Origin of the sequence: Pseudomonas sp. 58(2021), assembly GCF_017491585.1 — a bacterium.
Lineage (GTDB): Bacteria > Pseudomonadota > Gammaproteobacteria > Pseudomonadales > Pseudomonadaceae > Aquipseudomonas > Aquipseudomonas fluorescens_BT.
Genome location: NZ_JAFGYZ010000001.1, coordinates 342,716 through 399,002 on the forward strand (window position 1 = coordinate 342,716; position 56,287 = coordinate 399,002).

55 protein-coding genes, 1 other RNA gene and 1 pseudogene (2 of these 57 cut by a window edge) are annotated in these 56,287 nt (G+C 61.2%); 23 read left to right on the plus strand and 34 right to left on the minus strand.

Annotated features, from left to right (window positions below; translation table 11 throughout):
* Nucleotides 1-80, minus strand: partial view of a glutamine synthetase family protein gene (locus tag J5M72_RS01575; RefSeq protein ID WP_169432367.1) — the start only. It extends 1,279 nt beyond the left edge of the window; 80 of the gene's 1,359 nt are visible here — the first part of the coding sequence; it begins with the start codon at nt 78-80; the stop codon falls past the left edge of the window.
* Nucleotides 81-309: 229 nt separating this feature from the next.
* Nucleotides 310-534: pseudogene (locus J5M72_RS29225) on the minus strand (gamma-glutamyl-gamma-aminobutyrate hydrolase family protein); the annotation flags it as partial.
* Between the two features lie 278 nt (nt 535-812).
* Here J5M72_RS29225 and J5M72_RS01585 point away from each other — a divergent pair.
* Complete coding sequence (locus J5M72_RS01585) at nt 813-2,189, plus strand: glutamine synthetase family protein (protein WP_011336449.1); 1,377 nt, start codon at nt 813-815, stop codon at nt 2,187-2,189.
* Between the two features lie 118 nt (nt 2,190-2,307).
* The gene (locus tag J5M72_RS01590; RefSeq protein WP_169432369.1) at nt 2,308-2,940 is read left to right on the plus strand and encodes a TetR/AcrR family transcriptional regulator; all 633 of its coding nucleotides are present in this window, start codon (nt 2,308-2,310) and stop codon (nt 2,938-2,940) included.
* 161 nt (nt 2,941-3,101) lie between these two features.
* Here J5M72_RS01590 and J5M72_RS01595 read toward each other — a convergent pair whose 3' ends face one another.
* The 8 genes from J5M72_RS01595 to J5M72_RS01630 all read right to left on the minus strand — a co-directional run bounded on the left by J5M72_RS01595 (nt 3,102) and on the right by J5M72_RS01630 (nt 10,416).
* Complete coding sequence (locus J5M72_RS01595) at nt 3,102-3,317, minus strand: TOBE domain-containing protein (RefSeq protein ID WP_007953520.1); 216 nt, start codon at nt 3,315-3,317, stop codon at nt 3,102-3,104.
* A gap of 27 nt (nt 3,318-3,344) precedes the next feature.
* Nucleotides 3,345-4,151, minus strand: coding sequence for an aliphatic sulfonates ABC transporter ATP-binding protein (gene ssuB / locus J5M72_RS01600; protein WP_169432370.1), 807 nt, complete (start codon nt 4,149-4,151; stop codon nt 3,345-3,347).
* The gene (gene ssuC, locus J5M72_RS01605; protein WP_011336451.1) at nt 4,148-4,930 is read right to left on the minus strand and encodes an aliphatic sulfonate ABC transporter permease SsuC; all 783 of its coding nucleotides are present in this window, start codon (nt 4,928-4,930) and stop codon (nt 4,148-4,150) included. Before ssuC ends, ssuB begins: the two co-directional genes overlap by 4 nt.
* A gap of 9 nt (nt 4,931-4,939) precedes the next feature.
* Complete coding sequence (gene ssuD / locus J5M72_RS01610) at nt 4,940-6,088, minus strand: FMNH2-dependent alkanesulfonate monooxygenase (protein ID WP_207863837.1); 1,149 nt, start codon at nt 6,086-6,088, stop codon at nt 4,940-4,942.
* Nucleotides 6,089-6,113: 25 nt separating this feature from the next.
* Nucleotides 6,114-7,094 carry a sulfonate ABC transporter substrate-binding protein gene (locus tag J5M72_RS01615; RefSeq protein ID WP_085689864.1) on the minus strand — a complete coding sequence of 327 codons (981 nt, stop codon included), beginning with the start codon at nt 7,092-7,094 and terminating at the stop codon, nt 6,114-6,116.
* 89 nt (nt 7,095-7,183) lie between these two features.
* Nucleotides 7,184-7,777, minus strand: coding sequence for an NADPH-dependent FMN reductase (gene ssuE / locus J5M72_RS01620; RefSeq protein WP_169432371.1), 594 nt, complete (start codon nt 7,775-7,777; stop codon nt 7,184-7,186).
* Between the two features lie 339 nt (nt 7,778-8,116).
* Nucleotides 8,117-8,755, minus strand: coding sequence for a peroxiredoxin (locus J5M72_RS01625; RefSeq protein ID WP_169432372.1), 639 nt, complete (start codon nt 8,753-8,755; stop codon nt 8,117-8,119).
* A gap of 308 nt (nt 8,756-9,063) precedes the next feature.
* A complete protein-coding gene (locus J5M72_RS01630; RefSeq protein WP_169432373.1) occupies nt 9,064-10,416 on the minus strand; it encodes an OprD family porin in 1,353 nt (450 codons plus the stop codon).
* A 365-nt stretch (nt 10,417-10,781) separates the two neighbouring features.
* On the opposite strand from J5M72_RS01630, the gene tauA reads away from it, so the two are divergent.
* On the plus strand, nt 10,782-11,771 hold the full coding sequence (gene tauA, locus J5M72_RS01635; RefSeq protein WP_207863865.1) for a taurine ABC transporter substrate-binding protein: 990 nt from the start codon (nt 10,782-10,784) through the stop codon (nt 11,769-11,771).
* 39 nt (nt 11,772-11,810) lie between these two features.
* On the opposite strand, the gene argA is transcribed toward tauA, so the two are convergent.
* Nucleotides 11,811-13,109 (minus strand): amino-acid N-acetyltransferase, encoded by a 1,299-nt coding sequence (argA, locus tag J5M72_RS01640; RefSeq protein ID WP_007951778.1) that lies wholly within the window; start codon nt 13,107-13,109, stop codon nt 11,811-11,813.
* A 135-nt stretch (nt 13,110-13,244) separates the two neighbouring features.
* On the minus strand, nt 13,245-14,393 hold the full coding sequence (gene argE, locus J5M72_RS01645; protein ID WP_169432374.1) for an acetylornithine deacetylase: 1,149 nt from the start codon (nt 14,391-14,393) through the stop codon (nt 13,245-13,247).
* Between the two features lie 156 nt (nt 14,394-14,549).
* Here argE and J5M72_RS01650 point away from each other — a divergent pair, with 156 nt between their 5' ends.
* A complete protein-coding gene (locus J5M72_RS01650) occupies nt 14,550-15,920 on the plus strand; it encodes a CYTH domain-containing protein (protein ID WP_169432375.1) in 1,371 nt (456 codons plus the stop codon).
* Nucleotides 15,921-15,959: 39 nt separating this feature from the next.
* Here J5M72_RS01650 and J5M72_RS01655 read toward each other — a convergent pair whose 3' ends face one another.
* On the minus strand, nt 15,960-16,430 hold the full coding sequence (locus J5M72_RS01655; protein ID WP_007951785.1) for an Lrp/AsnC family transcriptional regulator: 471 nt from the start codon (nt 16,428-16,430) through the stop codon (nt 15,960-15,962).
* Nucleotides 16,431-16,556: 126 nt separating this feature from the next.
* Here J5M72_RS01655 and J5M72_RS01660 point away from each other — a divergent pair, with 126 nt between their 5' ends.
* The 3 genes from J5M72_RS01660 to J5M72_RS01670 all read left to right on the plus strand — a co-directional run bounded on the left by J5M72_RS01660 (nt 16,557) and on the right by J5M72_RS01670 (nt 19,157).
* Entirely contained in the window at nt 16,557-16,895 is a 339-nt protein-coding gene (locus tag J5M72_RS01660; protein WP_207863838.1) for a hypothetical protein, read from the plus strand.
* A 90-nt stretch (nt 16,896-16,985) separates the two neighbouring features.
* A complete protein-coding gene (locus J5M72_RS01665) occupies nt 16,986-18,770 on the plus strand; it encodes a GspE/PulE family protein (RefSeq protein ID WP_207863839.1) in 1,785 nt (594 codons plus the stop codon).
* Between the two features lie 69 nt (nt 18,771-18,839).
* The gene (locus J5M72_RS01670) at nt 18,840-19,157 is read left to right on the plus strand and encodes a DUF2388 domain-containing protein (protein ID WP_007951791.1); all 318 of its coding nucleotides are present in this window, start codon (nt 18,840-18,842) and stop codon (nt 19,155-19,157) included.
* Nucleotides 19,158-19,211: 54 nt separating this feature from the next.
* Here the strand turns inward: J5M72_RS01670 and gcvP are convergent, their stop codons facing one another.
* Nucleotides 19,212-22,085, minus strand: a complete 2,874-nt coding sequence (gene gcvP, locus J5M72_RS01675) for an aminomethyl-transferring glycine dehydrogenase (protein ID WP_207863840.1) — start codon at nt 22,083-22,085, stop codon at nt 19,212-19,214.
* A 157-nt stretch (nt 22,086-22,242) separates the two neighbouring features.
* Here gcvP and J5M72_RS01680 point away from each other — a divergent pair, with 157 nt between their 5' ends.
* The gene (locus tag J5M72_RS01680) at nt 22,243-23,385 is read left to right on the plus strand and encodes a DegT/DnrJ/EryC1/StrS aminotransferase family protein (protein WP_207863841.1); all 1,143 of its coding nucleotides are present in this window, start codon (nt 22,243-22,245) and stop codon (nt 23,383-23,385) included.
* A gap of 71 nt (nt 23,386-23,456) precedes the next feature.
* Here the strand turns inward: J5M72_RS01680 and gcvH are convergent, their stop codons facing one another.
* The 9 genes from gcvH to J5M72_RS01725 all read right to left on the minus strand — a co-directional run bounded on the left by gcvH (nt 23,457) and on the right by J5M72_RS01725 (nt 32,763).
* Nucleotides 23,457-23,840, minus strand: a complete 384-nt coding sequence (gene gcvH / locus J5M72_RS01685; protein ID WP_169432380.1) for a glycine cleavage system protein GcvH — start codon at nt 23,838-23,840, stop codon at nt 23,457-23,459.
* Between the two features lie 48 nt (nt 23,841-23,888).
* Entirely contained in the window at nt 23,889-24,971 is a 1,083-nt protein-coding gene (gene gcvT, locus J5M72_RS01690; protein WP_207863842.1) for a glycine cleavage system aminomethyltransferase GcvT, read from the minus strand.
* Nucleotides 24,972-25,127: 156 nt separating this feature from the next.
* Nucleotides 25,128-26,744 (minus strand): iron ABC transporter permease, encoded by a 1,617-nt coding sequence (locus J5M72_RS01695; RefSeq protein WP_169432382.1) that lies wholly within the window; start codon nt 26,742-26,744, stop codon nt 25,128-25,130.
* 95 nt (nt 26,745-26,839) lie between these two features.
* Nucleotides 26,840-27,844 (minus strand): extracellular solute-binding protein, encoded by a 1,005-nt coding sequence (locus J5M72_RS01700; protein ID WP_169432383.1) that lies wholly within the window; start codon nt 27,842-27,844, stop codon nt 26,840-26,842.
* A 107-nt stretch (nt 27,845-27,951) separates the two neighbouring features.
* Entirely contained in the window at nt 27,952-29,169 is a 1,218-nt protein-coding gene (locus J5M72_RS01705; RefSeq protein ID WP_207863866.1) for a 2-octaprenyl-3-methyl-6-methoxy-1,4-benzoquinol hydroxylase, read from the minus strand.
* 9 nt (nt 29,170-29,178) lie between these two features.
* Entirely contained in the window at nt 29,179-29,664 is a 486-nt protein-coding gene (locus tag J5M72_RS01710) for a DUF4442 domain-containing protein (RefSeq protein WP_169432384.1), read from the minus strand.
* Entirely contained in the window at nt 29,657-30,844 is a 1,188-nt protein-coding gene (ubiH, locus tag J5M72_RS01715) for a 2-octaprenyl-6-methoxyphenyl hydroxylase (RefSeq protein ID WP_169432385.1), read from the minus strand. The genes J5M72_RS01710 and ubiH overlap by 8 nt, the downstream gene beginning before the upstream one ends.
* Complete coding sequence (gene pepP / locus J5M72_RS01720; RefSeq protein ID WP_169432386.1) at nt 30,841-32,175, minus strand: Xaa-Pro aminopeptidase; 1,335 nt, start codon at nt 32,173-32,175, stop codon at nt 30,841-30,843. The genes ubiH and pepP overlap by 4 nt, the downstream gene beginning before the upstream one ends.
* A gap of 27 nt (nt 32,176-32,202) precedes the next feature.
* A complete protein-coding gene (locus tag J5M72_RS01725) occupies nt 32,203-32,763 on the minus strand; it encodes a YecA family protein (protein WP_169432387.1) in 561 nt (186 codons plus the stop codon).
* A 125-nt stretch (nt 32,764-32,888) separates the two neighbouring features.
* Between J5M72_RS01725 and J5M72_RS01730 the strand changes: the two genes are divergently transcribed.
* The 4 genes from J5M72_RS01730 (at nt 32,889) to J5M72_RS01745 (ending at nt 34,308) form a co-directional block, all read left to right on the plus strand.
* Entirely contained in the window at nt 32,889-33,098 is a 210-nt protein-coding gene (locus tag J5M72_RS01730; RefSeq protein WP_169432388.1) for a TIGR02449 family protein, read from the plus strand.
* Entirely contained in the window at nt 33,095-33,412 is a 318-nt protein-coding gene (locus J5M72_RS01735) for a cell division protein ZapA (protein WP_169432389.1), read from the plus strand. The genes J5M72_RS01730 and J5M72_RS01735 overlap by 4 nt, the downstream gene beginning before the upstream one ends.
* A gap of 30 nt (nt 33,413-33,442) precedes the next feature.
* A non-coding RNA gene (gene ssrS / locus J5M72_RS01740) (6S RNA) lies at nt 33,443-33,621 on the plus strand.
* Nucleotides 33,622-33,702: 81 nt separating this feature from the next.
* Nucleotides 33,703-34,308: a 5-formyltetrahydrofolate cyclo-ligase gene (locus tag J5M72_RS01745; RefSeq protein ID WP_169432390.1), complete on the plus strand. Its 606-nt coding sequence runs from the start codon at nt 33,703-33,705 to the stop codon at nt 34,306-34,308.
* A gap of 35 nt (nt 34,309-34,343) precedes the next feature.
* Here the strand turns inward: J5M72_RS01745 and J5M72_RS01750 are convergent, their stop codons facing one another.
* Entirely contained in the window at nt 34,344-34,499 is a 156-nt protein-coding gene (locus J5M72_RS01750; RefSeq protein ID WP_007911192.1) for a hypothetical protein, read from the minus strand.
* A gap of 197 nt (nt 34,500-34,696) precedes the next feature.
* Between J5M72_RS01750 and J5M72_RS01755 the strand changes: the two genes are divergently transcribed.
* The 4 genes from J5M72_RS01755 (at nt 34,697) to J5M72_RS01770 (ending at nt 40,037) form a co-directional block, all read left to right on the plus strand.
* On the plus strand, nt 34,697-35,146 hold the full coding sequence (locus J5M72_RS01755) for an EVE domain-containing protein (protein WP_207863843.1): 450 nt from the start codon (nt 34,697-34,699) through the stop codon (nt 35,144-35,146).
* A 90-nt stretch (nt 35,147-35,236) separates the two neighbouring features.
* Nucleotides 35,237-36,202, plus strand: coding sequence for a biotin/lipoyl-binding protein (locus J5M72_RS01760; RefSeq protein WP_169432392.1), 966 nt, complete (start codon nt 35,237-35,239; stop codon nt 36,200-36,202).
* Nucleotides 36,199-38,919 carry a ribosome-associated ATPase/putative transporter RbbA gene (gene rbbA, locus J5M72_RS01765; RefSeq protein WP_207863844.1) on the plus strand — a complete coding sequence of 907 codons (2,721 nt, stop codon included), beginning with the start codon at nt 36,199-36,201 and terminating at the stop codon, nt 38,917-38,919. The genes J5M72_RS01760 and rbbA overlap by 4 nt, the downstream gene beginning before the upstream one ends.
* Entirely contained in the window at nt 38,919-40,037 is a 1,119-nt protein-coding gene (locus J5M72_RS01770) for an ABC transporter permease (protein WP_207863845.1), read from the plus strand. The genes rbbA and J5M72_RS01770 overlap by 1 nt, the downstream gene beginning before the upstream one ends.
* A gap of 16 nt (nt 40,038-40,053) precedes the next feature.
* On the opposite strand, the gene J5M72_RS01775 is transcribed toward J5M72_RS01770, so the two are convergent.
* A complete protein-coding gene (locus tag J5M72_RS01775; RefSeq protein ID WP_007951814.1) occupies nt 40,054-40,461 on the minus strand; it encodes a flagellar basal body-associated protein FliL in 408 nt (135 codons plus the stop codon).
* Nucleotides 40,462-40,611: 150 nt separating this feature from the next.
* Here J5M72_RS01775 and J5M72_RS01780 point away from each other — a divergent pair, with 150 nt between their 5' ends.
* Nucleotides 40,612-41,589 (plus strand): NADPH:quinone oxidoreductase family protein, encoded by a 978-nt coding sequence (locus J5M72_RS01780; protein WP_169432395.1) that lies wholly within the window; start codon nt 40,612-40,614, stop codon nt 41,587-41,589.
* 51 nt (nt 41,590-41,640) lie between these two features.
* Here the strand turns inward: J5M72_RS01780 and J5M72_RS01785 are convergent, their stop codons facing one another.
* On the minus strand, nt 41,641-42,318 hold the full coding sequence (locus J5M72_RS01785) for an energy transducer TonB (protein WP_347709503.1): 678 nt from the start codon (nt 42,316-42,318) through the stop codon (nt 41,641-41,643).
* A gap of 104 nt (nt 42,319-42,422) precedes the next feature.
* Nucleotides 42,423-43,055: a flagellar basal body-associated protein FliL gene (locus tag J5M72_RS01790; protein WP_207863846.1), complete on the minus strand. Its 633-nt coding sequence runs from the start codon at nt 43,053-43,055 to the stop codon at nt 42,423-42,425.
* Nucleotides 43,056-43,280: 225 nt separating this feature from the next.
* On the opposite strand from J5M72_RS01790, the gene glpT reads away from it, so the two are divergent.
* Nucleotides 43,281-44,630 carry a glycerol-3-phosphate transporter gene (gene glpT, locus J5M72_RS01795; RefSeq protein WP_169432397.1) on the plus strand — a complete coding sequence of 450 codons (1,350 nt, stop codon included), beginning with the start codon at nt 43,281-43,283 and terminating at the stop codon, nt 44,628-44,630.
* Here glpT and J5M72_RS01800 read toward each other — a convergent pair.
* Nucleotides 44,606-45,274, minus strand: coding sequence for a gamma-glutamylcyclotransferase (locus tag J5M72_RS01800; RefSeq protein WP_085708964.1), 669 nt, complete (start codon nt 45,272-45,274; stop codon nt 44,606-44,608). The genes glpT and J5M72_RS01800 overlap by 25 nt on opposite strands.
* A gap of 354 nt (nt 45,275-45,628) precedes the next feature.
* Here J5M72_RS01800 and J5M72_RS01805 point away from each other — a divergent pair, with 354 nt between their 5' ends.
* Entirely contained in the window at nt 45,629-46,105 is a 477-nt protein-coding gene (locus tag J5M72_RS01805) for a sn-glycerol-3-phosphate transporter (protein WP_169432398.1), read from the plus strand.
* A gap of 6 nt (nt 46,106-46,111) precedes the next feature.
* Here J5M72_RS01805 and J5M72_RS01810 read toward each other — a convergent pair whose 3' ends face one another.
* From J5M72_RS01810 to J5M72_RS01835, 6 genes are all read right to left on the minus strand, one after another.
* A complete protein-coding gene (locus J5M72_RS01810; protein WP_207863847.1) occupies nt 46,112-47,080 on the minus strand; it encodes a CDP-6-deoxy-delta-3,4-glucoseen reductase in 969 nt (322 codons plus the stop codon).
* Nucleotides 47,080-48,546 (minus strand): 4-hydroxy-3-polyprenylbenzoate decarboxylase, encoded by a 1,467-nt coding sequence (ubiD, locus tag J5M72_RS01815; protein WP_207863848.1) that lies wholly within the window; start codon nt 48,544-48,546, stop codon nt 47,080-47,082. The genes J5M72_RS01810 and ubiD overlap by 1 nt, the downstream gene beginning before the upstream one ends.
* Before the next feature lie 69 nt (nt 48,547-48,615).
* Nucleotides 48,616-50,613: an acyltransferase family protein gene (locus tag J5M72_RS01820; RefSeq protein WP_207863849.1), complete on the minus strand. Its 1,998-nt coding sequence runs from the start codon at nt 50,611-50,613 to the stop codon at nt 48,616-48,618.
* 171 nt (nt 50,614-50,784) lie between these two features.
* A complete protein-coding gene (gene rho, locus J5M72_RS01825; RefSeq protein ID WP_007951825.1) occupies nt 50,785-52,044 on the minus strand; it encodes a transcription termination factor Rho in 1,260 nt (419 codons plus the stop codon).
* Nucleotides 52,045-52,293: 249 nt separating this feature from the next.
* A complete protein-coding gene (trxA, locus tag J5M72_RS01830) occupies nt 52,294-52,623 on the minus strand; it encodes a thioredoxin TrxA (protein ID WP_003206727.1) in 330 nt (109 codons plus the stop codon).
* Nucleotides 52,624-52,743: 120 nt separating this feature from the next.
* On the minus strand, nt 52,744-53,451 hold the full coding sequence (locus tag J5M72_RS01835) for an FCD domain-containing protein (protein WP_169432402.1): 708 nt from the start codon (nt 53,449-53,451) through the stop codon (nt 52,744-52,746).
* A 256-nt stretch (nt 53,452-53,707) separates the two neighbouring features.
* Between J5M72_RS01835 and J5M72_RS01840 the strand changes: the two genes are divergently transcribed.
* The 4 genes in view from J5M72_RS01840 to J5M72_RS01855 are tightly spaced (at most 21 nt apart) and all read left to right on the plus strand, a layout consistent with a single transcriptional unit that may run on beyond the window.
* A complete protein-coding gene (locus J5M72_RS01840; RefSeq protein ID WP_169432403.1) occupies nt 53,708-54,493 on the plus strand; it encodes a transporter substrate-binding domain-containing protein in 786 nt (261 codons plus the stop codon).
* A 21-nt stretch (nt 54,494-54,514) separates the two neighbouring features.
* Nucleotides 54,515-55,195, plus strand: coding sequence for an amino acid ABC transporter permease (locus J5M72_RS01845; RefSeq protein ID WP_207863850.1), 681 nt, complete (start codon nt 54,515-54,517; stop codon nt 55,193-55,195).
* Entirely contained in the window at nt 55,192-55,842 is a 651-nt protein-coding gene (locus J5M72_RS01850; protein WP_011336490.1) for an amino acid ABC transporter permease, read from the plus strand. The genes J5M72_RS01845 and J5M72_RS01850 overlap by 4 nt, the downstream gene beginning before the upstream one ends.
* Nucleotides 55,829-56,287: the 5' portion of an amino acid ABC transporter ATP-binding protein gene (locus tag J5M72_RS01855; protein WP_169432405.1), read on the plus strand. The gene runs 279 nt beyond the window's last position; the window shows 459 of its 738 coding nt (coding positions 1-459); its start codon is at nt 55,829-55,831; the stop codon falls past the right edge of the window. Before J5M72_RS01850 ends, J5M72_RS01855 begins: the two co-directional genes overlap by 14 nt.

Sequence of the window (56,287 nt, forward strand, 5' to 3'; positions counted from 1 at the left end):
AAGTCGCCGATCATGCATTCGACTTCTGTGATCTTGTGGTCTTTCAACCAATCGGTGAGCTGGTCGAGGTTGTTGCTCATAAATGCCTCTGGGCTGAGTCTCCTGACGCATGTCAGGCAGGTTTGACGCACGGGGCGTCGCGTTAAAGGGGGCTTGTTTGTGCGCAGTGCCGGCTTACGCCTGGCACCGCGCATCGACAATGAAGGAGGAGCTTACCTGCCCTTTACGCTGGCGTTGCATTTCCTGTGCACATCCCGGGTGTGCGCAATCACGGGCACGGCGACGGGCGCGGTGCAGGCCGGGAGCAGGAAAGAGATCTATATTGAAAGCAGAACCGCTGAAGAGGATGCCCTTGCCTGCGTCCAGAATATCGGACGCCGGCGCCTGATCCGCCATGGACAAAGAGATCGCTGGCAGAATGCGAGCCTGGCTGTCGGCTGCGCTGCGGACGGACGTGTCGCCACTGATGTGATAAGCATGCAGACCGCACTGCACGGAGCAGTCGGTGACGCCGATTAACGGCAGGCGAGACATGAAGCACCCCGGTATTATTGCTGTTATGGGTTTGACCCGAGCTTAGCCTTGTTCATTTTTTTACACAACACCCCCGTAAAAAATACAACACGGCCTGCTCAAGCCTGCGGGTGGCACGTCTTTCACGGAAAAAAAAATGCCCCAAAGTGCCCCGTAAATGCCCTCTCGGCGCTTTTTCGGGGCAAAAAAGGCCTCGCTTGACTTCGGCAGGCCGTTCGGGTTGACTGAAACCAGAAAAGATCAATGATTGATATTTTTAACAACAAAGGTGTTGCATCATGTCGGTACCCCCGCGTGCCGTTCAGCTTAACGAAGCGAACGCGTTCCTTAAGGAACATCCTGAGGTTCTGTACGTTGACCTTCTGATTGCGGATATGAATGGTGTGGTGCGCGGCAAGCGCATCGAACGCACCAGCCTCCACAAGGTTTACGAGAAAGGCATCAACCTGCCGGCCTCTCTATTTGCTCTGGATATCAATGGTTCGACGGTGGAAAGCACCGGCCTGGGCCTGGACATCGGCGACGCCGACCGTATCTGCTATCCAATCCCCGATACCCTGTGCAACGAGCCATGGCAGAAGCGCCCGACCGCGCAACTGTTGATGACCATGCACGAACTCGAAGGCGACCCTTTCTTCGCCGATCCGCGCGAAGTGCTCCGTCAAGTTGTTGCAAAGTTTGACGAGCTTGGCCTGACCATCTGCGCCGCGTTCGAACTCGAGTTCTACCTGATCGACCAGGAAAACGTGAACGGCCGCCCTCAGCCGCCACGCTCGCCGATCTCCGGCAAACGCCCGCATTCGACCCAGGTCTACCTGATCGACGACCTCGACGAATACGTCGACTGCCTCCAGGACATTCTGGAAGGCGCCAAAGAGCAAGGCATCCCGGCCGACGCCATCGTCAAGGAAAGTGCCCCGGCGCAGTTCGAAGTGAACCTGCACCACGTCGCCGACCCGATCAAGGCGTGCGATTACGCGGTCCTGCTCAAGCGTCTGATCAAGAACATCGCTTACGACCATGAAATGGACACCACTTTCATGGCCAAGCCGTACCCGGGTCAGGCAGGCAACGGTCTGCACGTCCACATCTCGGTTCTCGACAAAGAAGGCAAAAACATTTTTGCCAGCGAGGATCCCGAGCAGAACGCCGCGCTGCGTCACGCGATCGGCGGTGTGCTCGAGACCCTGCCCGCGCAGATGGCTTTCCTCTGCCCCAACGTCAACTCCTACCGTCGTTTCGGCGCGCAGTTCTACGTGCCGAACTCGCCGAGCTGGGGTCTGGACAACCGCACCGTGGCCCTGCGCGTACCGACCGGCTCCGCCGACGCGGTCCGCCTGGAGCACCGCGTGGCCGGCGCCGACGCCAACCCGTACCTGCTGATGGCTTCGGTGCTGGCGGGCGTGCATCACGGCCTGACCAACAAGATCGAGCCACCGGCCCCCACCGAAGGCAACAGCTACGAGCAGAACGAGCAGAGCCTGCCGAACAACTTGCGCGATGCCCTGCGCGAGCTGGACGACAGCGAGGTGATGGCCAAGTACATCGATCCGAAATACATCGATATCTTCGTCGCCTGCAAAGAGAGCGAGCTGGAGGAGTTCGAACACTCCATCTCCGACCTCGAGTACAACTGGTACCTGCACACCGTTTAAGCGGACTGCAGCAAAGGAAAACGCCGTTGGCTTCTCAGCCCGCGGCGTTTTTTTATTGGCCTCTGTGGCAGACATTCAAGCTCTGCGTACAATGCCCGCTGCCCCGCAGGAGACTTTCATGACGCGTCCCGCCCCCGTCCGCAAACCCCGTGCCCGCAGTCAGGCGCGGATCGATTCGATACTCGACGCCGCGCGCACGCTGCTGGCCGCCGAGGGCGTGGCGAGCCTGTCGATCTACAGCGTGGCCGAGCGCGCGCAGATTCCGCCCTCCTCGGTCTACCATTTCTTCGCCAGTGTCCCGGCGCTGCTTGAAGGCCTGACGGCGGATGTTCACGCCGCCTTCCGCGCCTGCCTGCAAGCACCGATCGATCACGAGGCCCTGCGTGACTGGCGCGACCTGTCCCGCCTGGTCGAGCAACGGATGCTGGAGATCTACGATGAAGACGCCGCCGCCCGCCAACTCATCCTCGCGCAGCACGGCCTTACCGAAGTCACCCAGGCCGACCGCCAGCACGACCTTGAACTGGGCGACCTGATGCACAAGCTGTTCGATCATCACTTCGAACTGCCGAGGCTGCCGGATGACGTGGACGTTTTCGCGCTGGCAATGGAGCTGGGCGACCGCGTCTACGCCCGCTCGGTGCAGCAGCACGGGCAGATCACCCCGCGCATGGCCGAGGAAGGCATGCGCGTGTTCGATGCCTATCTCGGGCTGTATCTGCCGCCCTATCTGCCCAAGAGAATTCTCTAGCGTCCTGATCGGCCTCTTCGCGAGCAAGCCCGCTCCCACATTTGGAATACCATCCCCTGTGGGAGCGGGCTTGCTCGCGAAGGCCGCACCGCCGATTTCCAGTCAGGCACAAAAAACCCCGAAGGGCTCACACCCTTCGGGGTTGTTTTTGTCCCACGCCCTTACAACTTGGCGATGGACACCTCGGTGGATTTCACGAAGGCGATCACTTCGCTGCCGACCTCCAGTTCCAGCTCCTTGACCGAACGGGTGGTGATCACCGACGTGACAATGCCGGAAGCGGTCTGCACGTCGATTTCCGACAGCACGTCGCCGAGAACGATCTCCTTGATCGCGCCTTTGAACTGGTTGCGTACGTTGATGGCTTTGATAGTCATGGTATTGATTCCTGTCGTTTGCTTGAGTTATTGAGCCCAACGCAGTTGCGTAGGCAAGGGTGAAACGGGTTCCGGCGCCGGCGGCTCGCCGGGCAGGGACAACACACGATTGAGCACTTCGGTTTCCAGCGCCGCCAGGCGATGGGAGCCACGCACCCGAGGACGCGGCAGGTCCACTTGCAGGTCGAGGCCGACTTCGCCGTCCTCGATCAGAATCACCCGGTCGGCAATCGCCACCGCTTCGCTGACGTCGTGGGTCACCAGCAACACGGTGAAACCATGCTGTTGCCAGAGACGTTCGATCAGTTGCTGCATCTCGATCCGGGTCAGCGCATCCAGCGCACCCAGCGGCTCGTCGAGCAGCAACAGACGCGGTTGATGAATCAGCGCCCGGGCCAGCGCCACGCGCTGCTTCTGACCGCCGGACAGTGCCGCCGGCCATTCATGGGCGCGATCGGCGAGGCCGACTGCATCCAGTGCCTGCAAGGCTTGCGCACGCCAGTTGCCCTTGAGGCCGAGACCGACGTTGTCGATGATCTTTTTCCACGGCAGCAGTCGCGCTTCCTGGAACATCAACCGGGTGTCATCCCGCGCATCGCTGAGCGGTGCAGCCCCGGCGAGCAGATCACCGCCGGTGGGTTGATCGAGGCCGGCGAGCAGACGCAGCAACGTACTTTTGCCGCAGCCACTGCGCCCGACCACGGCGACGAATTGCCCCGCCGGAATGTGCAGGTCGATGTCACGCAGCACCTGCCGCGAACCGAAGGTTTTTTGCAGGTTGCGCAGCGCCAGCGGAATTCCGCGCAGCAGACGTGGAGGTTGTTGAGCGGTCATGCCGCACCTCCTTTCGCCACTTGATACGCCGGATGCCAGCGCAGCCACACACGTTCAAGGCCACGGGCCGCAAGGTCGGCCAGTTTGCCGAGCACTGCGTAGAGCAGAATCGCCAGCACCACCACGTCGGTTTGCAAGAACTCACGGGCGTTCATCGCCAGATAACCGATGCCGGAGCTGGCGGAGATGGTTTCCGCCACGATCAGCGTCAGCCACATGAAGCCCAGTGCGAAGCGCACGCCGACCAGAATCGAAGGCAACGCGCCCGGCAGAATCACCTGCCAGAACAGGCTGAAGCCGGACAGGCCATAACTGCGCGCCATCTCCACCAGCGCCGGATCGACGTTGCGGATGCCGTGGTACGTGTTGAGGTAGATCGGGAACAGCGTCCCGAGCGCCACCAGAAAAATCTTCGCCGACTCATCGATGCCGAACCACAGAATCACCAGCGGAATCAGCGCCAGGTGTGGCACGTTGCGGATCATCTGCACCGAGCTGTCGAGCAGGCGTTCGCCCCACTTCGACAGGCCGGTGATGAAACCCAGCACCAGACCGATGCTGCCACCGATGGTGAAGCCCAGCGCGGCGCGCCAGCCGCTGATCGCCAGGTGCGTCCAGATTTCACCGCTGCGCACCAGACTCACGCCGGCTTCGATTACCGCCACCGGCGCCGGCAGAATCCGCGTCGACAGCCAGCCCGCCGACACCGACAACTGCCACACCGCCAGCAGCAACACCGGCAACGCCCAGGGCGCGAGGCTGTGGATAAATTTCTTCATGGCGGCGCCTCAGCTCTGGGACGCGGCTTTGGGAAGAATGTCGTTGGCCACCATCTCGCCGAACGGGCTGACGTAACCGGCGCTTTTCGGCAGTTCCGGACGCTCGACGTCGAGGTGCGGGAACAGCAACTCGGCGACGCGATACGACTCTTCGAGGTGTGGATAACCGGAAAAGATAAAGGTATCGATGCCCAACGCCGCGTATTCCTTCACCCGCGCCGCCACGGTCGGGCCGTCGCCGACCAGTGCCGTGCCGGCACCGCCGCGCACCAGACCGACGCCGGCCCACAGATTCGGGCTGACTTCGAGATTGTCACGGCTGCCACCGTGCAGCGCGGCCATGCGCTGCTGGCCGACCGAATCGAACCGCGCCAGCGAAGCCTGGGCGCGCTTGATGGTGTCGTCGTCCAGATGCGAGATCAGGCGATCCGCCGCCTGCCAGGCCTCGGCGTTGGTTTCCCGCACGATCACGTGCAGACGGATGCCGAAGCGCACGGTGCGCCCAAGCTTGGCCGCTTTGGCGCGAACCTGTTCGATCTTCTCGGCTACGGCTGCGGGCGGCTCGCCCCAGGTCAGGACCATTTCCACTTGTTCGGCGGCCAGATCCTGCGCCGCTTCCGATGAACCACCGAAGTACAGCGGTGGACGCGGTTGCTGGATCGGCGGATAGAGCAATTTGGCACCCCTCACGCTGATGTGCTCGCCGTCGTAATCCACGGTTTCGCCTTCCAGCACGCGGCGCCAGATCCGGGTGAATTCCACCGAGGCCTGATAGCGCGCTTCGTGATCGAGGAACAGACCGTCGCCGGCCAATTCTTCCGGATCGCCACCGGTCACCAGGTTGAACAGCGCACGACCGCCGGACAGTCGATCCAGCGTCGCGGCCTGACGCGCCGCCACCGTCGGGGAAATGATCACGGGGCGCAGGGCGACAAGGAATTTCAGACGCTGGGTCACCGGGATCAACGATGCCGCCACCAGCCACGAGTCCTCGCAGGAGCGGCCGGTGGGAATCAGCACGCCGCCAAAACCCAGTCGATCCGCCGCTTGCGCGACCTGTTGCAGATAGCCGTGGTCGACGGCGCGGGCGCCTTCGGCGGTGCCAAGGTAATGGCCGTCACCGTGGGTAGGCAGGAACCAGAAGATGTTGAGGCTCATGGAGTGGTCTCCTTGGGGATTCGATTTACTGGGCTTGGGTGACCGAGCTTTGGGCCACAGCGGCCGGTGGGGTCCAGATCACGTCCTTGATGCTCAACGGCTTGGGAATCAGCTTGAGCTGGTAGAAGGTGTCGGCGATTTTCTGTTGTGCGGCGACCACTTCCGGGGTCAGGAACAGCGCGCCGTAGCCCTGGCGTTTCACCGAGGTCAGGGTGATATCTGCCGGCAGGCCGAGCAGCGGCGACACCTGTTGAGTCACGTCTTGCGGGTTGGCCTTGGACCACTCGCCCACGGCGCGCACTTCTTCCACGAGGGTCTTGATCACCTCGGGATTTTTCTGTGCGTAGGGTTTGGTCGCCAGGTAGAACTGATGGTTGTCGACGATGCCTTTGCCGTCACGCAGGGTGTGCGCTTGCAGCTGCTTCTCGGCGGCGGCCTGGTACGGGTCCCAGATGACCCAGGCGTCGACGCTGCCACGTTCGAACGCGGCGCGGGCATCGGCCGGCGGCAGGAATACGGTTTGAATGTCGGTGTACTTGAGGCCGGCGTCTTCCAGTGCACGCACCAGCAGGTAGTGGACGTTGGAGCCTTTGTTCAGGGCGACTTTCTTGCCCTTGAGATCCGCCACCGATTTGATCGGCGAATCTTTCGGCACGAGGATCGCTTCGCTGTTCGGCGCTGGCGGCTCATAGGCCACGTAGAGCAGATCGGCACCGGCTGCCTGGGCGAAGACTGGCGGAGTTTCGCCGGTGACACCGAAGTCGATCGAGCCGACGTTCAGGCCTTCCAGCAGTTGCGGGCCGCCGGGGAATTCAGTCCATTGCACGTCGACGCCTTGGGCGGCGAGGCGTTTCTCCAGCGTGCCTTTGGCTTTGAGCAGCACCAGCGTGCCGTATTTCTGATAACCGATTCTTAGCGTCTCGGCCTGAGCTTGAGTGATGGCGCCGAAGGACACAGCCGCAGCAAACAGAGCGACCAGACCACGACGCAAAAATACAGTGCGCATAGCGCTCTCCTTTTTGCTGTTGGGTTTTGGCTGCACCTGCTTGGCCGTTGGCGGCTGAGTAAGGTGAGTACTTCAAGTTTCGGTGTGGCTCAAATGCTCCAGCGAGCACTCAACAAACGTTCGTTCAACAGCCCCGGATCCAGCGGCTTCGGCCGGCGGGCCATGGCGCTGACAAACTGGTCCAGCGCTTCATGCAGTCGCTGCTCCAGAGCCGGCGCCAACTGCGCCTGGGCACTGCCTTCGCCATAGGCGATCTGGCTGTCCTCGGCAAAAATCCCTTGCAGCATTTCCTGGGCCTTCAACGCCGACAGCACAGGCTTGAGGGCGTAATCGACCACCAGCATGTGGGCGATGCTGCCGCCGGTGGCCATCGGCAGGACAATCTTGTGGTTCAGCGCACGCTCGGGCAGCAGATCCAGCAAGGTCTTCAGGGCGCCGGAGAACGACGCCTTGTAGACCGGTGTGGCGATCAGCAGGCCATCGGCATTTTCAATCTGTTGCAGCAGGTCGAGCACCTTCGGGCTGTCGAAGCGGGCGTGGAGCAGGTCTTCGGCCGGGAAGTCCCGTACCTGATAACTCACCACTTCCACCCCTTGCTGCTGCAGCCAGCGTTGCGAGCGCTCCAGCAACACCCCGGAGCGAGAACGTTGACTGGGACTGCCACCGAGTGAGACGACCAGCATTCAGACGATTCCTTGCGCGTTACAGGCGATTCGCGGGTTGCGATCTCGCTTCGATGTGAGTGACCTTACCAGCTGATTCATATATCCATAAATCATATTTATTCATTTGGTTATGCTATTAAGAGATATTGAATTGAGGTTTTTCCAGACGAAAAAAAAGGCCGTCGAAACGGCCTGAAATTCCCTGCATCGTGGTTCTGAATTCTGTGTCGCTCAAGCCGACGCCTTCGTCGGAACGCCGCCCGGAACAAGCCCGCTCCCACAGGGGAACGCATTCCAGAATGTGGGAGCGGGCTTGCTCGCGAAAGCGGTGGTGACTACACCGCTAAATTTATTGATTCACTTGTTCGGTTGTGGGGTGAGGCGCAGGTACGGTTTCACCGCGCGATAGCCCTTCGGAAAGCGCTGCTTGATTTCGTCTTCGTCCTTGAGCGACGGCACGATCACCACCTCTTCACCGTCCTGCCAGTTGGCCGGGGTGGCCACCTTGTAGTTGTCGGTGAGCTGCAGCGAATCGATCACCCGCAGGATCTCGTGGAAGTTGCGCCCGGTGCTCGCCGGGTAAGTGATGGTCAGGCGGATCTTCTTGTTCGGATCGATCACGAACAGCGAGCGCACGGTCAGGGTGTCGCTGGCGTTCGGGTGGATCAGGTCATAGAGATCCGAGACCTTGCGATCGGCATCGGCCAGGATCGGAAAGTTGACGATGGTGTTCTGGGTTTCGTTGATGTCCTCGATCCACTTGTGGTGCGAGTCCACCGGGTCGACCGACAGTGCGATGGCTTTCACGCCACGCTTGGTGAATTCGTCCTTGAGCTTGGCAGTGAAGCCCAGCTCGGTGGTGCAGACCGGGGTGAAGTCTGCCGGGTGGGAAAACAACACGCCCCAGCTATCGCCCAGCCATTCGTGGAAACGAATCTTGCCGGCGCTGGAATCCTGTTCGAAATCGGGGGCGATATCGCCAAGTCTGAGGCTCATGGTGCTGCTCCTGATGAGTGGTGGGAGACCTCAACTGTAGCTCGGGATTTCATCTTCTGAAAAAGAATATATAACTAGATATTTATATCTTTTAAGAATATTAAACTTCTGTTCACTGGACGCTTGCCGGGAACGCGTCGAACATCGGCCCCGAGGTTCGAGAAGGCCTTGAGTTGCTGTAAAGAGGGAAATGTCGGGAAAGGTCTACGGGGGTGGGCCGGACCCGAAAACGCAAAAGCCCCGTCCGGCGCGATGCCGGACGGGGCTTTTTTACTTCGGGCTTTTTACATCAGTGCAGGAGCGCGCTATTACAGCAGCGGGATCGAGTAGCTGACGATCAGGCGGTTTTCGTCCTGGTCACGCTGACCAGGAATGTCGTTGCGCCAGGTAGCGTTTTTCCACATGAAACCCAGGTTCTTGGCTGGGCCTTCCGGAATCACGTAACCGATGGTCAGGTCGCGTTCCCACTCGGAGTTGCCATTGCCGTTCTCACGACGGTTGGAACCCACGGTGTCGATGTCGCTGCCACGCAGGTAGACCATACCGGCAGTCAGGCCTGGCAGGCCGACTTTGGCGAAGTCATACGAGTAGCGAGCTTGCCAGGTTTTCTCGCCGGCACGACCGAACTTCTGGATCTGCATGTCGGTGATGGTGTAGTTCGACGAACCGTCGCCCTGGTTCAGCCAAGGGAAGTCGGAGCTGCCGTTGGAAACCTGATAGCCGCCACCGAAGGTGTGACCTTCAACGGTGTACAGGAACAGGCCGCTGTACAGGTTGTTGTCGATCGGGCCTTTGCCGCTGACGTTGCCGACATAGTTACCGTTGCCAAAGTAGGCCGCGGTGTTGTGGTTGGCGCCATCGTCGCTGCTGTGGAAGTAACGGAAGTCAGACTTCAGCACGCCCGGGCCGATTGCCCAGTTGTGAACCAGACCCAGGAAGTGTTGCTTGTAGAAGTCTTCCAGGTTGCCGTAGTAGTACTGGGCAGTCAGGTCCTTGGTGATCTTGTAGTCACCACCGGCGTAGTAGAACTTGTTGCTGTTGGCTACGCGAGCGTTCGCACCGCCAATGGACAGGTTCTCGTTGTTGCTGGAGTTACGACCTTTCACAGCTTCGATTTGACCTGCGACCAGGGACAGGTCCTTGATCTCGCCGGAAGTGATCTGACCGCCCTGCCAGGTTTGTGGCAGCAGACGACCGTCGTTGGTCACGATAACCGGGTTCTTCGGCTGCAGCGTACCCAGCTTCAGTTCGGTCTGGGAGATCTTGGCCTTGGCGGTCAGGCCCAGGCTCGAGAAGTTATCAACAGCTTCGCCGTTGGACTTGCTCGGGAACACAGTGCCACCGTAGGACGTCGAGGTTGCACCGTTGGTACCACCGCCCGAATCCAGACGCACGCCCAGCAGGCCGATGGCGTCGATACCGAAGCCTACGGTGCCTTGGGTGTAACCGGAGATGAAACGCAGATCGAAGCCTTGGCCCCACTCTTCGTTCTTGCTCTGCACGCCAGAGGCAGTTTTGGCAGCGCTGTCGCGGTTGTCGGTGTTGATGTAGAAGTTACGCAGCCCCAATGTGGCCTTGCTGTCTTCGATGAAACCGGCTGCGCCTGCCTGCTGCGCAATAACCCCTACGGCCACGGCCAGGGCCAAGGTGGACTTGTTCATGTATCGCTCCTCTCGTTTCTAATTCTTGTGTTCCTGGTCCGGAGTCTGACGCCCCTGGATCCTAAGATGCGCGATTAGCACCAGACCGTGACTGACAAGTCAATCGTAACCTTGTGTGTCTACGACCAAGGTCTAATCGCAGTTATTTGGTCCCTGCAGGGTAAAGATTTCCAGATAAACCCAAAAAGAATTTATTCATCCTTTTTCATAACATTCAGGAATATGACGAAATAGTGGCCAACTGTGCCGGGATACAGTGTATCGGCGACTAAGCTCATTCCTAAATGGTATTTATTGGCCTTTTTTTAGATCGTTTAGCTTTGGCGAAACCCCGATTCGTCAAACCCTATCGAAAAGGCGACGCCATCATGGCCAAACGGGCACTATCCAGTCAATTTGTTACAGTTTGTGTGTCAGCTCTGATTTCTTTTTCTGTCCATGCTTCCAGTCTCACTGTCGGCTATCAGACCGGCATCGATCCAAGCAAAGTCCCCCAGGCCGACGGCGTTTACGAGCAGACCATAGGCGAAAAAATCGACTGGCGCCGTTTCAATAGCGGCCCGGAAGTAGTGACAGCCATCGCTTCCGGCGATGTGCAGATCGGCAACCTCGGCTCCAGTCCGCTGGCAGCCGCCGCCTCACGCAATCTGCCGATCGTTGCCTTCATCGTCTCGGCGCAGATCAATGCCGCCGAAGCGTTGGTGGTGCGCAACGGCAGTGGTATCAACAAGCCCGAAGACCTGATCGGCAAGACCATCGCCACCCCGTTCGTCTCCACCTCCCACTACAGCCTGCTCGGCGCACTCAAGCACTGGGGCCTGGACACCTCGAAAGTCAAAGTGGTGAACCTGCAACCCGCAGAAATCGCGGCTGCGTGGAAGCGCGGCGACATTGATGGCGCCTTCGTCTGGTCGCCGGCGCTGGGCGAAATCCGCAAGACCGGCAAGACCCTGACCGATGCCGCCCAGGTCGGCCAGTGGGGCGCACCGACCTTCGAAGTCTGGGTGGCACGCAAGGACTTTGCCGAGAAACATCCTGAGGTCGTGGCCAGGTTCGCCAAGGTGACCCTGGACTCGTTCGCCGACTATGCCGCCCATAAAGACAGCTGGACCGCCGACTCGGTACCGGTGCAGAAAATCGCCAAACTGACCGGTGCCAACGCCGTGGATGTCCCGGAACTGCTCGCGGGTTCGGCATTCCCGGACGCCAAGGCACAACAGAGTGCGGCGCTGCTGGATGGCGGCACGGCGAAGGCGATTGGTGAGACGGCGAAATTTTTGAAGGAACAGGGCAAGGTCGAAAGCGTTTTGCCTGACTACTCGCCTTATGTCAGTGCGAAGTTTGTCGCGGAGTAAAGGATTTGCCCCCACCTGTCGTGTGGGGGCAATCGCTCATCACAGAGACTTTTCGAAAATCTTCGAATTGCGCTGATAGTTGTACAGAGAAGCCCGAGCCGCCGGCAGGCGCTCGACGCTGCTCGGCTCGAAACCGCGCTCGCGGAACCAGTGGGCAGTGCGGGTGGTGAGGACGAACAGAGTCTTCAAACCCTGCGCCCGGGCACGGGTCTCGATGCGCTCGAGCAATTCGTCGCCACGACCGCCATGGCGGTATTCAGGATTCACCGCCAGGCACGCCAGCTCGCCGGCATCCGAATCGGCAATCTGATACAGCGCTGCACAGGCGATGATCATCCCTTCACGCTCGACCACACTGAACTGCTCGATCTCACGCTCCAGCACTTCGCGGGAACGACGCACCAGAATGCCCTGCTCTTCCAGCGGACTGATCAGGTCAAGCAAACCGCCGACGTCTTCAATCGCCGCCTCGCGCACCAGTTCGAACTGCTCCTGGGCCACCAGCGTACCGCCACCGTCGCGGGTGAACAGTTCGGTCAGCAGCGCGCCGTCCTCGGCATAACTGACGATATGGCTGCGCGCCACACCGCCACGGCAGGCTTCGGCGGCGGCATCCAGCAATTCCGCCTGATAGTTGCTGCCCAGACGCTGCAAATGCGCCGGCACCTGTTGCGGACGCAGCTCGCGCACCAGTTTGCCGTTTTCGTCGATCAGACCGAGGTCGGCGCCGAACAGCAGCAGTTTGTCGGCGCCCAAATCGATGGCGGCGCGGGTGGCGACGTCTTCACAGGCGAGGTTGAAGATTTCACCGGTCGGCGAGTAACCCAGCGGCGAGAGCAGCACGATGGAGCGCTCGTCGAGCAGACGGTTGATACCCTTGCGGTCGACCCGGCGCACTTCGCCGGTGTGGTGATAGTCGACACCTTCCAGTACGCCGATCGGCCGTGCGGTCACCAGGTTGCCACTGGCTACCCGCAGGCGCGAGCCCTGCATCGGCGACGAAGCCATGTCCATCGACAGCCGCGCTTCGATGGCGATGCGCAACTGGCCGACCGCGTCGATCACGCACTCAAGGGTTGCGGCATCGGTGATGCGCATGCCGTGGTGGTAATGCGGGGTCAGGCCACGGGCGGCGAGGCGGGTTTCGATCTGCGGACGGGAGCCATGGACCAGCACCAGTCGCACGCCGAGACTGTGCAGCAGCACGATGTCATGGACGATGTTGCCGAAGTTCGGATGCTCCACGCCGTCGCCGGGCAGCATGACGACGAAGGTGCAGTCGCGGTGGGCATTGATATAAGGAGACGCGTGGCGAAGCCAATTGACGTATTCGGGCATGAACCTGGGCCTGTAATAAATAGCAGCCGGAAAAGGGGCGAAACGGAAAACGCACAGCGGGCTGATGGTTATCGTCGGAACAGGCTTGGCGACACGCGCGCTCTCCTCATGAATACGGGTTGGCAGGACGGCAATTTATACAGCTTTGAGACAGTAATGTTCGATCAACTGCCGCAATAGATGCACGGTAGGCTGCAAACGTGACATTTCAAGGTACTCGTCCGGCTGATGCGCACAGGCAATATCACCAGGGCCGAGCACAATGGTTTCACAGCCAAGGCGCTGAAGATAAGGCGCTTCGGTGCCGAACGCTACCGCTTCGGCCGCGTGGCCGGTGAGTTTTTCGGCAATTCGCACCAGCTCCGCGTCTTCTGCCTGCTCGAACGGCGGCACTTCGGGGAACAGCGGCGCGTAATCTATCTTCACCTGATGCCGTTCAGCGACCGGGTTGAGCTTGCGCAGGATCTCGGCCCGCAGCACTTTCGGGTCCATTCCCGGCAACGGCCGCAGATCGAACTCCAGCGAACACTGGCCACAGATGCGGTTGGGGTTGTCGCCACCATGGATGCAGCCGAAGTTCATGGTCGGCTGCGGCACGCTGAACTGCGGATTGTTGAATTCGCGCTGCCACAGCAGGCGCAGGCCGCGCAGTTCACCCATGGCATCGTGCATCGCCTCGAGAGCGCTGTGCCCCAGACGCGGATCCGACGAATGGCCGCTCTGCCCGAGGATATCGATGCGCTCCATCATGATGCCCTTGTGCATGCGGATCGGCTTGAGCCCGGTCGGCTCGCCGATCACCGCCGCGCGCCCGATTGGACGCCCGGCCTCGGCCAGCGCCCGGGCGCCGGACATCGAGCTTTCTTCATCGCAGGTGGCGAGAATCAGCAGCGGTTGCCTGAACGGCTGGTCGAGCAGCGGCTGCACGGCCTCGATGATCAGGGCGAAAAAACCCTTCATGTCGCAACTGCCGAGGCCGACCCAGCGGCCGTCGACTTCGGTGAGTTTCAGCGGATCGGTTTTCCACAGCGCATCGTCGTACGGCACCGTGTCGCTGTGCCCGGCCAGCACCAGCCCGCCGGGACCGCTGCCGAAACTGGCGAGCAGGTTGAACTTGCCGGGGCTGACCTGCTGGATGTCGCAACTGAAGCCCAGATCTCCCAGCCATCCGGCGAGCAGATCGATCACCGCCCGGTTGGATTGATCCAGGTTCGGCTGGGTGCAACTGACCGACGGCGCGGCGATCAGTGCAGCGAACTGGTCTTGCATGGATGGCAAAGGCATCGCTGACTCCAACTCCCGGATTGAAGTCCATCATAGAACCATCCGGCGCCGAGAATAAACCGCCGCAAGGCGTAGGAAGGTTCAGTCCTGTACACTGCACGACCTTGGCAGCCACACATTCCCCCGGCTGCGCTCCCGATCCTGGATTTTCCGGCCATGCAGAAAGAAACCGAAATCAAACTCCGCGTCAGCCGCGAAACCCTCGCCGCCCTGCGCGAGCACCCTCTCCTGAAAAAACGCAACAAAAGTGGCTGGGAACGCCGTGAGTTGATGAATCAGTACTTCGACACGCCCGAGCGTGACCTGGCCCGGGCCAAGGTTGCCCTGCGCCTGCGCAAGGACGGCGAAGAAGTGATCCAGACCCTCAAGACCCGTGGCCAGAGCGTTGCCGGTCTGTCCGAGCGTAACGAATACGACTGGCACCTGCCCAAAGCCAAACTCGACGTGAAGAAACTCGACGGCGAATGCTGGCCCGAGTCCCTCGCCGAGCTGGACAAGAAAACCCTGAAGCCGATCTTCACCACCGACTTCGTCCGCGAGCGCGCCGAAATCGCCTGGGGCCGTGGCAAGACCAAAGTGGTCATCGAGGCCGCTCTGGACCTGGGCCACGTAGTGGTCGGCAAGCAGAAAGAAGAAATCTGCGAGCTGGAACTGGAACTGCGCGAAGGCGAACCTGCCGCGCTGCTGGAACTGGCCGCCGAACTGGCCGAAACCCTGGCCCTGATGCCGTGCGACATCAGCAAGGCCGAGCGCGGCTATCGCCTGTACGACGCCAACAGCTACTCGCTGAGCCTGCCGGCACCGGCCATCACCGCCGAAACCCCGCTGGACGACGCTTTCGCTGCCCTGAGCTGGCACTTGCTCGGCAGCAGCCAGCGTCTGGCCGAACAGTATCGTTTCAACGGCCACTGGCGCCTGCTGCAGGACTGGGTCGAGAACCTCGCGGAAATGCGCGCCCTGCTCAGCAGCCTCGGCCAGGCCGCGCCGCGTCAGTCGACCCACGACCTGCGCGTTGCGCTGGACGCCCTGCTGGAAGACTGGCGTCCGCTGGTACAAGTCGGCCTTGAAGACGAAGATGTGCGTAAAGCCGCACCGGAGCAGTTCCTCGAAGAACTGGAAGATCCGCGCTGGGGCCTGTTCTCGCTGAACGCTTCGCGCTGGTTGCTGGCCCGCACCTGGGCGGCTGATCGCAACACCCGTGGCAACCGCCAGGGCGCTGCGCAATTGAGCAGCTGGCTGCCGCGCCTGCTGGGCGAAGAAGCCACTTCGCTGCAACTGCAGCGTTATCAGCAGCAACCGGAAGATCTGGCCGAGCAACTGCCACGCATCGAACGCATCCAGGTCTGGCTGCACCACGCGCGCAGCGTGCTGGAGATCCCGGAAATGGATCGCCTGTACGGCGAACTGAACAAACTGGCGCAACTGGCCAACGAGCCGACCATCACCGATGAACTGCTCGATGCACGCAAACATCAGGCGATTGCGGTTTACCAGAATCGCGCCTGGAAAATGCTGCTGCGCATGTAATCTCCGGATGATGATCGTTCCCGCTCATGGGAACGATCATCAGCGCAGGACCGGCAGGCTAGTCGTCGACTTGATCTCCGACAGCGCCACGATCGAGTTCACCTCCTGAATCCCCGGCACCAGCGACAGCTTCTCGAAGAAGAAGCGCTCATACGCCTCGATGTCCGCCGCGACAATCCGCAACAGAAAGTCCACCGCCCCCATCAATACGTAACACTCCAGCACTTCGGGGAAACCGCGAATCGCCTCGGTGAATTCGGTGAAGTTCGAACGGCCGTGGGCGTTGAGTTTGATTTCGGCGAAGATCTGCGTGTTCAGGCCGATTTTCTTGCGATCGAGCAAGGTCACCTGACCACGAATGATCCCCTCCTCCTTCATCCGTTGAATCCGCCGCCAGCACGGCGACTGCGACAGACCCACCTGTTCGGCGATCTGTGCGCTGGACAGGGAAGCGTCCTCTTGCAGCAGGGCGAGAATACGCCGGTCGTAGCTGTCCAGCTCGCTGTGCATAAATAATCCTCAAAATCGGACAATGGCGAATTGATCTTCCTTATCAATCGCCTGACCAGCTCATCTTAGACAAGAAATGCCCGGCATCGGATGTAAAAATTCCTCCACTGATTCCGGAGACCTGCCATGCCACACCTCGAAGCCGTCAACACCCCAGCGCCCCGTGCCGATGTGTGGAACGCCAGCAACGCCCACTGCCACGCGCAGTACCAGATACTGGCCGAGGCCGAGCCGGATCTGTTGGTACGTGTGCTGAACCTGTTCGCCTTGCAGTTCCTCACCCCGGAGCAGGTCAGTGTCCAGCGTCTGGACGATCTGCTGTCGATCGACATCGTCATGGGCGGCCTGAGCGGGCATCGCGCCCGGGTGATCGCGGAAAAACTTCGTAACCTGATCAGTGTCTGCTCGGTCAACCTGCAAAACCCCGACGCGGCGTGGGGTGCGCCGGCTCAGGCAACAGGCTGACAAAACCGGAAACGCCTTTGTCGGGTAGTGGCCCAACGGTAGGCGGGGCCACGACTATCCTTTGCGGACTGTCGTTCAAAAGGAGCCCGCATGTCCGTTCAACTCGCCACTCAGGACCGCTGGCTGGATCTCAATGATGTATTGCGTGAACTGGTCGCCCAGGGCTTCATCAGCCAGGACTCGGCCGAGCAGGCGCTGAATGCGCGCCGCCGCCAGGCGACCCTCGGGCAGGTTCACCCGCTTGAATTCATCGCCAGCCAGCAACTGGAGGACCTCAGCCGTCCGGGCAGACACCTGGACCTCGAAAGCCTGACCCTGTGGCTGGCGCAGCAGGCCGGCCAGCCATACCTGCGCATCGATCCGCTGAAGATCAACGTCGCCGCCATCACGCCGCTGATGTCCTATGCCTTTGCCCAGCGCCACAAGATCCTTGCGGTGTCGGTCGACCGCGACGCGGTGACCGTGGCCAGCGCCCAGCCCTACGTCAATGGCTGGGAAGCCGACCTGACCCACGTGCTGAAACTGCCGGTCAAACGGGTGGTGGCCAACCCGGCGGACATTCAGCGTTTCAGCGTCGAGTTCTTTCGCCTCGCCAAATCGGTCAGCGGCGCCAGCAACGCCGACCAGCCGGGCAGCAACCTCGGCAACTTCGAACAACTGCTCAACCTTGGCGCCAGCGATCAGGAGCCGGACGCCAACGACGCGCACATCGTCAACATCGTCGACTGGCTGTTCCAGTACGCCTTCCAGCAGCGCGCCAGCGATATCCACATCGAGCCGCGGCGCGAGCAAGGCACGGTGCGTTTTCGCATCGACGGTGTGCTGCACAACGTTTATCAGTTCCCGCCACAGGTGACGATGGCCATCGTCAGTCGCCTGAAAAGCCTCGGCAGAATGAATGTCGCCGAGAAGCGCAAACCCCAGGACGGCCGGGTCAAGACCAAGACACCGGACGGCGGCGAAGTCGAGTTGCGGTTGTCGACCCTGCCCACCGCGTTCGGCGAAAAAATGGTGATGCGGATCTTCGACCCGGAAGTGCTGCTCAAGGATTTCGATCAGCTGGGGTTTTCCGCCGACGACCTGCGCCGCTGGCAGGACATGACCCGCCAGCCCAACGGCATCATTCTGGTGACCGGGCCGACCGGTTCGGGCAAGACCACCACGCTCTACACCACCCTGAAAAAGCTGGCGACCCCGGAAATCAACCTCTGCACCATCGAAGACCCGATCGAGATGGTCGAGCCGGCCTTCAACCAGATGCAGGTGCAGCACAACATCGACCTGACCTTTGCCGCCGGGGTACGGGCACTGATGCGGCAGGACCCGGACATCATCATGATCGGCGAGATCCGCGACCTGGAGACCGCCGAAATGGCCATCCAGGCTGCGTTGACCGGGCACCTGGTGCTATCGACCCTGCACACCAACGACGCACCCAGCGCCATCAGCCGCCTGCTGGAACTCGGCGTGCCGCATTACCTGATCAAGGCCACGGTGCTCGGGGTCATGGCTCAGCGTCTGGTGCGCACGTTATGCCCGCACTGCAAGGCGCCGCTGCCCATCGGCGAAGAAGACTGGCAAACCCTGACCCGGCCGTGGCAGGCACCACTGCCGGGCAACGCACAACGGGCCATCGGTTGCCTGGAATGCCGCGACACCGGTTATCACGGTCGCGCCGGGGTCTACGAAATCATGCAACTGACCGACAGCCTCAAAGGGCTGATCAGCCCCGACACCGATTTGACCGCGCTCCGGCGCCAGGCTTTCAAGGAAGGCATGCGCAGCCTGCGATTGTCCGGCGCGCAGAAAGTCGCGGCGGGGCTGACGACCATCGAGGAGGTGCTGCGGGTGACACCGCAGAGTGAGCAGAAATAGTCCTTTACGGAACCGGATCGCCGAAATGGCGATCCAAGCCGTTATTCAACACCAGTGGAGTCAACCCTCATGCGTCTCAAACTTGCTGTCGCCACCCTTGCCCTGCTGTCTCTGCCCGTCGGTTCGGCAATGGCTGACAGCTTTTGGCGTAACGTCATTTCATCCGGCGCCACCACCGGCTCGACGTACCTGACCTTCAAGGATCACAAGCTGATCGTCGCCGCCCAGGACGACGCCGGCAGCTTCGTCGCCAGCGATGGCGGCATCCGTGGCCCCTATCTGGAAGCTGCCATGCAGAAAGTCCGCGCCGACAACCCGGGCCTGCAGGCAACGGACATGGAACTGGCGAACGCGATTCTGGCGAAGAACGCCGTGGCGTCGGAATAAACCTGTCGCCCACAAAAATGCCGCTCACATGAGCGGCATTTTTTTGCCCGCCGATCAGCGGTATTCGTCTACCGGCACACACGCGCAGAAAAGGTTGCGGTCGCCGTAGACGTTGTCCACCCGGTTTACCGCCGGCCAGTACTTGTGCGCTCTGGTATGCGCATCCGGCGTAATGCCCTGCTCAATGCTGTAGGGCCGTTCCCAGACACCAGTGACATCGGCCAGCGTATGCGGTGCACGCTTGAGCGGATTGTCCTCGGCCGGCCAGTTGCCGTTCTGCACTTCGGTGATTTCCGCGCGAATACTCAACATGGCACCGATGAAACGGTCCAGCTCAGCCTTGGACTCACTCTCGGTCGGCTCGACCATCAGCGTCCCCGGTACCGGGAACGACATGGTCGGCGCGTGGAAGCCGTAATCCATCAGGCGCTTGGCGATGTCTTCCTCACTGATGCCGGTCTGCGCTTTCAGCGGCCGCAGATCCAGAATGCACTCGTGGGCGACCCGATCATTGCGACCGGTGTAGAGCACCGCAAAGGCGCCGGACAAGTGCTGCGCCAGGTAATTGGCCGCGAGAATCGCCACTTCGCTGGCGTCCGCCAGTTGCGGCCCCATCATCGCAATATACATCCAGCTGATCGGCAAAATGCTCGCACTGCCCCAGGGCGCGGCACTCACGGCACCGTTCTGCGGCTGCGGCCCGTCGATCGGCACCACCGGATGATTGGCGACGAACGGCGCCAGATGCGCGCGCACGCCAATAGGCCCCATGCCCGGCCCGCCTCCGCCGTGAGGAATGCAGAAGGTCTTGTGCAGGTTCATGTGTGACACGTCGGCGCCAATGTCCGCCGGCCGGGCCAGGCCGACCTGGGCATTGAGGTTGGCGCCGTCCATGTAAACCTGACCGCCGTGCTTGTGGATAACTTCGCAGATTTCGCTGATGCCCTCCTCGTACACGCCGTGAGTCGACGGATACGTCGCCATCAGGCACGACAACTTGTCCCCGGCCTCGGCAGCCTTGGTCTTCAAATCCTCCAGATCGACGTTACCGGCCTCGTCGCACTCGACGATCACCACGCGCATCCCGGCCATTTGCGCCGAGGCCGGGTTGGTGCCGTGGGCCGAGGAAGGGATCAGGCAGACATCGCGCCCGCCCTGCTGACGGCTTTCGTGATATTTGCGGATCGCCAACAACCCGGCGTATTCGCCCTGAGCGCCGGAATTGGGCTGCATGCAGATCGCGTCGAACCCGGTGATCGCGCACAGCCAGCGCTCCAGTTCCTCGATCATCAGTGTGTAACCGACGGCCTGCTCCCGGGGCACGAACGGGTGCAGGTTGGCGAACTGCGGCCAGGTGATCGGGATCATTTCGCTGGTGGCATTGAGTTTCATGGTGCAGGAGCCGAGCGGGATCATCGACTGGTTGAGTGCCAGATCCTTGTTCTCCAGCTGCTTGAGGTAGCGCAGCATCTCGGTTTCGCTGTGGTGGGCATTGAAAACCGGGTGGCGCAGGTACGGCGTGCTGCGTTGCAGCGTGTCGGGAATGCCGCAGGCCAGCGTTTCAGCGTCGAGCTCATCGATGCTCAACCCATGATCGGCGCCCAGCAGCACATCGAACAGTTTGGCCACGGTGTTTTCATTGCAGGTCTCGTCGAGGCTCAGGCCCAGGTGGCCGCGACCGAGAATGCGCAGGTTGATCTGCGCAGCCTGGGCGCTTTCGATGATCGCGGTTTGCGCTCCGCCCACGTCCAGCGTGAGGGTGTCGAAGAAGTGTTCGTTGAGGCGCTTGATGCCATGGCGCTCGAGGCCGGCAGCGAGAATGCAGGTCAGCCGATGGATTCGCTGGGCAATGCGTTTCAGCCCTTGCGGCCCGTGGTACACGGCATAGAAACTGGCGATATTGGCCAGCAGCACTTGAGCGGTGCAGATGTTCGAATTGGCCTTCTCCCGGCGGATGTGCTGCTCGCGGGTCTGCAGGGCCATGCGCAGCGCGACGTTGCCGCGAGCATCTTTCGAGACACCGATGATGCGCCCGGGAATCGCCCGTTTGTATTCTTCGCGGCTGGCGAAAAACGCCGCATGCGGCCCGCCATACCCCATCGGTACGCCGAAACGCTGGGATGAGCCGAACACCACGTCCGCACCCAACTCGCCCGGCGGGGTCAGCAACAACAGACTCAGCAGATCGGCCGCGACACAGGCCAGCGCCTGCTGCGCATGCAGATGGTCGATCAACGGACGCAGGTCCCGGACCTCGCCGTGGGTGTCGGGGTATTGCAGCAGTGCGCCGAACACCTGGTGCTGTTTCAAGTTATCCACAGTGTCGACGATCAACTCGAAACCGAAGCCTTCGGCGCGGGTCTGCACCACGGAAATGGTTTGCGGATGACAGTTTTCGTCGATGAAAAACAGATTGCTCTTCGACTTCGCCACACGTTTGGCCAGCGCCATGGCCTCGGCGGCGGCAGTGGCCTCATCAAGCAGCGACGCGTTCGCCAGCTCCAGACCGGTCAGGTCGATGGTCAGTTGCTGGAAGTTGAGCAACGCTTCGAGCCGGCCTTGGGCAATTTCCGGTTGATACGGGGTGTAAGCGGTGTACCAGCCGGGATTTTCCAGCACATTGCGCAGAATGACCGTCGGCGTGAGGGTGCCGTGGTAACCCATGCCGATCAGGCTGGTCCAGACCTGATTCTGTTCGGCGTACCCGCGCAGTTTCGCCAGCGCGGCCTGCTCGTCCAGTGCCGGCGGCAAGTCCAGTTCCCGGTTGAGGCGGATCGCAGGCGGTACGGTCTGTTCGATCAGTTCGATCCGGCTGCCCAGGCCCAGGCTGTCGAGCATGGCCTGTTGTTCGGCGGCATCGGGGCCAAGGTGACGGCGCAGGAAGGCATGGGGGTCGCGTAACTGGCTCAAGGATGGCAACTGGGACATGACGGGCTCTCTCTTGGCTGGCGGCTCGGCGTCAATGCAACACGGTCAAACCAGCATAGCAGCGGAAACCGACGCAGACGGCTTGGCGGCAGGTGGCCGGACGGGGCATGCTGTGGCACCTGCAACAAGGGTCCAACCAGCGGATGATCGAGTCCTCATGAGCCAACAGCCGTTTCTGCCGTTTTCCAAACCTGTCATCGATGAAGCCACCATTGCCGCCGTCGGCGATGTCCTGCGCTCCGGCTGGATCACCAGCGGGCCAAAGGTCCAGGCCTTCGAAGCACAATTGTCGGAGTATTTTGGCGGCCGTCCGGTACGCACCTTCAACTCCGGCACCTGCACCATGGAAATCGCCTTGCGCATCGCCGGCATCGGGCCGGGGGACGAAGTGATCACCACGCCGATTTCCTGGGTGGCCACGGCCAACGTGATTCTTGAAGTGGGTGCCACGCCGGTGTTCGCCGACATCGATCCGGTCACCCGCAACATCGATCTGGACCGGCTGGAGGCGGCCATCACCCCGCGCACCAAAGCTGTCATTCCGGTCTTTCTCGCCGGGCTGCCGGTGGACATGGAGCGCCTGTACGCCATCGCTGAAAAGCACAACCTGCGCATCGTCGAAGACGCCGCCCAGGCCCTTGGTTCGAGCTGGAACGGGCAGCGCATCGGCGCCACCGGCGACTTCGTATCGTTCAGCTTTCAGGCCAACAAGAACGTGACCTGCTCCGAGGGTGGCTGCCTGGTGCTGAACACGCCCGAGGAAGCGCGCCTGGCGGAGAAGTACCGTTTGCAGGGCGTCACCCGCAACGGGTTCGACGGTCTGGACGTCGATGTACTGGGCGGCAAATTCAACATGACCGACGTCGCAGCGACCATCGGCCTCGGCCAGTTCGCCCACATCGAAGCTTTGACGGCCCATCGTCAGGAACTGGCTCGCCACTACTTCAAATGCTTTGGCGACGACTTCGAGGCCAAGTACGGCGCGCAACTGCCACCTGCCGACTTCACCAACAGCAACTGGCATCTGTTCCAACTGGTGCTGCCGGAACGCAAGGACGGCTGGCCGGCGCGGGCCACGTTCATGGAGAAGATGCAGGAATTGGGCATCGGTATCGGTTATCACTATCCGCCGATCCACTTGCTGAGCCTGTACCGTGAGCGCGGTTTCAAGGAAGGGATGTTGCCGGTGGCCGAACGCGTGGGGCGGCTGATCGTGTCGTTGCCGATGTTCAACACCATGAACAAGGACGATGTCGAGCGTTCCGTGGCAGCCGTCAAAGCGGTGCTGGGCAACGCCTGAGCCATCCCCGATAAAAAGCTGCGCGCAAAAAAAGCCCCGACGGATCGGGGCTTTGCGGTATTGCCTGAAGCTTATTCGCCGATGGCGGCCTTGTAGCCTGCTGCATCGAGCAGCTTGTCCAGCTCGGCCTTGTCGCTTGGCTTGAGCTTGAAGATCCACGCGGCGTACGGATCGTTGTTCAGTTCTTCCGGCGAGTTGGCCAGTTCCTCGTTGACCGCGATCACTTCACCGCCAACCGGCGAGTAGATGTCGGAAGCGGCTTTCACCGACTCGACAACACCCGCCGCTTCACCGGCAGCAAACACCTTGCCGACTTCAGCCAGTTCAACGAACACCACATCGCCCAACGCTTCCTGAGCGTGATCGCTGATGCCCACGGTGACAGTGCCGTCGGCTTCCAGGCGCGCCCATTCATGACTTTCGGCAAAACGCAGTTCGGCTGGGATGTTGCTCATGCTCGGTGTCCTCAAGAAGTTGTCAGCGGTCGTGCCCGCCGGAAAAGGTTAGATCAAGGTTTTGCCGTGACGGACGAAGGTCGGTTTGACCACTCGTACCGGATACCACTTGCCACGGATTTCCACTTCGGCGCGATCGGCAGTCGCCATCGGTACACGCGCCAGGGCAATCGACTTGCTAAGCGTAGGAGAGAAACTACCACTGGTGATCTCTCCTTCGCCAACATCAGCGATACGAACCACCTGATGCGCACGCAAAACCCCGCGTTCCTCAAGCACCAGACCCACCAGTTTGTGCTGCACGCCGGCGGTTTTTTCCGCTTCCAGCGCATCGCGACCGATGAATCGGCGCGTGGCCGGTTCCCAGGCGATGCTCCAGGCCATGTTCGAGGCCAGAGGCGAAACGTCCTGATGAATGTCCTGACCGTAGAGGTTCATCCCCGCTTCCACCCGCAAGGTGTCGCGAGCGCCGAGGCCAATGGGAGAAATGCCGGCACCCACCAGATCGTTGAAGAAACCGGGGGCCTGATCGGCCGGCAGGGCAATTTCCAGACCGTCCTCACCGGTGTAGCCGGTGCGGGCAATGAACCAGTCCCCGTCGGCGTGGCCTTCGAACGGCTTGAGCATCTGGATCAGATTGGCGCGGGACTGGGTCACCAGCTCGGCAATCTTGTGCCGGGCATGGGGGCCTTGGATGGCGAGCATCGCCAGATCCGTGCGCTCTTGCAGCTGCACGTCGAAGCCGGGGAGTTGGGCCTGCATCCAGGCCAGGTCCTGATCGCGGGTCGAAGCGTTGACCACCAGGCGGTAACCGTCTTCGAGACGATAGACGATCATGTCGTCGACGATGCCGCCACGCTCGTTGAGCATGGTGCTGTACAACGCACGGCCGGTGCTGTGCAGGCGCTCGACGTCGTTGGCCAGCAAATGCTGGAGCCAGGCCTTGGCCTGTTGGCCGGCGACATCGATCACGGTCATGTGGGAAACATCGAACACCCCGCAATCGCGTCGCACCTCGTGGTGCTCCTCGACCTGCGAGCCGTAATGCAGTGGCATGTCCCAACCGCCAAAATCGACCATCTTCGCGCCGAGGGCGAGATGCAGGTCATACAGAGGCGTACGCTGTCCCATGGGTTTCTCCTTCCGGGCGTGGCGAAGGTGCGGAGCGCTGCCGTGCGGCTTGAAAGCCCCGCAAGAGAAGGCTTTCAGCCGATTTCAGCGACAGGGTCTGTCAGACGGACCGCACCGAATGCCGCGCATTGTAGCCGCATGATTCAGGTCTCACTACTAAGTGTTTCGGTGTGCCGAACGACGGATCAGTCCGATGACCGGCAACAGACCGACCAGCACTAACGTCAGCGCCGGCAGCGACGCCCTCGCCCATTCGCCTTCGCTGGTCATTTCGAAGATGCGCACCGCCAGCGTATCCCAGCCGAACGGGCGCATCAGCAGGGTTGCAGGCATTTCCTTGAGCACATCGACGAACACCAGCAGCGCGGCGCTGAGCGTGCCGGGCAGCAACAACGGCAGATACACTTTGAAAAACAGTCGCGGCCCACTGACACCCAGGCTACGTGCCGCTTCAGGCAAAGAGGGCCGTATACGCGCCAGACTGCTTTCCAGCGGCCCGTAGGCCACCGCCACGAAGCGCACCAGGTAAGCCATCAGCAACGCCGCCAGACTGCCCAGCAGCAACGGTTTGCCCGCACCGCCGAGCCAGCCGGACAGCGGAATCACCAGCTCGCGATCCAGATAACTGAACGCCAGCATGATCGATACCGCCAGCACCGAGCCCGGCAACGCGTAGCCGAGGTTGGCCAGCCCGACCGCGGAGTTGATCGTCCGGGTGGGCGCCAGACGCCGGGCGAATGCCAGCAACATCGCCACGCTGACCGTGATCAACGCTGCCATGCCGCCCAGATACAACGTATGGAGAATCAGCCCGGCGTAACGCTCATCCAGATCGAATCGCCCGCGCTGCCAGAACCACACCACCAGTTGCAGCACCGGGACGACAAACGCACAGGCAAACACCAGACCGCACCACCCCGTTGCCGCCCAGGCCTTGGGCCCACGCAGGTGATACAGCGCCTTGCCCCTTGGCCGTTCATTACTTGCCCGGTTTGCACCCCGGGCACGGCGCTCGCCGTACAGCACCAGCATCACCACCAGCAGCAACAGACTGGCCAGCTGCGCGGCGCTGGGCAGGCTGAAAAAGCCATACCAGGTCTTGTAGATCGCCGTGGTGAAGGTATCGAAGTTGAACACCGACACGGCGCCGAAATCCGCCAGGGTTTCCATCAGCGCCAGCGCCACACCGGCGCCGATGGCCGGCCGCGCCATCGGCAGTGCCACGCGCCAGAATGCTTGCCACGGTGATTGGCCGAGCACTCGCGCAGCTTCCATCAATCCCTTGCCCTGCGCCAGGAACGCGGTGCGAGCCAGCAGGTAGACGTAGGGATAAAACACCAGCACCAACACCAGAATCACCCCACCCGTGGAGCGCACTCGCGGCAGACGCAGGCCGGAGCCGAACCATTCGCGCAGCAGGGTTTGCACGGGGCCTGCGAAGTCCAGCAGTCCGACAAAGACGAACGCCAGCACGTAGGCCGGGATTGCGAACGGCAGCATCAGCGCCCAGTCGAGCCAGCGTCGACCGGGAAATTCGCAGAGGCTGGTGAGCCAGGCGAGGCTCACACCGATCAGTGTCACACCGATGCCTACGCCGAGGACCAGCGTCAGGGTGTTGCCCAGCAGGCGCGGCATCTGGGTTTCCCACAGGTGCGACCAGATCTGCTGGTCGATGGTTTGCCACGACAGCAGAAGGACGCTGAGGGGGAGCAGCACCAACGCGGCGATGGCGAAGACGATGGGGTACCAGCGGCGTTGGGCGGGGTGGGCCAAGGAAAAACTCTCGTTGAATGATTGTGCCCACGCATGACGTGGGCACGTATCGTGTGACGCTGTGCGTCACGCTTGCGGCGATTCGACTCGCAGCGTCAGTTCCAACCCGCCCGATCCATCATCCGGATCGCTTCAGCCTGACGCTTGCCCGCCACCTCGACCGGCAGCGTATCAGCCACGAACTGCCCCCACGCCGCCACTTCTTCCGAAGGCTTCACCGCCGGATTCGCCGGGAACTCCTGGTTCACGTCGGCAAAGATCTTCTGCGCCTCAGGCGTGGTCATCCACTCCACCAGCGCCTTGGCGGCTTCCGGGTGCGGCGCATGCCTGGTCAGGCCGATGCCCGACAGGTTGACGTGCACCCCGCGATCCGCCTGGTTCGGCCAGAACAGTTTCACCGGCAATTCCGGCTTCTGTTTGTGCAGGCGACCGTAGTAGTAGGTGTTGACGATGCCGACATCGCACTGGCCGGCGTTGATCGCTTCCAGCACCGCGACGTCGTCGGAGAACACGTCGGTGGACAGGTTGTTGACCCAGCCCTTGAGGATCTTCTCGGTCTTCTCGGCGCCATGCACTTCGATCATGGTGGCGGTCAGCGACTGGTTGTAGACCTTCTTCGCCGTGCGCAGGCACAGCCGGCCTTCCCAGTTCTTGTCGGCCAATGCTTCGTAGGTGGTCAGTTCGCCCGGTTTCACCCGTTCGGTGGAATAGGCGATGGTTCGCGCGCGCAGGCTCAGGCCGGTCCAGGCGTGGCTGGACGAGCGATATTGCAGGGGAATGTTGGCGTCGATGGTTTTCGAGGTGAACGGCTGGAGAATGCCCATCTGCTCGGCCTGCCAGAGGTTGCCGGCATCGACGGTCAGCAGCAGGTCGGCGGTGGCGTTCTCGCCCTCGGCCTTGATCCGCTGCATCAGCGGCGCTTCCTTGTCGGTGATGAACTTGATCTTCACCCCGGTCTTGGCGGTGTAGGCATCGAACACTGGCTTGATCAGCTCATCGATACGCGAGGAGTAGACCACCACCTCATCGGCAGCCTGGGCGGCAGTGCTGCCGATCAGGGTCAGGGCCAGTGCGGTCAGAACACGCTTGGATGCCAACATGGGAGCGGTCTCTCGGTCAGGAAAAGTGGCCCAAATGATAAGGACTCACATTTACCAGCTCAATCGAACACTTTCCCAAGGAGTTACCAGATGTTGCACAACATTCGTCAGGCCTTGGCCAGTGCCGGCAGATCCCCGGTCAGCCCCAAGGCTTCGCGCACGAACAACGCCTTGGCCTCGGGCATCTGCTCGACGATTTTCAGTCCGGTGTTGCGCAACCAGCGCAGTGGCAACGGGTCAGCCTGGAACAACCGCTCAAAGCCTTCCATCGCGGCCATCAGCGCCAGGTTATGCGGCATGCGCCGGCGTTCGTAGCGGCTCAGGACTTTCACGTCCGCCAGGCGTTCGCCGCGTTCGTGCGCTTGCAGCAACACTTCAGCCAGCACCGCCGCGTCGAGGAAGCCGAGGTTCACGCCCTGCCCCGCCAACGGGTGAATGGTGTGTGCGGCATCGCCGATCAGCGCCAGGCCTTCGGCCACGTAGCGCTTGGCGTGACGCTGACGCAGCGGCACACAAAGACGCGGGTCGGCGCTGATGACATCGCCGAGGCAACCTTCGAAGGCACGCTCCAGTTCACGACAGAAGTCCGCTTCATCCAGCGCCATCAATCGTTCGGCCTCGCCCGGCGTGGTCGACCAGACGATCGAGCACCAGTCCTGCTGCCCGTCACGCTCCAGCGGCAGAAACGCCAGCGGCCCGTGATCGGTGAAACGCTGCCACGCGGTCATGCGATGCGGCTTGCTGCTGCGCACGCTGGTGACAATGGCGTGGTGCAGATAATCCCATTCGCGAGTGGCGACACCGGTCAGACGGCGCACGGCTGAGTTGGCCCCGTCCGCCGCAATCACCAGCGGTGCGCGCAAGGTGCGACCGTCAGCCAGGGTCAGGAGCCAGTCGTCACCGGAACGGCGCATCTGCTCCAGTCGCGCGTTGGCCAACAGGCCCAGGTCGCAATCGTGCAGGCGGTCGAGCAAGGCGTCCTGGACCACGCGGTTTTCGACAATGTGGCCGAGCACATCGGCGTGCACGCTGCTGGCCGAAAAGTGGATCTGGCCGGTGCCGCTACCGTCCCAGACATGCATGTCGGTGTAAGGGCTGCTGCGTCGGTTGACGATGCCGTCCCATACGCCGAGGCGATCGAGGATCCGCTGGCTCGCCGCCGACAAGGCGCTCACCCGTGGCTCGAACGGCGCATCGCCATTGAAGGGTTTGACGCTCAGCGGGCTGCCGTCGAGCAGCAGGACTTCCAGCCCGCTGTTCTGCAACGCCAGCGCCAGGGCGCTGCCGACCATTCCGGCTCCGACAATCAGCACATCCGCGCGCATTTCCATGCTTTAAGCCTGTCTCGCTGGCGGCTTGAGCCGCACGTAAAGGGTTTTACCGACCCGCGCCACCAGGTTGCCGGCGCCGTCATGAATGTCGACCTGCAACTGCGGCAGGTATTTCTCGCCACTGGCGGTCTGCCGACGGATTTCGTCGAGCAGGGTGTCGTCGATGTTGAACCGGGCGAACACCGGGCCTTTGCCAGGCGCAATGAAATCAATGTCGGCGGCCTTGTCCCAGACGATGTACCGCGAGCCGAGGTTCTCCATGAGCATCAACATGAAGAACGGATCGACCATCGAATACAGACTGCCGCCGAACTGGGTGCCGACGTAATTGCGGTTGTACCAGCCCAGGCCCATCGAGACCTGGATGTCACGAAAGTCATCGCTGATGTGCTTCACCCGGACGCCGGCGCCGAAGTATGGCGGGTAGAACGTCATGATCCAGCGCATCAGCCGCGCCTTGCCAAACTGTTTGATCAGCCACTCACGCATCCGGCCGCGTCCCCAGCCCCATGGCCTGACGGGCGAACCAGCGCTTGGCCGGCGGCAGCAGATCGAGGCCGAGCAAACCGATGTTTCGGCCCAGCGACACCAGTGGCTGAGTGCTGCCGAACAGGCGCGTGACCTGATCGGAGAACCCTACGGTGAGGTCCTGATCCAGGCGCTGGCGCTCGCGATACGCCTGCAACGTGGCGAAATCCCCCAACGGTTTGTCGCTGGCCAGCAGTGCGGCGGCCAACGCATCGGCATCGCGCAGGGACAGGTTGAAACCTTGCCCGGCAATCGGGTGCAGGCTGTGGGCGGCGTTGCCGAGGACGGCCAGATGCGAACGCACCTGCTCTTCGGCCTCCACCAGCGACAGCGGGTACAGATGTCGTGCGCCGACCTGCTTCAGAGTGCCGAGACGGTAACCGAACACGCCTTGCAGCTCGCTGAGGAAATCACGTTCGCTCAGGTCGGCCAGCCGTTGCGCGTCCATCCCCAGACGGGTCCAGACCAGCGCGCAGCGGTTTTCCGGCAGCGGTAGCAACGCCATCGGGCCTTCATCGGTGAAGCGCTCGAACGCCATGCCGTTGTGCGCTTCGCTCGGGGTGATGTTGGCGATCAGCGCGCTCTGGTTGTACGGGCGCTTGCGCACATTGATACCCAGTTGCTCACGAAGTCCGGAGCGGCCGCCATCGGCGAGCACCGCCAGATCGCATTCGACCGTGGTTTCATCGTTGAGGGTCAGGCGATAGCCGTCGGGCAGCGGTTCCATGCGGGTGACTTCTGCCGGGCAGCGCCAGCTGATCACGTCCCTGTCGACGTGCTGCCACAGGCAATGGCCGAGCCAGGCGTTTTCCACTACATAGCCGAGCGCCGGTACGCCCTCTTCCATCGCCGACAGTCGGGCGGTGGAAAAACGACCACGGTCGGACACATGAATCTGTTTGATCGGCTCGGCGCGGCGGGAGATTTCCTGCCACACGCCCAGCCGCTGATAAATCTGCCGCGAGCCGAAGGACAGCGCCGACGAGCGCGCGTCGTAGCTGGGCTGCCAGCTGTCGCCGGGGGCGAACGGTTCGATCAGTACGATCTTCCAGCCACGGGCCTTGGCCCCGGCCTGCAAGGCCAGCGCCAGACTGGCGCCGACCAGGCCGCCACCGATGATTGCCAGATTGACCCGACTCATGCCGCGCAGGTCCGTGCTTGCGCCATCAGGGCTTCGATCTCGGCGACGGTTTTCGGCACGCCTTGGGTCAAAATTTCACAACCGCTCTTGGTCACTACCACGTCATCCTCGATGCGCACGCCAATGCCGCGCCATTTCTTCGCTACGTTCTGATTGTCCGGGGCGATGTAGATGCCCGGCTCCACGGTCAGCGCCATGCCGACTTCCAGCACCCGCCATTCGCCGCCGACCTTGTATTCACCGACGTCATGCACATCCATGCCCAGCCAGTGGCCGGCGCGGTGCATGTAAAACGCCTTGTAGGCCTCGGAGGCAATCAACTCGTCGACTTCACCCTGCAACAACCCCAGTTTCACTAGCCCGGCGGTGATCACCCGAACCGTGGCTTCGTGCGCCTGGTTCCAGTGTTTGTTCGGGGCGATTTCGGCGAATGCAGCTTCCTGCGAGGCCAATACCAGTTCGTAGATCGCCTTCTGCTCAGCGGAAAACTTGCCGTTGACCGGCCACGTCCGCGTGATGTCGCTGGCGTAGCAGTCGATTTCGCAACCGGCGTCGATCAGCACCAGATCACCATCCTTGAGCAACGCGTCATTCTGCTGGTAATGCAGGATGCAGCTGTTGCGCCCGGCAGCGACGATCGAGCCGTAGGCCGGCATTTTCGCCCCACCCTTGCGGAACTCGTAATCCAGTTCGGCTTCGAGGCTGTATTCGTAGAGGCCGGCACGGCTGGCCTGCATCGCCCGGATATGGGCCTGGGCGGAAATCCGCGCCGCTTCACGCATCACCTTCACTTCTGCCGCCGATTTATACAGGCGCATGTCGTGCAGCAGGTGATCCAAAGCAACGAATTCGTTCGGCGGCTGGGCGCCGAGGTGCGCCTTGGAGCGGATCACGTTGATCCAGTCCATCAAATGGCGGTCGAATTCCGGGTTGCTGCCCATCGCCGAATACACCCGGTCGCGGCCTTCGATCAGGCCCGGCAGGATGTCGTCGATGTCGGTGATCGGGAACGCGTCATCGGCGCCAAAATCGCGAATCGCGCCTTCCTGGCCGGCGCGCAGGCCATCCCAGAGTTCCCGTTCGGCATTGCGTTCACGGCAGAACAGCACGTATTCGCCGTGTTCGCGACCGGGCATCAGGACGATGACCGCTTGTGGCTCGGGGAAACCGCTGAGGTACTGGAAGTCGCTGTCCTGACGATAGACATGCTCGACATCGCGGTTGCGGATGGCGACCGCGGCGGCAGGCAGGATCGCGATGCTGTTGGGTTCCATCTGCGCCATCAGCGCCTTGCGGCGCCGGGCGTATTCCGCTTTCGGGATATGGATCATGGGCAGATGGCTTTCCCTGGCACGCGATCAGTGCAGCGACGGCTTGGCCGCTGGCGGCACGTCGGCCTTTTTGGTTTCGGAGAACAGCAGCAGCGGGGCTACGCGCAGGTACTCCATGACTTCCATATAGTCGCTTTCGCCGTCTTCGGATTCTTCCAGTGCATCTTGCACCTGAGAGATCGCTGCCAGATCCTGCAACACTTCAGTGGCTTCGGTGCTCAGCATGCTGCTGTCGCGGCAGTTCAGACCGAAACCGGTGAGGAAGCCCTGGCACCACTGGCCCAGCGCGACGGCGCGATCGGCCAGTGGCACGTCATCGGTCGGCAACAGCAGCACAACGGTCACGTCGTCACCGGTGAGCTCACCCTTGACCATTTCCTGCAGGCCGATCAAGGCATTGCGAACGTTGTCCTGCGGCTCGCTTTCGAGCAGCTCGGCGGCGTCGATCAGCCATTCTTCGGCATTGAAGCCGGCACCGGCGCAGCTGCGGCCGAGCAGCAGGCCATGCAGTTCGGCAGGCGAGACATTGTGACCGCTGGCAGTCAGCAGGGTGGCGAAGGCTTGGTACGGGGAATTCTGAATGGGCATGGGCAGCTAGGCGCCAGACGGCGCTATGTCTAGAATGAAGGCCTTGTATCCTACATCGACAGACTCGCCAAAACCATTAAAGGCTGTCCGCCAGCCAAACCCATCAGACCGAATCAGTGGACACAATGGAAGACACCGACCTGCAAGCGCTGATGGCCAGACTCGAACGGCTGATTACCCGAGTCGAGCAACTAAAGAGTCAAAATGCACTCTTACTAGCTCAGGAAAAGACCTGGCGCGAGGAACGCGCGCACCTCATTGAAAAAAACGAAATCGCCCGGCGTAAGGTCGAATCGATGATTTCGCGCCTCAAGGCCCTGGAGCAAGACTCATGAGTTCAAGCAATAGCGTTACCGTGCAGATCCTCGACAAAGAGTATTCGATCATCTGTCCCCAGGAAGAGCGCAGCAATCTGATCAGCGCCGCCCGCTACCTGGACGGCAAGATGCGCGAGATCCGCAGCAGCGGCAAAGTCATCGGCGCCGACCGCATCGCCGTGATGGCCGCACTGAACATCACCCACGACCTCTTGCACAAAGAAGAGCGCCCGGACATCCAGGCCAGCGGCTCGACCCGTGAACAGGTGCGTGACTTGCTCGATCGTGTCGATCTGGTGCTGGCCGACGATCCGGACATCCGCAAGGGCTGATTCGCCAGGCGGCTTGAGGTATACTCGCCGCACTCCCTGGGGTGCTTGCCAGTTGACGATGTCCCTGAGCCGATTTGCACTACCCTGGGGGTTGCACGTTGGGCTGGTGTGCATGTCCGCCAGACGGAAAGCCTTAAAGCCTACTGCATCCTCCACCTTGAACTTTCGGGTTCAAGGGCTAAGTCGACAGCGGCTCATCCGGGGAGCCTGATTCGAATCCGATGCCGGTGCATGCCGGCATCGGATTTTTTATGCGTGCGTTTTCGTCCCTATCCTGCCGAAGCCGAACCATGACAGAACTCTCGTTGCTGCCCCGCCCCCAACTGCGCCGCCTGCTGCGCAAGGCCCGCCGCTCACTGACACCGAGTCAGCAACGCCAGGCCGCCGAAGGCCTGTACAAGCAACTGGCACAAGACCCGCACTTTCGCCGGGCGAAACACATTTCCCTTTACCTGCCCACCGACGGTGAAATCGACCCGCGCCTGTTGCTGCGCGCCGCCCAGCGTCGGGGCAAGAAAACCTACCTGCCAGTGCTCAGTGCCTGGCCGCGGACCAAAATGGTCTTTCAGCAGATCCGCCCCGGCGAGAAGCTGCGGCCCAATCGTTTCCGCATTCTCGAGCCTCGAGTCAATCCGGCCCGTCAGCGCAAGATCTGGGCACTGGATCTGGTGTTGTTGCCACTGGTGGGATTCGACGATGTCGGCGGGCGCCTGGGCATGGGCGGCGGTTTCTACGACCGCAGCCTGGCGTATCTGGCCCGACGCCAGAAATGGCGCAAGCCGACGCTGTTGGGCCTGGCCCATGAATGTCAGAAAGTCGAACGTCTCGCGCAAGCGAGCTGGGATGTACCGTTGCAGGGAACGGTGACGGACAAGGCGTGGTATTTCGCGGGATAGACGCCGCGCGGAGCAGCGGCGTCGAAAAGGCAGTTTCAGCGTTTGAAGGCTGTCGACTGTTGTACTTGTTGCGCCACTTCAATCGGTGCATCGGCCTTGTTGGCCCACAGACTTTGCGCATAACCGGTGGTCACGACGCCCAGACCGAACAAAATCACCAAAGTCCACAGCAAATCCGGTTTGCGTTTCATCGATTGCCCCCCTCAAGGCACATCATCACGATGACAGCAGCGGTTTCCATTCGTAGGCCGTGCAGCAGCGTCAAGCTTTAAAGGCCGGCATTTTGCGACAACGTGAACCTGCGCGCAAATGCTGACGTCAACCGACCGTCGGTTTGTCATAAAATTGCCCGACAACCTGCCCAATGACCGTTTCAGGAGCACCCAACATGGCCTACTGGCTGATGAAGTCCGAGCCCGACGAACTCTCGATCAAGGGTCTGGAAAAACTGGGCAAAGCGCGCTGGGACGGGGTGCGCAACTATCAGGCACGTAATTTCCTGCGAGCGATGGCGGTGGGAGATGAGTTCTTTTTCTATCACTCCAGTTGCCCTGAGCCAGGCATTGCCGGAATCGGCAGGATCATCGAAGCCGCGTACCCGGATCCCACCGCGCTGGAGCCGGAAAGTCATTACTTCGACCCGAAGGCCACACCGGAGAAGAATCCCTGGAGTGCAATCGACGTCGCTCATGTCGAGACGTTTGCCCGGGTGTTGAGGCTGGATTACCTTAAGCAGCAGACCGCGCTGGCCGAAATGCCACTGGTGCAGAAAGGTTCGCGACTGTCGGTGATGCCGTTGACAACCGAGCAGTGGGCGGCAGTACTCGACTTGCGTTGAAGTGGCCAGGTCTGCCGCTCATTTGATTGATATCAAGCGATACCGTCGTTTGAACCGTCAAACTGGACGCCACAGTCGCAGGATGCCTCCATGTCAGCGCACAGCCGCTCCTCCCTTTTATTTGCCGGATCTCTCATCGTGTTGCTGGTGGCCGCCGGTGGTTTCGGTTACTGGACATCGATGAGCAGCCGTCTGCCCGAGGGCCTGTCCTCCGGCAACGGGCGCCTGGAAGCCACGGAAGTGCAGATCGCCAGCAAGACACCCGGGCGTCTCGCCGAGGTGCTGGTCGATGAAGGCGACAAGGTCAGCAAAGGGCAGCTACTTGCCCGAATGGATACCCGAACCCTCGAAGCCCAGCGCAATCAGGCCGAAGCCGAAGTCATACGTGCCCGAGAGAATCTGGCTGCCGCCCAGGCCAACGTGCAGTTGCGCCAGAGCGAGCAGCTGCTGGCCCAGCAGGAGCTCGGCCGGTCACAGTCGTTGTTCAAGCATGGTTTCGTCAGCGCACAGGTCATCGATCAACTGCAATCGCGCATCGGCACGGGCAACGCAGCCGTAGCGGCGGCCCGGGCGCAGGTCGCCGCCGTCAGCGCCGCCATCGGTGCGGCACAGGCCCAGGTGGCGCAATTGGCCAGTGAAATCGATGACAGCAGTTTGCGCGCACCGATCGACGGCGTGATCCAGCTACGCATGGCCGAACCCGGTGAAGTGTTGGGTGCCGGCGGTCGGGTCTTGCTGTTGATCGATCCCACTGACCAGTACATGAACCTTTACCTTTCGGCCTCCGTCGCCGGACGCCTGGCAGTGGGCGATGACGCACGGATCCTCCTGGACGCCCTGCCCGACCGGTCGTTACCGGCGAAAGTCAGTTTCGTGGCAGCCAAATCGCAATTTACCCCCAAAGAGGTCGAGACCCGCGACGAACGACAGAAACTGGTCTTTCGCGTCAAGCTGCGCCTGACAGAGCCCGGCAACGTACCGCAGGCCAAGCCCGGCATGCCTGGCGTCGGCTATGTGCGCACCGCGCCGATCGGCTGGCCGGCCAATTTGCAATGAACGGCATCGCGCTCAGGGCGAGCGCCATTGCGCACCGCTATGGCCAGCGGCAGGCTCTGGACGCGATCACGTTCGATCTGCCGGCGGGTACCCGCTGCGGTTTGATCGGCCCCGACGGTGCCGGCAAGTCCAGCCTGCTGGGCCTGATCGCCGGGGTAAAAGCCCTTCAGCAGGGACAACTGGAAGTCCTTGGCGGCCCGATTCAGGATCGCGCCCATCGCAACACGTTGTACGCGCGCATCGCCTTCATGCCACAGGGGCTGGGTGGCAACCTGTACCCGGAACTGTCGATCCGCGAAAACGTGCAGTTTTTTTCCACGCTGTTCGGCTTGTCTGCCGACGAAAGCGAACAGCGGCTGCACAACCTGCTGCTCGCCACGGACCTGTTGAGGTTCGCTGATCGCCCGGCCGGCAAACTGTCCGGCGGCATGAAACAGAAGCTGGGGCTGTGTTGCGCGTTGATCCATGAGCCGGATCTGCTGATCCTCGACGAGCCCACCACGGGTGTCGACCCACTCTCTCGGCGGCGCTTCTGGGAGCTGATCGACGACGTGCGACGCCAGCGACCGCAACTGACCCTGCTGGTTGCCACGGCCTATATGGAAGAAGCCGAACAATTCGAGCACTGTCTAATGCTCGACGGTGGCCGGATGATTGCCTCGGGCTTGAGCCGTGAGCTGGCAGCGATCACTCAAAGCGGCAAACTCGATGATGCCTTCACCCACTTTCAGGGGGACAGCCATCGCGACCCGCAACCTCTGCAAATCCCGCCTCGCACCAGCAATTCCGATATCGCCATCGAAGCCCACGAGCTGACGTTGCGCTTTGGCGACTTTACCGCAGTGGATCACGTCAGTTTCGCCATCGGGCGTGGTGAAATTTTTGGCTTTCTCGGCTCCAATGGCTGCGGCAAGACCACCACCATGAAAGTCTTGACCGGGCTGATACCAGCCAGTGAGGGCAGCGCGACGCTGCTGGGCAACCCGGTGGATGCAAGGGATCTGGCCACGCGCAAGCGGGTCGGCTTCATGTCCCAGAGCTTTTCGCTGTATGGCGAACTCAGCGTCCGGCAGAACCTTGATCTGCACGCACGTCTGTTCGACCTGCCCAAGGCAGAGAGCGCCCCGCGCATCGACGCCTTGATTCAGCGCTTCGATCTGCACGGCGTCGCCGATCAGCCGTCAGGCGCCTTGCCACTCGGGTTGCGTCAACGCCTGTCATTGGCCGTCGCCGTTTTGCATCGCCCGGAAGTACTGATACTGGATGAGCCGACGTCCGGCGTCGATCCGGCAGCACGGGACGACTTCTGGCGACTGTTGATCGAGCTGTCCCGTGATCAGGGCGTGACCATTTTCCTTTCAACCCATTTCATGAACGAAGCGCAGCGATGCGACCGCATCTCCCTGATGCATGCGGGCCGGGTACTGGCCTGTGATACGCCGGCCGCCCTGCAGCAGCAATTCAATGGCCAATCCCTGGAGGCTGCGTTCGTGACCTGTCTTGAACAGGCCCAGGGCATCACCGAAGCGCCGCCGGCACCCGAACCGCCGCCGGCCGCGATGGCCCCGCCCATGTCCGTCACGGAACACGGTTTCAGCTTCGGGCGTCTGGCGGCGGTGGCCAGCCGGGAAGGCAAGGAATTGCTGCGCGACAAAGTGCGCCTGGCGTTCGCCCTGCTGGGCGCCATTTTCATGATGGTGATTTTTGGCTACGGGATTTCCCTCGACGTGGAAAATCTTGCCTTTGCCGTGTACGACCAGGATCAGACCCCCCAAAGCCGTGCCTACCTGGAGGCCTTTCGCGGCTCGCGCTACTTCGCCGAACAGCCGGCCATTCAAGATGCGCAGGTACTGCACCGACGTCTGCAACGTTCGGAAATCAAACTGGCGCTGGAGATCCCGCCCGGATTCGGCCGCGACCTGTACGCCGGGCGTCGACCGACGGTGGCGGCCTGGCTGGATGGCGGCATGCCGTTTCGCGCGGAAACCAGTCGCAACTACGTCGAAGCCGTCCATCAGGCCAATCTCGAGCAACTGGCCGAACAGAGCAGCCCCGCGCTCAACCGTCAGGCCGCCGCCAGCCTGGAAACCCGTTTTCGTTATAACCAGGACGTAGTCAGCGTCAACGCGATCGGCCCAGGTGTGATGGCGCTGATCCTGGCGTTCATTCCGGCGATGCTGACGGCCCTCGGCATCGTGCGTGAGAAAGAGCTGGGCTCGATCACCAACTTCTACGCCACACCCCTGACGCGGCTGGAGTTTTTGCTGGGCAAGCAGATGCCTTATCTGCTGGTCAGCCTGGTCAACCTGACCGTCCTGGTGGCCATGAATCGCTGGCTCTTCGGCGTACCGTTCAAGGGTAGCGGGCTGACCCTCGCTTTCGGCGGGCTGCTCTATGTGCTGGCCACCACCAGCATGGGGCTGCTGATCTCAGCGTTCACCCGAACGCAGATCGCGGCGATTCTCGGCACCATGATCATTACCAGCCTGCCGACCATTCAGTTTTCCGGGCTGATCGTGCCGCGCTCGTCACTGGAGGGCGCCGCCGCCGTGATGGGCATGCTGTTCCCGGCCGGCCACTTCCTCGATATCGCGGTAGGTACGTTCACCAAAGCACTGGATCTGCGACAGCTCTGGCCGCAATGCCTGGCGCTGTCCGCCTTCTTCATAGGGTTCACCGGACTGAGCCTGGTCATGTTGAAAAAGCAGGAGGCCTGATGCACAAGTTCGCGCATATCCTGCGATTGGGGCTCAAGGAACTGACGAGTCTGCGCCACGACAGCGTGTTGCTGCTGTTCCTGTTCTACGCCTTCACCGTAGCCATCTACATGCCGGCCGCGGGATCGGTAATCGGTGTGCACAACGCCAGCGTGGCGATAGTCGACGAGGATCACAGCGCTCTCTCCCGCCAATTGGCCCAGGCGCTGCAACCTCCGGAGTTCCAGCCCCCCGTCCCGCTGCGCTACGAACAACTGGATGAAGCCATGGATAGTGGCCAGTACACGTTCGTCATCAATATTCCGGCTCGCTTCCAGACCGACCTGCTCGCAGGCCGTCAACCGGCCGTGCAAGTCAATGTCGATGCCACCGCCATGAGCCAGGCGTTCATGGGCGCCGGCTACATTGGCCGGATATTCCAGCGCGAGCTGTTGGCTTATACCGGCCAGGGTAATGCGCAGGCCTATGCCCCGGTGCAGCTGACGACCCGTGCCCTGTTCAATACCAACCTGGAGGGTGGCTGGTTTCTGGCCGTGATCCAGATCGTCAACAACATCACCATTCTGGCGATCATCCTGACCGGCACCGCACTGCTGCGGGAACGCGAACACGGCACCCTTGACCATTTGCTGGTGCTGCCGCTGACCGCGCTGGAAATCATGCTGGCGAAAATCTGGAGCAATCTGCTGGTGGTGGTGCTGTGCACCTGGCTGTCGCTGGAAGTGATCGTCAAAGGCGCGCTGGGCGTGCCGTTGTCCGGCTCGTTGAGCCTGTTTTTGCTGGTCACGGCTGTTTATCTGTTCGCCAGCACCGCGCTGGGTATCTTCCTGGCAACGCTGGCGCGTTCGACACCGCAGTTCGGCCTGCTGGCCATCCCGGTGATTATTCCGATGTTGCTGCTGTCGGGCGGCAGCACGCCGCTGGACAGCATGCCGCAATGGCTGCAATGGGTCATGCAGGGATCGCCGTCCACTCATTTCGTCAGCCTCGGTGCCGCGATTCTGTTCCGCGACGCCGGGCTGAGTGTGGTCTGGCCAGACTTGCTGGCCCTGACCGTCATCGGATTGCTGTTCTTCTTCATCGCCCTGGCGCGCTTTCGCAAGAGCCTGGCGTCCTGAACCGCAGCCGCGATGCTTATTGAATGATCAGGTTGTTGAACAACAGATCCTCGACCACCGGTTTGCCGGTCTCGTCATTCATCACCTGCTGGGTCTGCTTCAAGGCTTCCTGACGCAGTTTTTCCTTGCCTTCGATGCTGCCCATCGCATCGGTGGTCTGCTGAGTGAACAGCGCCACCAGTTGATTGCGGATCAGCGGCTCGTTGGCCTTGACCAGTTTGGTCGCTTCCTCACCCGTCACCCGCAACGCCACGTCGGCCTTGTAGACCTTGAGTTTCGGCGTGCCGTCCAGCCCGTAGTTGCCCACGAACGGCGGGCTCAGGGTGATGTAGTTGACCTTCGGCGCCTCGCCCTCTTTGGCTTCTTCGGCCAGCGCTGCCACAGGCAGAGACAGGGCCAGCAACAACATGATCCACGCTTTCACAATTCGCTCCTTATCCGGTTTGCGGCCTAGCATAACGACCCGCCGCGCAAGCACAAGCTTATGGCGGACTATCAGGGCCGGGCATGCTCGTTGACCCGTTGACTGCCACACCTACACTTATCGGCCATCACTCCCAAAGGAATAGCCCTGATGAAAGCCGTGCTGTGCAAAGCCTTCGGTCCTGCCGAATCGCTGGTGCTGGAAGACGTCGCCAGTCCTGTCGCGAAGAAGAATGAAATCCTGCTGGACGTGCACGCCGCCGGGGTCAACTTCCCGGACACGCTGATCATCGAGGGCAAGTACCAGTTCAAGCCGCCCTTCCCGTTCTCACCGGGTGGCGAAGCCTCCGGCGTGGTCAGCGCGGTGGGTGAAAAGGTCAGCCACTTGAAAGTCGGTGACCGGGTCATGGCCCTGACCGGCTGGGGCAGCTTCGCCGAGCAGGTGGCGGTGCCGGGCTATAACGTGCTGCCGATTCCGCCGTCGATGGACTTCAACACCGCCGCCGCGTTCAGCATGACCTACGGCACCTCGATGCACGCCCTCAAACAGCGCGGCAACCTGCAACCGGGCGAAACCCTGTTGGTGCTCGGTGCCTCCGGCGGCGTCGGGCTCGCAGCCGTCGAGATCGGCAAAGCCATTGGCGCCCGGGTCATTGCCGCCGCCAGCAGCGCCGAGAAACTCGCCGTGGCCAAGGCGGCCGGTGCCGACGAACTGATCAACTACAGCGAAACCAGCCTCAAGGACGAAATCAAGCGCCTGACCGACGGTCAGGGCGCCGACGTGATCTACGACCCGGTCGGCGGCGACCTGTTCGACCAGGCCATCCGCGCCATCGCCTGGAACGGCCGCCTGCTGGTGGTCGGTTTCGCCAGCGGACGCATCCCCGAACTGCCGGTCAACCTTGCATTGCTCAAGGGTGCGGCGGTGCTCGGCGTGTTCTGGGGCTCCTTCGCCCAACGCCAGCCACAGGACAACGCCGCGAACTTCCAGCAATTGTTCGCCTGGTTTGCCGAGGGCAAGCTGAAACCGCTGGTGTCGCAAGTCTATCCGCTGAGCGAGGCGGCACAGGCGATCAATGATCTGGGGCAGCGCAAGGCTGTGGGTAAGGTTGTGGTGCAGGTTCGTTAATTCAATCGGCGATCCGGACGCGGTCCGGATCGCCATTCTTTCCGCCCGGCACTACAGCAACTGGCGGACTTCCTCCGGCAAAAACCTCGTGAATCTGCTCACTGGCCACTGCCGACAACGCCAGACGACGCCCTCCACGCTTCGGTTCAGCCGGGCAATCAACGCCAGCCTTTTGTCATCCGACAGTTGTGACTGGAAGACGCCACTCGACAGGTGGCTACGGAGATAATAAAACGGCGCGGAATCGATCCACGCATACTCGGGCATATGATTGAGGTGTGCGTTCAACTCTCGGCATTTCAATTGTTGAACCCATTGGTGAGCACCTTCCGGCGCCTCGAGGCGAAATATCATAGGAGCAACTATTTCCTGAGCGGCTGGCTTCTTGTCGTCAACCTTCCACGGTTTGAACCTCCACTGAGCTATTGCCTCTCTGACCGCTTGCGCCAGCTCCGGATGATCACTGCGCAGAATGGTGATTTCGCTCACGGAGCCATCCGCCTTGGCGGTGAATCCGACCTTTACGTCACCGGTAATTCCCGCTCTGGATAACGCACGTGGGTAAATCGGCTTGGGATTGTGTTCCGGAATCAGAAACACTTCTCCAGCCTGAGCCGGGAGAGTCACCAACAAAATAACTGCTATGGCCCATCGCATGATTTCCGTTCCTTTTGCACTGATATGCCCTGTCGGCAACAACACAAAGGTTACGGAGTAATGATTTTCCACTGAATGGCGCAGCTTCTGCGTTGGATGCAGGACATTGCCTAAGCTGCGAAGGGAAATTGAGTAAAAATGCTGCGCAAATGTACCTGGGTAACTTTTCTGACGGACTACTCCCTCGGACTGTCGTCCTCAGCATCGCCCGGCAACAGGTGCTCCAGAACCTTTCGGCTATCGGCCTTGATAATCCGGCCCTTGTCATCGAAGCGCAGCACGAGCATCCAGTCGTAAACCTCGTCCGGCCATTTTTTCTGGCCCATCAGGGCCGTGCTGTCGCCACCGAACGCACTGATCAGCTTGTTGATGTGCCCATGGTGCCAGGCGATCAGGATCACCGGCGCCTGATTGCTCTTGCGCAACAGCTTGACCAGTTCATGTACGTCGCCATTGATGTAAGGCTGTTCGATAGACAGGTTAAGACGCTCGGCCAGCGGGGTCAGGGTCAAACGTGAGCGGGAGCTCTCGGGACTGTCGCCGGCGGCAATCAGCCGTTCCGGGGTCAGCGCCTGGCCATCGAGCGTCAATGGATTGAAATAATCGACATAAGCGCGGGCCCGTTCTTCACCCCGGGCATTGAGTACCGAGCCCTCGGTCGGCTTTTCCGCATGACGGATGATCAGCACCGTGGCATTGCGCAAACCGGACTGCGCAGGGTGATCGGTGTAAATCAAGGTCAGCGCCGCCACGGCGATTACTGCCGCCGCCAATAATCGGCGCATCAACATGCGAACCCTCAAAGCCATCATTCATCTCTGCAGAACAGTCGGTCGACGGATCGCGAGTCTAAGCTGCGCGATGTTCACAAGTGGTGAAAACGCCCCGTTCTTACAGCTGAGCGACAGGTTCGTAAAAGAACGTGCGACTTCCAACATTTTCCGCTGTTTTGCCGATGCGAACCGGTGCTATTTTCGGTAACGAAACTGTAACATTCGCATCCGCAGTCAAAACAAGAAATCTGGAGCTCTTGAATGTTTGCTTTCTTTCGTCCTGCCGCACATCAGGCTCCATTGCCTGAAGAAAAAATCGACAGTACCTACCGACGTCTGCGCTGGCAGATCTTCGCCGGTATCTTCTTTGGCTACGCGGGTTACTACCTGCTGCGCAAGAACTTCTCCCTGGCCATGCCGTACCTGATCGACGAGGGTTACACCCGTGGCGAACTGGGTCTGGCGATGTCGGCCATCGCGATCGCCTATGGTCTGTCCAAGTTCCTCATGGGCCTGGTCTCCGACCGTTCCAACCCGCGCTACTTCCTGCCCTTCGGCCTGCTGGTCTCGGCGGGGGTGATGTTCATTTTCGGTTTCGCGCCCTGGGCGACGTCCAGCGTGACCATGATGTTCATCCTGCTGTTCATCAACGGCTGGGCCCAGGGCATGGGCTGGCCGCCGAGCGGACGGACCATGGTGCACTGGTGGTCGCAGAAGGAACGCGGCGGCGTGGTATCCGTATGGAACGTGGCGCACAACGTCGGTGGCGGCCTGATCGGCCCGCTGTTCCTGATCGGCATGGGCCTGTTCAACGACTGGCACGCAGCGTTCTACGTGCCGGCGGCGGTGGCTCTGGCGGTGGCGGCATTTGCCTTCATCACCATGCGTGACACCCCGCAATCGGTCGGTCTGCCACCGATCGAGAAGTACAAGAACGATTACCCGGAAGGCTACGACGCCAGCCACGAAGACGAATTCAGCGCCAAGGAAATCTTCGTCAAATACGTGCTGCGCAACAAAATGCTCTGGTACATCGCCCTGGCCAACGTCTTCGTCTACCTGCTGCGCTACGGCGTGCTGGACTGGGCGCCGACCTATCTCAAGGAAGCCAAGCACTTCGACGTCGACAAGACTTCGTGGGCGTACTTCTTTTATGAGTGGGCGGGCATTCCGGGCACGCTATTGTGCGGCTGGATGTCGGACAAGATCTTCCGTGGCAACCGTGGCCTGACCGGCATGGTGTTCATGGCGCTGGTGACCGTCGCGACTCTGGTTTACTGGCTGAACCCCGCCGGCAACCCGACCATCGACATGATCGCGCTGTTCTCCATCGGCTTCCTGATCTACGGCCCGGTGATGCTGATCGGCCTGCAGGCGCTGGAGCTGGCGCCGAAGAAAGCCGCCGGTACTGCGGCAGGCTTCACCGGCCTGTTCGGTTATCTGGGTGGTTCGGTCGCGGCCAGTGCCGCGATGGGCTATACCGTGGACCACTTCGGCTGGGATGGCGGTTTCGTGCTGCTGGTGGGCGCTTGCCTGCTGTCGATGGCCTTCCTGGCACCGACCCTGTGGCACAAACAGGTCGCCAGTCAGAGCCGCGAAGCAGTCGCCTGATCGGCTTTTGACTTGCAGCGCTTGAGCCGCGCCTCCAGATTACGGTCTGGCATGGCGTGGCTGCGCAGGGCGTGGGCGGTCTGCTCGACATAATCGCGAGTGGTGCCGTAACGCCCGCAAGCGCTTTCGAACACCTGGCTCAGCACATGATCCGGCAGATTGCCGGCATAGCTGGGCAGGTGTCGCTCCAACACAAATCCCAGGGCCTGCACCTGGCTGCCATCTTCGAGCCGGCAGTTGAGCCAGTGCGGGCGATAGGACGGGAACGGCATCTCGCGTTTCCACAGCGCATACAGCGCACTGTCGAGGTTGTCTTCCGGCAACCGATAGGCAAAGCCGCTGCACGAGCCACCGCGATCCAGACCGAATACCAGCCCCGGCATTTCCGGCGTACCGCGATGTTCGTGGGACCACAGGTACAAGCCGCGATGGTAGCCATGCACCCGCCCGCGCACCCGCTCCACCGCCGAACATTCCGGCCGCCAGATCAACGATCCATATGCGAACAACCAGACCGGACCGCCCTTGTGGCGTGCCATGGTCGATTGCATGGAAGCGAGAAGTTGTTCGTGAGTCAGCTGCGGCCCCAGGTCGAGCCGCGGAGGGTAAGCCAGATTCAGAAAAGCAGATTCAATGGCTGTCATGACGGAAGTATTCGGCCCCGCAAGTATTACAAGATGTAAGCGCAATTCGCTTGATAGAACATATAGCAGTAACTGTAAAACGAAAAGTGCTAAAGGATGTATGACACCTTTGATAGCGCTGATACGGGGTTATCCGCGAGGGCTATCTTGTTTGATATAGCCTAATACCATTGCGCAGATATCTTAAATACCCGAATGAAATATCGTTAAGCCCTCTCTTCGTTCAGGTTTCGTTCATGAAACCCCGGGATTTTTCCTACTAAAATTTCGGACTTTCCATATTTACCGTCGCTGAACGCCTACGTACAACGGCTTTCCTCTGGCGCAAGCCAACCGTTCAACCGAGGCTGCACGATGAACACACCAAGGCTTTTGGCCGCACTGTTATTGATTCAGACCGGCCAGGCACTGGCCGCCGATGATTCGCAAGAGGACAAGGGGTTCTGGTATGCACAGACCAGTGTCTATACCAAACATTACTCACCCGACCCCGAACACAACAATCATCAGGACTTGATCGGTATCGAACGCAATCAGGCGTCTGGCTGGGTATTTGGCGGGGCAACTTTCCGTAATTCATTCAGCCAGCGTTCAAACTATGCCTATGCCGGCAAACGCTTCGAGAGCGCCAACTATCCGGTGTACGTGAAACTCACGGGCGGGTTGCTGCAGGGCTATCGAGGTGACTACAAGGACAAGATCCCGCTCAATCACTTCGGCGTGGCACCGGTGATCATTCCGTCGGTTGGCACCCACTATGGCCCACTGGGCGCCGAGCTGGTGTTTCTCGGCGCCAATGCGGCCATGGTGACGACGGGCGTGCGGTTCTAGGAAGGCTCAAGAGCGAGGCGCGTATGCAAACACATCGGCGCGCATCTGGTGGGCATCCATCCCCGCCTCCACCAGCGCATCCAGCGTGCCATAGACCATCGCCGGCGAACCGCTGGCGTAGACATGCAGCGATTTCAGGTCCGGGAAATCCTCACACACCGCCTCATGCAACATCCCGCAGCGCCCTTCCCAACCGCATTGATCGCTGACGACCTTGTGCAGGAACAGGTTGGGCAGCTTCAGCCATTCGTCCCAATGTTCGATTTCGTAGAAATCTTCCGGACGACGCACGCCCCAGTACAAATGCACCGGATGCTTGAAACCGTTGGCCCGGCAATGTTCGATCAGGCTGTGGATCTGGCCCATGCCGGTGCCGGCGGCAATCAATACCAGCGGTCCGTCCGGCAATTCCGCGAGATGGGTGTCGCCGAACGGCAGCTCGACCCGCACCATGGTGTTGCGCTGCAGTTGCTCGATCAGGCTCAGGGCACTGGCTTCACGCGCCAGGACATGGATTTCCAGATCTCGCCCACCGTGGGGCGCAGAAGCCATGGAAAAGGCTGACTTCTCGCCGTTCTCGCGCTCGATCATCAGGTACTGACCGGCGTGATAACGCGGCGGCTTGCCGGCCGGCGCACGCAGGCGCACGCGCCAGGTATCGCCACCGACGTCCCGGCATTCGATGACCTGACACGACAGGCTGCGCACCGGCAGTTCTCCCAGCGCAAGCACGCCATCCCACAGCAGGATGCAGTCTTCCAGCGGCTGCGCTATGCAAGTGTAGAACTCGCCGTGGTCATGCACCTTGCCGGCCTGTTCGACCCGGCCTTCCACCAGCAGCGCTGCGCACACGTGACAATTGCCGTTGCGACAGCTTTGCGGGCATTCATAGCCCAGGCGCCGCGCACCATCGAGAATCCGCTCTCCGGGCCGTATCTCGAGCACGGCTCCGGAGGGCTGCAGGGTTACACGCATCAATCTATTCCTAACTGATTCCAGATGGCATCGATCCGTTGGGTGACGGCATCATCCTTGACGATGACACGGCCCCACTCGCGAGTGGTTTCGCCCGGCCACTTGTGGGTGGCATCCAGGCCCATCTTCGAGCCGAGTCCCGACACCGGCGAAGCGAAGTCGAGGTAGTCGATCGGCGTGTTGTCGATCATCACCGTGTCGCGCTTGGGGTCCATGCGCGTGGTGATGGCCCAGATCACGTCATTCCAGTCCCGCGCGTTGATGTCGTCGTCGGTGACGATAACGAACTTGGTGTACATGAACTGTCGCAAAAACGACCAGACACCCAGCATCACGCGCTTGGCGTGGCCCGGATACGACTTCTTCATCGTCACCACGGCCATGCGGTACGAGCAGCCTTCCGGCGGCAGGTAAAAGTCGGTGATCTCCGGAAATTGCTTCTGCAGGATCGGCACGAACACTTCGTTCAGCGCCACGCCGAGAATCGCCGGCTCATCCGGCGGACGGCCGGTGTAGGTGCTGTGGTAGATCGGTTTGATTCGGTGGGTGATGCGCTCGACGGTGAACACCGGGAAGCTGTCGACTTCGTTGTAGTAACCGGTGTGGTCGCCGTACGGGCCTTCGTCGGCCATCTCGCCCGGGTGGATCACGCCTTCAAGGATGATTTCGGCAGTGGCCGGCACTTGAAGGTCGTTGCCACGGCACTTCACCAGCTCGGTGCGACTGTCGCGCAACAGACCGGCGAAGGCGTATTCGGAGAGGCTGTCCGGCACCGGGGTGACGGCGCCGAGAATGGTCGCCGGATCCGCGCCGAGGGCCACGGACACCGGGAACGGCTGGCCCGGGTGCTTCTCGCACCACTCACGGAAGTCCAGCGCACCGCCACGGTGGCTGAGCCAGCGCATGATGACTTTGTTGCGGCCGATCACTTGCTGACGGTAGATGCCAAGGTTCTGCCGGTCCTTGTTCGGGCCTTTGGTGACCGTCAGGCCCCAGGTGATCAGTGGGGCCACGTCGCCCGGCCAGCAGGTCTGCACCGGCAGCATTGCCAGATCAACGTCATCGCCTTCGATGACGACTTCCTGGCAGGGTGCGTCTTTGACGACTTTCGGCGCCATCGCAATGATCTTGCGAAAGATCGGCAGCTTCGACCACGCGTCCTTCAAGCCCTTCGGCGGCTCCGGCTCCTTGAGGAACGCCAGCAGCTTGCCGATTTCGCGCAGCTCGCTGACCGACTCGGCACCCATGCCCATGGCAACCCGCTCGGGGGTGCCGAACAGGTTGCCGAGCACCGGAATGTCATAGCCGGTCGGCTTCTCGAACAGCAGCGCCGGGCCCTTGGCCCGCAGTGTGCGGTCGCACACCTCGGTCATTTCCAGCACCGGCGAGACGGGAATCCGGATGCGTTTCAACTCTCCGCGCTGCTCAAGCTGCTGCACGAAATCCCGAAGATCCTTGAATTTCATTGATGATGGCACCCTCAAAATAGGCGTACATCCTACCTGCTATGCCGGTCGCTGGCAGCCCGTCACTGCTTACTTGGCTGCATTCACCTGGCCTTTTGCGAGTTTTTTCCCGGACTGAAGACCGACAAACAACGGTTCAAGGATCGGTGCCACCAGGCGTGCGCCGACCTCCGAAAGGTGATTGTCATCGGTGTACAGGGAGTAGCCATCGAGCTCGGCGCGGCACAGACCGCTTTCGTCGCACAACCGAGACGCCGGGTCGATCACCCGTACCGCCGGATCCTTCGCCAGTTGGGCGAACAACTGGCTGTTGAAAGCCTGACGCTTGTGATGCTCGTCGACACTCTGGCCAACGCCCTCTACCGAGTGATCCAGCATCGCCAGCCGTGTGAGCCGATACGGTGGGCTGAAGGCCTGCAACGGCGCCTCCTTCACCAGCCAGACCCGGTGGCCGCCAGCGCGCAGTTGCGCGACCCGCGCCCGCAGACCGACGGCCAGACGCTGTTCGGCGGCGCTGCGGTCATATTGGCCGTCGCTTGTTCTGAGCACATGACCGAGATCACCTTTGGCATCGCCGTACAGATAGAGACTCCAGCGTGCGACCAGCACCACATCACTGACCCGCTGCGCGCTCAAGCCTTGCTCGACCCGTCGGTTGAAACGCGCACAAACCCCGTCATGCTCCAATCCTTCAACCGGGATACAACCGGGAGAACTGGCGAGAATCACGCTGACGCCGTGGGCTTTCGCGCCGTCGTCGAATATCGGAATCAGCGCCGTGGCATGACTGTCCCCCCAGACCATGGCCTGAGTCGGCAGGTTCTCCACACCGTAATGACAGAACAGTTTGTCGTCCGGCGTCTTGTCATCCGCCAGGCATGCCATCAGCTCCGGGCGCCATTCGCGCCCCTTGGCGTATTGCAGTGCCTGTTCGGACAGGCGCCACGGCAAACCGTCGGTCCAGCGCAACGCCTGCCCGGCCAGGCCGATCACCAGGATGCCGCACAAGCCTGCCAGCAGAATCTGCCGGCGTCCGGCGAGCAAGCGTCGTTCGCGAAACGGCGTCTCGACGAATTTCCACGACAGATAGCCCAGTACCAGGGTCAACAGGATCAGTCCTGCGATATCCAGCGCGCCGGGTTCTTCAACGCTGGCGTAGCTGGAAAACACGAATACCGGCCAATGCCAGAGATACCAGGAATAAGAGATCAGACCGAGACCGACCATCACCCGACTGCTCAAAAAGCGCCCCACTGCCGTTTCGCGATGACCGTTGGCCAGAATCAGCAGCACCACGCCCAGCACCGGCAACAACGCGGTCGCACCCGGGAACGGCGTCGACTTGTCATAGACGAACACCGCGAACAGGATCAGCCCCATGCCCGACAGGCTCAACAGCTGCGCTGCCAACGGTTTCAAACGCCACGCCTGTTTCGGCGCCACCGCCAGCATGGCACCGGCCAGCAACTCCCAGGCTCGCATCGGCAGCAGGAAGAAAGCTTTCTCCGGGTGGTGATTGATTGCCCACACACTCAGCCCGAAGGACAGCAGCAATATACCGAACAGCGCCAGTCGCCAGTGTTTCAGCCGGCTCGACAGCAGCGTCAGCAACAACGGGAACACAATGTAGAACTGTTCCTCCACCGCCAGCGACCAGGTGTGCAGCAGTGGCTTGAGATCGGACGCGACGTCGAAATAGCCGTCCTGACGCATGAACAGGATGTTCGAGACAAAGGTCACCTGGTAGCGCACCGACCGCCCCAGCTCCTCGTAGTCCTTGGGTGCCAGCAGGAACCAGCCCACCGCCATCACGGCGATGATCATTGCAAACAGTGCCGGCAGGATCCGCCGGGCACGCCGGGCCCAGAACTCGACGAAGCTGAAACGCCCTGCCTGGCGCTGGTTCCAGATGATCGAGGTGATCAGGTAGCCGGAAATCACGAAAAACACGTCCACGCCGACAAAGCCGCCGGTGAACCCCGGGACGCCAAAGTGGAACAGCACCACGGCAATCACCGCGACTGCCCGCAAGCCGTCGATATCCCTTCGATAAGCGAGTGTGCTCATAAATCTTTAATGCCAATCATTTGGTTGTTTTTTGTACAGCCTCAGTCGCTGCGTGTTGTTTTGCCAACTCACTGACCTTACCAGATCGCAAACCTCCCATCGTCCGGACAAAAAACAGGCAAAAAAATGGCGCCCCCTCAGGGACGCCATTTCTGGACTCGACCGACGATGTTACTTGCGCTTCATCGACAGGAAGAATTCGTCGTTGGTCTTGGTCGTTTTCAGCTTGTCGACCAGGAACTCGATGGCCGCCACTTCGTCCATCGGGTGCAGCAGCTTGCGCAGGATCCACATACGCTGCAGTTCGTCGTCGGCGGTCAGCAACTCTTCGCGACGAGTACCGGACTTGTTGATGTTGATGGCCGGGAATACACGCTTTTCGGCGATGCGACGGTCCAGTGGGAGCTCCATGTTGCCGGTGCCCTTGAACTCTTCGTAGATCACTTCATCCATCTTCGAACCGGTTTCAACCAGCGCGGTGGCGATGATGGTCAGCGAGCCGCCTTCTTCGATGTTACGCGCGGCACCGAAGAAACGCTTCGGCTTCTCCAGGGCGTGGGCATCGACACCACCGGTCAGCACCTTGCCGGAGCTCGGGATCACGGTGTTGTAGGCACGGGCCAGACGGGTGATGGAGTCGAGCAGGATCACCACGTCCTTCTTGTGCTCGACCAGGCGCTTGGCCTTCTCGATCACCATTTCAGCAACCTGCACGTGACGGGTCGGCGGCTCGTCGAAGGTCGAGGCAACCACTTCGCCGCGCACGGTGCGCTGCATTTCGGTCACTTCTTCCGGACGTTCGTCGATCAACAGCACGATCAGGTGAACTTCAGGGTTGTTACGGGCGATGTTCGCTGCGATGTTCTGCAGCATGATCGTTTTACCGGCTTTCGGCGGTGCAACGATCAGACCACGCTGGCCTTTGCCGATCGGGGCGCACAGGTCGATGACTCGACCGGTCAGGTCTTCGGTGGAACCGTTGCCGGCTTCCATCTTCATGCGCACGTTCGGGAACAGCGGGGTCAGGTTCTCGAAGAGAATCTTGTTCTTCGCGTTTTCCGGACGATCGAAGTTGATCGTGTCGACCTTGAGCAGGGCGAAATACCGCTCGCCTTCCTTCGGAGGGCGGATCTTGCCAACGATGGTGTCACCGGTGCGCAAGTTGAAACGGCGGATCTGGCTCGGCGAGACGTAAATGTCGTCAGGACCGGCGAGGTAGGAAGCGTCAGCGGAGCGCAGGAAGCCGAAGCCGTCCTGGAGAATCTCCAGCACGCCATCACCGGAGATTTCCTCACCGCTTTTAGCGTGCTTTTTCAGCAGGGAGAAAATCACGTCCTGCTTGCGCGAACGGGCCATATTTTCTATGCCCATCTGTTCGGCCAATTCGAGCAGTTCGGTAATCGGCTTTTGCTTGAGTTCAGTCAGATTCATATAGGAATGACGTAATCATTTATGGAGGGGGGAAATTAAGCTTTTGGCTTAATGAGGCCGCGCCGCGGAGAAGGCGACAGGATCGCGTACTTGTTCGAAAAGGAGTGCGTCGGCGACGGCTAGCAGGGGGCAGTGGAGAAACCAGTGCGGGGCCGAATGTACCACCTGAGTTTCGGAGCGTCTAGCCCTGAATACGCAAAAAGCCCCGCAATTTGCGGGGCTTTTTGAGGACAATCTTTACCGCGACGCTTAGATGTTGGCGTCGAGGAAAGCAGCCAGTTGCGACTTCGACAGGGCGCCGACCTTGGTCGCTTCCACGTTGCCGTTCTTGAACAGCATCAGGGTCGGAATACCCCGTACGCCGTGCTTGGCAGGGGTTTCCTGGTTTTCGTCGATGTTCAGCTTGGCAACGGTCAGCTTGCCTTTGTAAGTCTCTGCAATCTCGTCCAGAACCGGAGCGATCATTTTGCAAGGGCCGCACCATTCAGCCCAGTAGTCGACCAGGACAGCGCCTTCGGCCTTGAGTACGTCGGCTTCGAAGCTAGCGTCGCTAACGTGTTTGATCAGATCGCTGCTCATGGAATTCTCCAGGTTGTAAGCAAAAAAACGTGGCCCATCATAGCCGCCCTTCCCTTGTTCAGGAAGCCGCAGATGATTGAGTCTTGCTATGGCACTCGATGAGTTTGGGTATAGCTCAAGTCACGCACCGGCGGGGGCGATGAAGGCGATTCCGGTGCGCAGGGCTGCGTTGCGCACGTGCTCCTGCATGGCTTTCTGCGCGGCGGCGGAGGCCCGGCGGGCCAGGGCGCGGAGGATCTTGCGGTGTTCCTGCCAGGTTTCCATGGCCCGCTCGGCGCGGATGAACGGTAATTTCTGGCTTTCCAGAAAGATGTCGGCGCTGGCGGTGAGGATGCTCAGCATCGCCTGATTGCCGCTGGCCAGCAGAATCCGCCGGTGGAATTCGAAATCCAGTCTCGCCGCTGCCTCGAAGTCGCCGGCACGCAGCTGCTCGCGCATGGCGGCGACGTTGTCTTCCAGTTCGTCCAGATCAAACGTGCTCAGCGTCACCGCCGCCAGACCGGCCGCAAACCCTTCCAGCGCATAGCGCAACTGAAAGATTTCCAGCGGCGAAGCCTGGGCTGCAAACGGCCAGGCCGGTGCACCCTCACCGCGCGGCAACTCCACCGGCGCCTGCACGAAAACGCCCTTGCCCGGCTGGATGCTGACCACCCCCAGCGCGCTCAAGGACGACAACGCCTCACGCAACGACGCGCGACTGACGCCCAGCTGAACCGCCAGATCCCGTTGCGAAGGCAGCGCATCGCCGGGGCGGAAGCCCTGCTCGGTAATCAATTTGCGGATCGCTTGCAGCGCCACTTCGGGTACGGCGCGAGAGATCGAGTTCATGGTTTTCCAGACGGACCAGGCCAAGGTGCGGCCAGTTGTAATGCTATTCGAGGCATCAGGCAAGTCGTGCCCCAGCGGGGTTCGGCGGTGCACGCCGATGCGCTATCGCAGTGCGAAATCCAACCTGACTGTTCAGACCAGTAAGACCGAACAAACCCGCTAAACCCGTGGCTTTGCACAGCCGAAGCCCAGTCTTGGCACGGCCCGTGCTCTGTCTGATCGCAGAATTCACTTCCCGCCGATCCGGAGATTGTCCATGACGAAGCGTTACAGCGCCCTCCTCGCCGCCCTGTTTGCCGGTCTGATGCTGAGCCAGGCCCCCGCCCATGCCGACGGACTGGACGACGTGGTCAAACGCGGCACCTTGAAAGTCGCCGTGCCTCAGGACTTCCCGCCCTTCGGTTCGGTCGGCCCGGACATGAAGCCGCGCGGCCTGGATATCGACACCGCGAAACTGCTGGCCGACCAGCTCAAGGTCAAACTCGAACTGACCCCGGTCAACAGCACCAACCGCATCCCGTTCCTGACCACCGGCAAGGTCGACCTGGTGATTTCCAGCCTCGGCAAGAACCCCGAGCGCGAAAAGGTCATCGATTTCTCCCGTGCCTACGCGCCGTTCTACCTCGCCGTGTTCGGCCCGCCGGATGCAGCCGTCAGCACCCTGGACGATCTCAAGGGCAAGACCATCAGCGTCACCCGTGGCGCGATCGAGGACATCGAGCTGACCAAGGTTGCCCCCGAAGGCGTGACCATCAAGCGCTTCGAAGACAACAACTCGACCATCGCCGCCTACCTCGCAGGGCAAGTTGACCTGATCGCCAGCGGCAACGTGGTGATGGTCGCCATCAGTGAAAAGAGCCCGAAACGCGTGCCCGCGCTGAAAGTGAAGCTCAAGGATTCGCCGGTTTACGTCGGCGTGAACAAAAACGAGCCGGCGCTGCTGGCCAAGGTCAACGAGATCCTGACCACCGCCAAGGCTGACGGCGCGCTGGAAAAGAACGCGCAGACCTGGCTCAAAGAGCCGCTGCCGGCCGACCTCTGACCGGCGCCGCGGGAGACTTTCATGGCCTATCAGTTCGATTTCTTGCCGGTGGTGGAAAACACCGACCTGCTGCTGCGCGGGGCGTTGTTCACCCTTGAGCTGACGGCCATCGGCGCGCTGTTCGGGGTTGGCGTGGGCATCGTCGGGGCGCTGGTGCGGGCGTGGAACATCCGCCCGTTCTCGGCGATCTTCGGCGTGTATGTGGAGTTGATCCGCAACACGCCGTTCCTGGTGCAACTGTTCTTCATCTTTTTCGGCCTGCCGTCCCTCGGCATGCAGATTTCCGAGTGGCAGGCGGCGGTGCTGGCGATGGTGATCAACCTTGGTGCGTACTCGACCGAGATCATCCGCGCCGGCATCCAGGCGATTCCGCGCGGGCAGCTGGAAGCAGCGGCGGCCTTGGCGATGAGTCGCTTCGAAGCGTTCCGCCATGTGGTGCTGCTGCCGGCGCTGGGCAAGGTCTGGCCGGCGCTGAGCAGCCAGATCATCATCGTGATGCTCGGTTCGGCGGTGTGTTCGCAGATCGCCACCGAAGAGTTGAGCTTCGCCGCCAACTTCATTCAGTCGCGCAACTTCCGCGCTTTTGAAACCTACGCCCTGACCACCCTCATTTATCTGTGCATGGCGCTGCTGATCCGTCAGTTGCTGAACTGGCTCGGCCGGCGCTACCTGTCGAAAAGCAGCGCAAGGAGCAGCCAATGAGCGACTTCACGTTCTGGGACATCCTGCGCAACCTGCTCACCGGCCTGCAATGGACGCTGGCGCTGTCGCTGGTGGCGTTCATCGGCGGCGGGATCGTCGGGTTGCTGATCCTGATCATGCGCATCTCGAAAAACCCGCTGCCCAGCAGCATCGCCCGCACCTGGATCGAACTGTTCCAGGGCACACCGCTGTTGATGCAGCTGTTTCTGGTGTTCTTCGGCGTGGCGCTGGCCGGGGTGGAAATTTCGCCGTGGATGGCAGCGGCGATTGCCCTGACGCTGTTCACCAGCGCTTATCTGGCGGAGATCTGGCGCGGCTGCGTCGAGGCGATTCCCCATGGTCAGTGGGAGGCGTCGTCGAGCCTGGCGCTGAATCCGCTGGAGCAACTGCGCTACGTGATCCTCCCGCAGGCGCTGCGCATTGCCGTAGCACCGACCGTGGGTTTCTCGGTGCAAGTGGTCAAAGGCACCGCTGTGACCTCGATCATCGGCTTCACCGAACTGACCAAGACCGGCGGCATGCTCGCCAACGCCACCTTCGAACCGTTCATGGTCTACGGCCTCGTCGCCTTGGGCTACTTCCTGCTCTGCTACCCCCTGTCCCTCAGTGCGCGCTACCTGGAAAGGAGACTGCATGCCTCTGCTTAGAATTTCCGCCCTGCATAAATATTACGGCGATCACCACGTGCTCAAAGGCATCGACCTGAGCGTCGAGGAAGGCCAGGTCGTGGCGATCATCGGCCGCAGCGGCTCGGGCAAATCCACCCTGCTGCGCACCCTCAACGGTCTGGAATCGATCAACGACGGCGTGATCGAAGTCGACGGCGAATACCTCGACGCCGCCCGCGCCGATTTGCGCAGCCTGCGGCAGAAAGTCGGGATGGTGTTCCAGCAGTTCAACCTGTTCCCGCACCTGACGGTGGGCGAAAACGTGATGCTCGCGCCGCAAGTGGTACAGAAAGTACCCAAGGCCAAAGCGCAAGAGCTGGCGCGGCAGATGCTGGAGCGCGTCGGCCTGGGCGAGAAATTCGATGCCTTCCCGGATCGTCTCTCGGGTGGCCAGCAACAGCGCGTGGCGATTGCCCGGGCGCTG

Bases quoted from the DNA above. Each gene is read 5' to 3' on its own strand.
- ssuB (WP_169432370.1), bottom strand. From the start codon at position 4,151: ATGACCGCTCAACAACCTCCACGTCTGCTGCGCGGAATTCCGCTGGCG.
- J5M72_RS01780 (WP_169432395.1), top strand. From the start codon at position 40,612: ATGAAAGCCGTGCTGTGCAAAGCCTTCGGTCCTGCCGAATCGCTGGTG.
- J5M72_RS01595 (WP_007953520.1), bottom strand. From the start codon at position 3,317: ATGACTATCAAAGCCATCAACGTACGCAACCAGTTCAAAGGCGCGATC.
- J5M72_RS01735 (WP_169432389.1), top strand. From the start codon at position 33,095: ATGAGTTCAAGCAATAGCGTTACCGTGCAGATCCTCGACAAAGAGTAT.
- ubiD (WP_207863848.1), bottom strand. From the start codon at position 48,546: ATGAAATTCAAGGATCTTCGGGATTTCGTGCAGCAGCTTGAGCAGCGC.
- J5M72_RS01630 (WP_169432373.1), bottom strand. From the start codon at position 10,416: ATGAACAAGTCCACCTTGGCCCTGGCCGTGGCCGTAGGGGTTATTGCG.
- J5M72_RS01655 (WP_007951785.1), bottom strand. From the start codon at position 16,430: ATGCACAGCGAGCTGGACAGCTACGACCGGCGTATTCTCGCCCTGCTG.
- J5M72_RS01750 (WP_007911192.1), bottom strand. From the start codon at position 34,499: ATGAAACGCAAACCGGATTTGCTGTGGACTTTGGTGATTTTGTTCGGT.
- J5M72_RS01810 (WP_207863847.1), bottom strand. From the start codon at position 47,080: ATGCGTGTAACCCTGCAGCCCTCCGGAGCCGTGCTCGAGATACGGCCC.
- ubiH (WP_169432385.1), bottom strand. From the start codon at position 30,844: ATGAGTCGGGTCAATCTGGCAATCATCGGTGGCGGCCTGGTCGGCGCC.
- J5M72_RS01615 (WP_085689864.1), bottom strand. From the start codon at position 7,094: ATGCGCACTGTATTTTTGCGTCGTGGTCTGGTCGCTCTGTTTGCTGCG.
- J5M72_RS01840 (WP_169432403.1), top strand. From the start codon at position 53,708: ATGACGAAGCGTTACAGCGCCCTCCTCGCCGCCCTGTTTGCCGGTCTG.
- J5M72_RS01680 (WP_207863841.1), top strand. From the start codon at position 22,243: ATGAGCCAACAGCCGTTTCTGCCGTTTTCCAAACCTGTCATCGATGAA.
- J5M72_RS01590 (WP_169432369.1), top strand. From the start codon at position 2,308: ATGACGCGTCCCGCCCCCGTCCGCAAACCCCGTGCCCGCAGTCAGGCG.
- J5M72_RS01660 (WP_207863838.1), top strand. From the start codon at position 16,557: ATGCCACACCTCGAAGCCGTCAACACCCCAGCGCCCCGTGCCGATGTG.
- glpT (WP_169432397.1), top strand. From the start codon at position 43,281: ATGTTTGCTTTCTTTCGTCCTGCCGCACATCAGGCTCCATTGCCTGAA.
- J5M72_RS01760 (WP_169432392.1), top strand. From the start codon at position 35,237: ATGTCAGCGCACAGCCGCTCCTCCCTTTTATTTGCCGGATCTCTCATC.
- gcvP (WP_207863840.1), bottom strand. From the start codon at position 22,085: ATGTCCCAGTTGCCATCCTTGAGCCAGTTACGCGACCCCCATGCCTTC.
- pepP (WP_169432386.1), bottom strand. From the start codon at position 32,175: ATGATCCATATCCCGAAAGCGGAATACGCCCGGCGCCGCAAGGCGCTG.
- J5M72_RS01730 (WP_169432388.1), top strand. From the start codon at position 32,889: ATGGAAGACACCGACCTGCAAGCGCTGATGGCCAGACTCGAACGGCTG.
- J5M72_RS01625 (WP_169432372.1), bottom strand. From the start codon at position 8,755: ATGAGCCTCAGACTTGGCGATATCGCCCCCGATTTCGAACAGGATTCC.
- J5M72_RS01710 (WP_169432384.1), bottom strand. From the start codon at position 29,664: ATGCGTGAGTGGCTGATCAAACAGTTTGGCAAGGCGCGGCTGATGCGC.
- J5M72_RS01725 (WP_169432387.1), bottom strand. From the start codon at position 32,763: ATGCCCATTCAGAATTCCCCGTACCAAGCCTTCGCCACCCTGCTGACT.
- J5M72_RS01700 (WP_169432383.1), bottom strand. From the start codon at position 27,844: ATGTTGGCATCCAAGCGTGTTCTGACCGCACTGGCCCTGACCCTGATC.
- J5M72_RS01820 (WP_207863849.1), bottom strand. From the start codon at position 50,613: ATGAGCACACTCGCTTATCGAAGGGATATCGACGGCTTGCGGGCAGTC.
- J5M72_RS01835 (WP_169432402.1), bottom strand. From the start codon at position 53,451: ATGAACTCGATCTCTCGCGCCGTACCCGAAGTGGCGCTGCAAGCGATC.
- ssuE (WP_169432371.1), bottom strand. From the start codon at position 7,777: ATGCTGGTCGTCTCACTCGGTGGCAGTCCCAGTCAACGTTCTCGCTCC.
- J5M72_RS01665 (WP_207863839.1), top strand. From the start codon at position 16,986: ATGTCCGTTCAACTCGCCACTCAGGACCGCTGGCTGGATCTCAATGAT.
- argA (WP_007951778.1), bottom strand. From the start codon at position 13,109: ATGCCCGAATACGTCAATTGGCTTCGCCACGCGTCTCCTTATATCAAT.
- trxA (WP_003206727.1), bottom strand. From the start codon at position 52,623: ATGAGCAGCGATCTGATCAAACACGTTAGCGACGCTAGCTTCGAAGCC.
- J5M72_RS01705 (WP_207863866.1), bottom strand. From the start codon at position 29,169: ATGCGCGCGGATGTGCTGATTGTCGGAGCCGGAATGGTCGGCAGCGCC.
- J5M72_RS01790 (WP_207863846.1), bottom strand. From the start codon at position 43,055: ATGGCTTTGAGGGTTCGCATGTTGATGCGCCGATTATTGGCGGCGGCA.
- J5M72_RS01585 (WP_011336449.1), top strand. From the start codon at position 813: ATGTCGGTACCCCCGCGTGCCGTTCAGCTTAACGAAGCGAACGCGTTC.
- argE (WP_169432374.1), bottom strand. From the start codon at position 14,393: ATGCCTTTGCCATCCATGCAAGACCAGTTCGCTGCACTGATCGCCGCG.
- J5M72_RS01845 (WP_207863850.1), top strand. From the start codon at position 54,515: ATGGCCTATCAGTTCGATTTCTTGCCGGTGGTGGAAAACACCGACCTG.
- gcvH (WP_169432380.1), bottom strand. From the start codon at position 23,840: ATGAGCAACATCCCAGCCGAACTGCGTTTTGCCGAAAGTCATGAATGG.
- ssuD (WP_207863837.1), bottom strand. From the start codon at position 6,088: ATGAGCCTCAACATCTTCTGGTTCCTGCCTACCCACGGTGACGGCCAT.
- J5M72_RS01650 (WP_169432375.1), top strand. From the start codon at position 14,550: ATGCAGAAAGAAACCGAAATCAAACTCCGCGTCAGCCGCGAAACCCTC.
- J5M72_RS01805 (WP_169432398.1), top strand. From the start codon at position 45,629: ATGAACACACCAAGGCTTTTGGCCGCACTGTTATTGATTCAGACCGGC.
- J5M72_RS01800 (WP_085708964.1), bottom strand. From the start codon at position 45,274: ATGACAGCCATTGAATCTGCTTTTCTGAATCTGGCTTACCCTCCGCGG.
- ssuC (WP_011336451.1), bottom strand. From the start codon at position 4,930: ATGAAGAAATTTATCCACAGCCTCGCGCCCTGGGCGTTGCCGGTGTTG.
- J5M72_RS01850 (WP_011336490.1), top strand. From the start codon at position 55,192: ATGAGCGACTTCACGTTCTGGGACATCCTGCGCAACCTGCTCACCGGC.
- rho (WP_007951825.1), bottom strand. From the start codon at position 52,044: ATGAATCTGACTGAACTCAAGCAAAAGCCGATTACCGAACTGCTCGAA.
- rbbA (WP_207863844.1), top strand. From the start codon at position 36,199: ATGAACGGCATCGCGCTCAGGGCGAGCGCCATTGCGCACCGCTATGGC.
- J5M72_RS01770 (WP_207863845.1), top strand. From the start codon at position 38,919: ATGCACAAGTTCGCGCATATCCTGCGATTGGGGCTCAAGGAACTGACG.
- J5M72_RS01670 (WP_007951791.1), top strand. From the start codon at position 18,840: ATGCGTCTCAAACTTGCTGTCGCCACCCTTGCCCTGCTGTCTCTGCCC.
- gcvT (WP_207863842.1), bottom strand. From the start codon at position 24,971: ATGGGACAGCGTACGCCTCTGTATGACCTGCATCTCGCCCTCGGCGCG.
- J5M72_RS01755 (WP_207863843.1), top strand. From the start codon at position 34,697: ATGGCCTACTGGCTGATGAAGTCCGAGCCCGACGAACTCTCGATCAAG.
- J5M72_RS01745 (WP_169432390.1), top strand. From the start codon at position 33,703: ATGACAGAACTCTCGTTGCTGCCCCGCCCCCAACTGCGCCGCCTGCTG.